Here is a 57363-nt window from a genome sequence, read left to right as displayed (position 1 = left end):
GGCACCGCCCTGGAGGAACAGCACCTTGTAGTTGGAGGGGATGGACAGCAGGTCACGCAGGTCCTGCTCGGCCTTTTCGGCGATGGCCACGTAGTCGTCGCTACGATGGCTCATTTCCATCACGGACAGGCCTTTGCCGTTCCAGTCCAGCATTTCGGCCTGGGCGCGCTGCAGAACAGCATCAGGGAGCGCAGCGGGGCCTGCGCAGAAGTTAAAGGCTCGTTTGCTCACATCCACTCTCGCTCTGCTCAAGATAACGAGGAAGCGGGGCCTTGCCCCGCTTCCTTAAGGTTACGCGTCTACAACTCAGTCCTGTGGCGCCTCTTCGTCAGCGGCGGCATCCCGCTGCTGCCCGTCGGGAGCGTCGATATCCGCCTCGCCATCAACATCCGCTTCGGCGTCGATTGCCAGCTCATCGTCGTCCTCGGACGGCTCCTGAACCCGCTCCAGACCTACCAGGGTCTCGTCGCTGGCCAGCTTGATGAGCGTCACGCCCTGGGTGTTACGACCCAGGCTCGACACTTCACCTACCCGCGTACGTACCAGGGTGCCCTGGTCGGAAATCAGCATGATTTCCTCGCCTTCCTGCACCTGTACCGCGCCGACCAGACGGCCGTTACGCTCGTTGCTGACCATGGCGATCACGCCCTGGCCGCCACGCTTGTACTCGGGGAACTCGCCGATCGCGGTGCGCTTGCCGAAGCCGCGCTCGGAGGCGGTCAGGATCTGGCTGCCTTCTTCCGGAATGATCATCGAGATCAGTTTCTGGCCTTCGTTCAGGCGCATGCCGCGAACACCGCGGGCGGTACGGCCCATGGCTCGGACATCGGATTCCTTGAAGCGGGTCACCTTGCCGGCGTCGGAGAACAGCATGACCTCACGCTCGCCATCGGTGATCGCGGCGGAAATCAGGATGTCGCCTTCGTCCAGTTCCAGAGCGATCAGACCGACGCTGCGCTGACGGCTGAACTGCTCCAGCGGGGTCTTCTTCACGGTGCCGTTGGCGGTAGCCATGAAGATGTAGTGACCCTCGGTGTATTCCTCCACCGGCAGCATGGTGGTGATGTGCTCGCCCTCGCCCAGCGGCAGCAGGTTCACCAGCGGCCGGCCGCGAGCGGCGCGGGATGCTTCGGGAATCTCGTAGGTCTTGAGCCAGTACACCTTGCCCTTGCTGGAGAACAGCAGCAGCGTGGTGTGGCTGTTGGCGACCAGCAGGTGGGAAATGTAGTCCTCGTCCTTGACGCCGGTAGCCGACTTGCCTTTACCGCCACGACGCTGCGCCTGATAGGCAGCCAGCGGCTGAGTCTTGGCATAGCCGCTGTGGGAGATGGTCACCACGCGCTCTTCTTCCGGGATCATGTCGCCGAGGGTCAGGTCCAGGCGGGCATCGAGGATTTCGGTGCGGCGCACATCGCCATATTCGGCCCGGATCAGTTCCAGCTCTTCGCGGATCACTTCCATCAGGCGCTCGGCGCTGCTGAGGATGCGGATCAGTTCGCCGATCTGGTTGAGGATTTCCTGGTACTCGGCCAGCAGCTTCTCGTGCTCCAGACCGGTGAGGCGGTGCAGGCGCAGGTCGAGAATGGCCTGAGCCTGTTCTGGCGACAGGAAGTACTTGCCGTCGCGCAGACCGAACTGCGCATCGAGGGTCTCGGGACGGCAGGAGTCGGCGCCAGCGCGCTCGACCATGACCTGCACGGCGCTGGATTCCCACGGCGTGCTGATCAGCGCCTCCTTGGCCTCGGAAGGCGTAGGCGAAGCCTTGATCAGGGCGATGACTGGGTCGATGTTGGACAGCGCAACCGCCTGGCCTTCGAGGATGTGCCCGCGCTCACGCGCCTTGCGCAGCTCGAACACGGTACGACGGGTCACCACTTCGCGGCGGTGACGGACGAAAGCTTCGAGCAGGTCCTTGAGGTTGAGCAGGCGCGGACGGCCGTCGATCAGGGCGACGATGTTGATGCCGAATACGCTTTGCAGCTGGGTCTGGGCGTAGAGGTTGTTGAGGATGACCTCCGGAACCTCGCCACGACGCAGCTCGATCACGATGCGCATACCGTCCTTGTCGGACTCGTCGCGCAGTTCGGTGATGCCTTCGAGTTTCTTTTCCTTGACCAGTTCGGCGATCTTTTCGATCAGACGCGCCTTGTTCAACTGGTAAGGCAGCTCGGTAACCACGATCTGCTGGCGGCCACCGACCTTGTCGATATCTTCGATGGTGGAGCGGGCGCGCATGTAGATGCGGCCGCGACCGGTACGGTAGGCCTCGATGATGCCCTGGCGACCGTTGATGATGGCGGCGGTCGGGAAGTCTGGCCCCGGGATGAACTGCATCAGCTCATCGATGGTGATTTCCGGGTTGTCGATCAGCGCCAGGCAGCCATCGATGACCTCACCGAGGTGGTGCGGCGGGATGTTGGTGGCCATGCCCACGGCGATACCGCTGGAACCGTTGACCAGCAGGTTGGGAATCCGGGTCGGCATGACCGCCGGAATCAGCTCGGTGCCGTCGTAGTTCGGCACCCAGTCCACGGTTTCCTTGTGCAGGTCGGCCAGCAGCTCGTGGGCCAGCTTGGTCATGCGCACTTCGGTGTAACGCATCGCTGCGGCGTTGTCGCCATCGACCGAACCGAAGTTGCCCTGGCCATCGACCAGCAGGTAACGCAGGGAGAAAGGCTGAGCCATGCGCACGATGGTGTCGTACACGGCCGTATCACCGTGCGGGTGATACTTACCGATGACATCACCGACCACACGGGCGGATTTCTTGTACGGTTTGTTCCAGTCGTTACCCAGTTCACTCATCGCAAACAGAACGCGACGATGCACGGGCTTCAAGCCATCACGCGCATCGGGCAGTGCACGCCCGACAATGACGCTCATCGCGTAGTCGAGGTAGGACTGTCTCAGTTCGTCTTCGATATTGACCGGGAGGATTTCTTTGGCCAGTTCGCCCATGAGAAGCCTGATTCCTTTTTCTGGTGAAACTTCGTCACATCCATATGGGGAGAAACGAAGCTCGCCGCCACGGAGGAGTTCCTCCGCAACGACTTACGACAAATCAACGAGTTAAAGCATGGATCTGCGTAGTAAAGACGGCCCCTGTGGGCGGTCTTGGAAACCGCCGGATGTTATCACAGTCGCCGGGGGCATGGGAGTATGGCAAAGCGCCGCCCGGCTTGAAGGAAAACGTCCCGACCACCACCCGCACAGTGAGGATCAGTGCAGGCGTTTGCGACACATCAACTGGGCCAGCTTGGCGGTATCGGGACGCTCGACGATGCCCTTCTCGGTCACGATCACGTCGATCAGGTCCGCAGGGGTCACATCGAACACCGGGTTGAAGGCGTCGACATCCGGCCCGATCCGATGACCGGCAACTTCCAGCAACTCGGCGCCGTCGCGCTCTTCCAGCGGAATCTCGTCACCGCTGGCCAGCGCGAGGTCGATGGTCGAACTCGGTGCCACCACCATGAACCGCACGCCGTGGTGCATGGCGTTGACCGCCAGCTGGTAGGTGCCGATCTTGTTCGCCACGTCGCCATTGGCGGCGATCCGGTCAGCGCCGACGATCACCCAGGTAATGCCCTTGATCTTCATCAAGTGCGCCGCCGCCGAGTCGGCATTGATGGTGACCGGGATGCCTTCGTTGGCCAGCTCCCAGGCCGTCAGCCGGGTGCCTTGCAGCCAGGGCCGGGTTTCACCGACGTAGACGTGTTCGATCATGCCGTCGAGCCAGGCGCCGCGAATCACCCCGAGCGCGGTACCGAAACCGCCGGTCGCCAGTGCGCCGGTGTTGCAGTGGGTCAGCACGGCCTGCTCGCTACCCTGGTACTTGCGGATCAGCTCCATGCCCAACTGGGCCATGTTCAGGTTGGCTTCACGGTCGCTTTCATGAATGGCCAGCGCCTCGGCTTCCAGCACCTGCGACGGATCGTCGCCGTCCTTGAGGCGTTGCAGCCGATCACGCATGCGGCTCAGCGCCCAGGCCAGGTTGCCGCCAGTCGGTCGCGATTCACCCAACACGGTGAAATCCGCCTCCAGCGCGGCACGCCAATCGCCGCCGGCAGCCAGGCGCTGACGCAGCCCCAGCAGCAGCCCATAAGCGGCGCTGATGCCGATGGCCGGGGCTCCGCGCACCACCATGGAGCGAATCGCTTCAGCCACGCCAGCCGCATCGGTGTAACTCAACCAGGTTTCCTCGAACGGCAGCGCGCGCTGGTCGAGCAAGTGCAAGGCGCCATCCCGCCAATCGATGGCCCTTACTTTCTCTGCAGCCAGAAGTCGATCGCGCATGCTCACCCCGTCATTCGGACATCAAAAACCGGCGATTATAACGAGCCCCAAGCGCGGACGCTCGGGTATACTTCGCCACCACCCCAGAACCCAGGGAAACCCGCCCCATGCCCAAGCCCCCCGCCCCTCTCGACCTGCTGCTCCTGCCAACCTGGCTGGTGCCCGTCGAACCGGCCGGAGTGGTGTTCAAGGAGTATGCGCTGGGTATCCGCGACGGCCAGATCGCCTTCATCGGCCCGCGTACCGAGCTTGGGCGCTTCAAGGCAGAAGAAGTCCGCGAATTGCCGGGCTGCCTGCTGGCTCCCGGTCTGATCAACGCCCACGGCCACGCGGCGATGACGCTGTTCCGCGGCATGGCCGACGACCTGCCCCTGATGACCTGGCTGCAGGACCATATCTGGCCCGCCGAGGGCCGTTGGGTCGATGAGGCCTTCGTCCGCGACGGCACCGACCTGGCCATCGCCGAACAGCTCAAAGGCGGCATCACCTGCTTCAGCGATATGTACTTTTACCCGAAGATCGCCAGCGAATGCGTGCACGAGAGCGGCATTCGTGCGCAGATCGCCATTCCGCTGCTGGATTTCCCGATCCCCGGCGCGCGCAGTTTCGACGAAGGCCTGAACCTGGGCGTCGAGCTGTTCGGCGACCTGCGCCACCACCCGCGCATCAGCATCGCCTTCGGCCCTCACGCGCCCTACACGGTGAATGACGACAATCTGGAAAAGGTCCGGGTGGTCGCCGAGGAGCTGGATGCGCCAATCCAGATGCACATCCACGAGACCGCCGGCGAAGTCCAGCAATCGCTGGAACAACGCGGTGAGCGGCCGCTGACACGGCTGGCCCGCCTTGGCCTGCTCGGCCCAAGCCTGCAGGCGGTGCACATGACCCAGGTCAGCGATGAAGACCTGGCTTTGCTGGTAGAAAGCAACACCAGCGTCGTGCACTGCCCGGAATCCAATCTCAAGCTGGCCAGCGGCTTCTGCCCGGTCGAACGGCTGTGGCAGGCGGGGGTAAACGTCGCCATCGGCACCGACGGCGCCGCCAGCAACAACGACCTTGATCTGCTTGGCGAGACGCGCACCGCCGCCCTGCTGGCCAAGGCCGTGGCCGGTTCGGCGAGCGCGCTGGATGTCCACCGCGCCCTGCGCATGGCGACCCTCAATGGCGCCCGCGCCCTTGGCCTGGACACCGTCACCGGCTCCCTGGAAATCGGCAAGGCTGCCGACCTGGTGGCCTTCGACCTTTCCGGCCTGGCGCAACAACCGATTTACGACCCGGTATCGCAACTGATCTATGCCAGCGGCCGCGACTGCGTGAAGCACGTCTGGGTCGCCGGCAAGGCGCTGCTGGAAGACGGCCGACTGACCCGGATGGACGAGCAGGCCCTGCATGCCACCGCCGTCGCCTGGGGCCAGCGGATTGCCGGCCACACCGAATGATTGCCGGCAGCCAGGCTGCCGCACCGAATTTTCACAGCTTCAGAGGACTGTTCCATGAGCAACGTCGACCACGCCGAAATCGCCAAGTTCGAGGCCCTGGCCCATCGCTGGTGGGACCGCGAGAGCGAGTTCAAACCGCTGCACGACATCAACCCGCTGCGGGTCAACTGGATCGATGAGCGGGTCAAGCTCGCCGGCAAGAAAGTGCTGGACGTCGGTTGCGGCGGCGGCATCCTCAGCGAGGCCATGGCCCTGCGCGGCGCCACGGTGACCGGCATCGACATGGGTGAAGCGCCGCTGGCAGTGGCGCAACTGCATCAACTGGAGTCCGGGGTGAACGTCGAGTACCGGCAGTCCACCGCCGAGGCCCTGGCCGAAGAGATGCCCGAGCAGTTCGACGTAGTCACCTGCCTGGAAATGCTCGAGCACGTGCCGGACCCGTCCTCGGTGATCCGCGCCTGCTTCAAGATGGTCAAGCCGGGCGGCCAGGTGTTCTTCTCCACCATCAACCGCAACCCGAAGGCGTATCTGTTCGCCATCATCGGCGCCGAATACATCATGAAGCTGCTGCCCCGCGGCACCCATGACTTCAAGAAATTCATCCGCCCTTCCGAGCTGGGTGCCTGGAGCCGCGCGGCGGGCCTGAGCGTCAAGGACATCATCGGCCTGACCTACAACCCGCTGACCAAGCACTACAAGCTGGCCGCCGACGTCGACGTCAACTACATGATCCAGACCCTTCGCGAGGAATGAGCATGCGTTTGCGAGCAGTACTTTTCGACATGGACGGCACCCTGCTCGACACGGCGCCGGATTTCATCGCCATCTGCCAGGCGATGCTCGCCGAGCGCGGCCTGCCGGCGATCGACGACAAGCGGATCCGCGACGTGATTTCCGGCGGTGCCCGGGCAATGGTCGCGGCGACGTTCGACATGGACCCCGAGGCGGCTGAATTCGAAACCCTGCGCCTGGAGTTCCTCGAGCGTTACCAGCGCGACTGCGCGGTGCACAGCAAACTGTTCGACGGCATGGCCGAGCTGCTCGCCGACATCGAGCGCGGCAATCTGCTGTGGGGCGTGGTCACCAACAAGCCTGTGCGCTTCGCCGAACCGATCATGCAGCGCCTGGGCCTGGCCGAACGCTCGTCCCTGCTGATCTGCCCGGATCACGTGAAGAACAGCAAGCCCGACCCCGAGCCGCTGATCCTCGCCTGCAAGACCCTCGACCTGGACCCGGCCAGCGTGCTGTTCGTCGGCGACGACCTGCGCGACATCGAGTCCGGCCGCGATGCCGGCACCCGTACCGCCGCAGTGCGCTACGGCTATATTCATCCAGAGGACAACCCCAACAACTGGGGCGCGGATGTGGTGGTCGACCACCCCCTGGAACTGCGCAAGGTGCTCGACAGCGCCCTTTGCAGCTGCTGATCCCCGCACCCATCCGCCAGGCAGGCCGGCCGCGACGCCGGCCTGTTGGCGATTGAAGCCATTCTTTCGAGGCATTCCTCATGTTCGACTATTCCGCTCGCCCTGACCTGCTCAACGGCCGGGTCATCATGGTCACCGGCGCCGGTCGCGGGATCGGCGCGGCTGCAGCCAAGGCCTTTGCTGCCCATGGCGCCACCGTGCTGTTGCTGGGCAAGACCGAAGCCAACCTGAGCGCGGTCTACGACGAAATCGAAGCCGCCGGCGATCCACAACCGGTGGTTATCCCGTTCAACCTGGAAACTGCCCTGCCGCATCAGTACGACGAGCTGGCGGTGATGGTCGAGAACGCTTTCGGCCGTATCGACGGGCTGCTGCACAACGCGTCGATCATTGGCCCGCGCACGCCGCTGGAGCAGTTGTCCGGCGACAACTTCATGCGCGTCATGCACATCAACGTCAACGCAATGTTCATGCTGACCCAGACTCTGCTGCCGCTGCTGAAGCTGTCGGAAGATGCGTCGGTGGTGTTCACCTCCAGCAGCGTCGGCCGCAAGGGCCGCGCCTACTGGGGCGCTTATGGCGTATCGAAGTTCGCCACCGAGGGCCTGATGCAGACCCTGGCGGACGAACTGGAGGGCGTTGCCCCGGTGCGGTCCAACAGCGTGAACCCGGGCGCCACCCGTACCAGCATGCGCGCCCAGGCATACCCGGCCGAAAACCCGCAGGACAATCCGCTGCCCGAGGCCATCATGCCGGTCTACCTCTACCTGATGGGCCCGGACAGCACCGGGGTCAACGGTCAGGCGTTCAACGCCCAGTAAGCCTCAACCCTGCCCCAGGGCGCTGCGCAAGCGCACGCCCTGGCGCGACTCGGCCTGTTCCAGTTGCATGCAACGCTCCAGGAACAGGTACATATAGTCGTAGCTTTTGCAGATCGCCCGTTTCAGCTCGACCTGCAACGCCTTGCCCGGGCTGTTGCCCGCCAGGGTGCAGATGATTTCCAGCGCTTCCCACGGATGGGCATCGTCGTACTGGGCATGCATCTTCAGCCATTTCATGGCGCGCTTGCGGCCTTCCTCGGGGAAACCCTCGGCATAGGCTCCGGTGGCACAGACCACCGCCGACCACTCGCCCACCGCCCCTTCGATCGCATAGTTGGTTGCCGCCATGGCCACCACCAGCGAATCCGCGGTGCAGGTGTGCCAGCACCAATCGCTGAGCGCCTGCAACTCTGCCGGCACATCCTGCGCCTGCAAGTCGTCAAGGCTTACGCCATGGGCTTCGCACCAGTGCACCCAGTAATCGGCATGGTTGAGTTCGACGCGGATGTTGCGCATCAGCCAGCGCCGCGCCATGTCTTCGCCAGGATGACGGGCGTAGCGGGTCTTGGTGAGGTTGTGGGCCATGTACATGGAGAATTGCTCGACCACTGGCCAACCCCCGATCAGGTATTGGTGCATGGTCGCGCTGCCCAGGCGGCCGTCGCGCATGCGCTGGTAGAGCTCGTGCTCCACCACCCTGCGCTTGCTGGCGCTGCATTCCTGGATCAGGCGCTGGGCCCAGAGGGGATAACTTGCGGCGTCCATCAATGGACCTGTCCGAATAAACGCATCAGTCACTGTCAGCTCCTTGTCCTTGTGATCTGGAAAGTGAGCGTCAGCGAAGCGTCCCCGGCGACCCGAACAGCAAGGGCCTGGCGGCGTCACGCTGACGCTGCAGGCTGGCACAGGAAAAGACCTGGGGTCGCTCGATCAGGAAGCCCTGGGCGTAGTCGACACCGATCTCCTGCAAGGCCTGCTGGATCAACGGTGTCTCGACAAACTCGGCGACGGTGCGTTTGCCCATGACGTGGCCGATGTGGTTGATCACCTCGACCATCGCCCGGTTGACCGGATCTTCGAGCATATCCTTGACGAAACTACCGTCGATCTTCAGGAAGTCTACAGGCAAATGTTTCAAATACGCGAACGACGACATTCCGGCGCAAAAATCGTCCAGCGAGAATTTGCAGCCCAGTCCTTTCAATTCGTTGATAAAACGAATCGCGCTGCCAAGATTGGCAATCGCACTGGTTTCGGTTATTTCGAAACAGATCAATTCAGGGGGAATGGCGTAGTCACTGAACTGCCGATGCAGGTATTCGAGAAACTTGTCGTCGCCGATGCTGTTGCCGGAAAGGTTGATCGAACACATGGCCAACGGACCTTCACGCCCTTCGTCCAGGCACTCGCGAATGATCGTGAAGACGTTGCGCACCACCCAGCGGTCCAGCGCGGTGATCAGGCCGAAGCGCTCGGCCGCCGGGATGAAGCTGTCGGGCTGAATGATCAGCCCGCTTTCGTCATGCAGGCGCAGAAGAATCTCAAGGTGCCCACCGCCATGGTCTCCAGGAGCGAGCGCGGCAATTTCCTGGGCGTACAGACAGAAGCGGTTTTCCTCCAGCGCGATGTGCAGGCGCTGGATCCAGGCCATCTCGCCGAAGCGCACCGACAACTCGGTGTCGTCCGCATGGTAGAGCTGGACCCGGTTGCGGCCTTTTTCCTTGGCCATGTAGCAGGCCATGTCGGCGGCCCGCAGCGCTGCTTCCAGTGAGTCCGGCGCCTGGTTCAAGTGCACCAGGCCGACGCTCACGGTATTCATGAACGGCCGCCCTTTCCACACGAAGTGCAGACTCTGCACCGCCTGGCGCAGGTTCTCGGCAATCCGCTCGGCCTGCTCGGGCGGGCAGTTCTGCAGCAGCACCCCGAACTCGTCGCCGCCCAGCCGCGCCAGCACATCACCCTCGCGCAACACCGATTGCAGCACCGCGCAGATATGCCGCAGCAACTCATCGCCAGCGGCATGACCGCTGGTGTCGTTGACCACTTTGAACTGGTCGAGGTCGAGGAACATCAGCGAATGCCGCCCAGCCTGACGGGCCAGATCGGTCAACGCCTGCTCCAGGCGATATTCGAACTCACGGCGGTTGGCCAGCCCGGTCAAGGCGTCGTGGGTCGCCTGCCAGGACAGGTTGGCGATGTACTGCCGCTCCTGGGTCATGTCATGCAGCACCAGCACGATACCGCTGACCCGCCCTTCGCTCATGATCGGCGCCCCGACCAGCGCCACCGAAACCGTGCTGCCATCCAGACGCTGGATCAGACGGATATGCTCGCTGCCCCCACGCAGGGCGCCGCTGAGGATGTGCTCGGTGAGGGTCAGGTTGTCCTTTTCGGCGTTGTCGTCGAGCACGCTGAACAACGCCGCGAGCGGCAGGCCATGGGCATGGCTGGCATCCCAGTGGGTCAAGTGCTCGGCGGCGGCGTTCATGTAGACGATGCAGCCTTCGACATCGGTGGTGATCACCCCGTCGCCAATCGAGGCCAGGGTGATCTGCGCCCGCTCCTTCTCGACCTGCAGGGCGCTGGCGAAGGCCTGGCGCTGGGCCAGCAACTTGCTCGAGCGCAACCAGGCCAGGGCGATCAGGAACAGCGCGGTGGCCAGGTTGGTCACCAGCAACAAGCGCAGCAACATCCGCGAACCTTCGCCCAGCGCGTCGCTGAAGGCGCGGGCCGCGGGCGTCACGGCTTCGTTGATCAGCACGATACGACGTTTCCAGTCCGCCAGGTCGCGGGGCGTGGCCCGGCTGTTGGCGATGCCCTGATGGATTTCACCGGCCAGGGTATCGAGTTCCTCCAGGAAACCGTCGCCCACCTGCCATAGGCCGATGGCCTGGTCCATGTAACTGACATGACGGAAGTTGAGGTAGAACCAGATGATGCTCGGCACGTCGTCCGGGTGATTGCCGCCGGCGAGAATGCCCTGACGCGCGGCCTCCAGGTCAGGAGGCTGAAGATCAAGCGCCAGGCGCAGGCGATGGCTGCCCTGGGGAATGGCCAGGGCCTGTTGGTATTTGCGGAAGTTTTCTTCGTCGCGGCTGTCGACGTACAGGCTCAGGTAGTAGATCGCGTCTTTCTGGCCCTTGGACCAGAGACTTTCACCGCCGACGTACGCGCGCATGGCCGACATCGCGTAAAGGCTGATCCCGCCCAGCAGTGCCTGGAACAGCACGACGGCTACAAATGGCCAGATGAGCCCCAGCAACCTGGGTGCTCCGAGCGTCCGTTTTCCCTTCATGAAGTCCCTTGCGGCATAGCCGGTGACGTGACTCACCCCGTTGTTTTCACAGACTAGGCCATTTGCCTTCATGGCAATAAGAGATTTCTGACACCGCACTACATGATGTCGCTATCAGCTTTGCTGCAAATGCCCATAGAGCTTGGCGTACAGGCCGCCCTCGGCGATCAGCTGCTGATGGCCACCATCCTCGGCCACATGGCCACCGTCGAACACCAGCACGCGATCGGCCTGTTTCACCGCCGACAAGCGGTGGGCAATGATCAGCGTGGTGCGGGCACTGAGGAAGCGCGTCAAGGCGACATGCAGGTTGTATTCAGTCGCCGCGTCGAGGGCCGAAGTGGCCTCGTCGAGAATCACCACCTTGGGCTCGGCCAGGACCATCCGCGCAATCGCCAGACGCTGGCGCTGGCCACCGGACAAGCGCACGCCCGAACGGCCGACCACGCTGTCCAGCCCTTGGGGCAAGGCGCCAATGGTTTCGTCCAGTTGGGCGATGGCCAACGCCTGCCAGCAGGCGTCATCGGAACAATCGCGGCCCATGGTGAGGTTGGCGCGTACCGTGTCGTTGAACAGCGACGGGTGCTGCAGCACCACCGCGACATTCTCGCGCAGGGTTTCCAGACCGATCTCCTGCAGGGTCGCGCCGCCGAAACGGATGCTGCCGGCCTGAGCGCTGTACAAGCCCAGCAACAGCTGCACCAGGGTACTTTTGCCGCCGCCGCTGGCGCCGACGATCGCAACCTTCTCGCCGGGGGCGATGGACAGGTTCAACTGGTCCAGCACTGGTTCCTCGCCGTAGCCGAAGCGCAGCCCGCGCACCTCGATGCCCACGGTGGTCTGGCCCTGGAAGGGATCGGTGCCGCCGGGGAACTGCGGCTCGTCGGCCCGCGCGAGCAACTCGTTGATCCGGCTCAGCGCGCCGCCCGCCGCGTAGTAGGCGTATTGCAGGTTCAGCAACTGCTCAACCGGGCCGATCATGAACCACAGGTAACTGAACACCGCGAGCATCTGGCCGATGCTGAGGTCGGAGAACAGCACGGTAAGCATCGCCGCCGCGCGGAAGATATCGATACCGAACTGGAACAGCAGGCCACTGGCGCGGCTGCTCGCATCGCTCTTCCACTGCGAGGCCACCGCGTAGTTGCGTACGTCCTGGGCGCGCAGACCGAGGCGGCCGAGGAAATAGCCCTGGCGGTTGCCGGCGCGGATTTCCTGGATCGCATCGAGGGTTTCGGTCAGCGCCTGGGTGAACCGCGAGGTGCTGTCGTTTTCCAGTTTCTTCAGGTGCTTGACCCGCTTGCCCAACTGCACCGTGGCGAAGATCACCAGCGGATTGAACAGCAGGATCAGCAGCGCCAGTTGCCAGTGCATCCAGATCAGGATCGCCGCAGTGCCGGTCAGGGTCAGCACCGCCACCAGGAAGCGGCTGAGGGTTTCGCCGACGAATTTGTCCACGGTGTCCAGGTCGGTCACCAGGTGCGTGGTGACCGTGCCGCTGCCGAGGCTTTCGTATTCGCTCAGGGAAATCCGCTTCAAGCGCTCGATCAGGCGGATACGCAAGCGGTAGACGATGTCCTTGGCCAGCCCGGCGAACAGCTTGGCCTGGACCACGTTGAAGGCCAGGGCGGAGCAGCGCAGGGTCAAGGTGAACGCCAACATCAGGCCGATATAGCCGGCCGCCACCTGCCAGTTGGCCGGCAGCAACTGGTTCATCCACTTCAGCGCTGCATCGCCGTGACCCAGCAGCACTTCGTCCACCAGCAACGGCAGCAACAGCGGGATTGGCACGCTGCACAGCGCCGCCAGTACGGCAACACCGTTGGCGGTCCACAGGGCTTTTTTGTGATGAAGGGCCAGGCGGCGGATTTCCGCCCAGCTCAAGCGATCGGCGGGCGCCGCCGCAGGCCCGGGGACCGGGTCGGGCGAGCCAGGCAGATCAAGCATAAGCGGCCCGCTCCAGCCAGCGGCCCAGCAACGGTTCGAGGGCTTCCAGCGGCTGGTAGCCGTTGGTCAGCAAGGCAAGCTGGCCGTTGCGCTCGGCCAGCAGGGTGGGGAATCCGGCGATGCCCAGGTCCTGAACCCAGGTGATGTCAGCGGCGGTGGCACTGCGTTGCTCGGGACTGGTGAGGGCTGCGGAGAAACGCGCGCGATCGAACCCGGCCTGTTCGGCCAGTTCCACCAGCTTCGGCGCCAGGGTGACGTCTTCGCCATGCTGGTAGAACGCCTGCTGGATCAGCCCGAGCAGCGGCCAGACCGCTTGCGGATCAAGGCTGCGAGCGGTGACCAGCGCGCGGCAGGCCGGCTCGGTGTCGTAGACGAAGCCTTCCGGCATCGCGCCCTCGAGCTGGAACGGCTGGCCGGTGGCCTCGTTGACCGCCTGCCAGTGTTCGAGGATATAGCGCCGCGTCGAAGCATCCAGCGGCGAACTGCCGTTGCGCAGGCCGCCAGCCACCAGATGGGTTTCAACCCCCGCCTGCCCGGCCTGGGCGATCAAGGCGCTGGCCACCGGGGCGAATCCCCAGCACCAGGAGCACATCGGGTCCATGACGTAGAGCAGGCGAGCGGTCATGAATCACACCTCGGCTTTGCGGTAGTTGAACCCGATCGGGTGCGGCTGGTTGCGGGCCTTGGCCAGTTCGATCTGTTTCTGCCGGTCGATGGCGCTACGGCGCGTCTTCTCGCTCAGGCTGTCCCAGCAATGCGGGCAACTGATACCTGGCGAATAGTGCTCCGAGGCCCGCTCGTCGGCGTTGATCGGGTGGCGGCAGGCGTGGCACTGGTCGTAGTCGCCTTCGCTGAGGTCGTGACGCACGGTGACCCGGTTGTCGAAGACGAAGCAGTCGCCCTGCCACTTGCTCTGCTCCTGAGGCACCTCTTCAAGGTATTTCAGGATCCCGCCTTTAAGATGATAGACCTCTTCGAAACCCTCACCGAGCATATAGCTGGAGGCCTTTTCGCAACGGATGCCACCGGTGCAGAACATGGCGACCTTCTTGTGCCGCGACGGGTCGAAGTTGGCCTTGATGTAGTCGGGGAACTCGCGGAAGGACGTGGTCTTCGGATCGATCGCGCCTTCGAAGGTGCCGATGGCCACTTCGTAATCGTTGCGAGTATCGATCAGCAGGACTTCCGGGTCGCTGATGATGGCGTTCCAGTCCTGGGGCTCGATGTAGGTGCCGACCGCCTTGTTCGGGTCCACACCTGGCACGCCCAGGGTGACGATCTCTTTCTTCAGCTTGACCTTGGTGCGGTAGAACGGCTGTTCGTCGCAGTACGACTCTTTATGGTCGACATCCACCAGGCGCGGGTCATTGCGCAGCCAGGTCAACAGGCCATCTATGCCTTCGCGGGTGGCGGAAACCGTGCCGTTGATGCCTTCTTCGGCCAGCAGCAGGGTGCCTTTGACACCGTTGGCTTCCATGCAGGCGAGCAGCGGCTCGCGCAGCTCGACGTAGTCTTCGAGGGTGACGAACTTGTACAGCGCCGCCACGACAATGGATTGGGTCATGCTTGCAACTCTCCAGTGGTCACCCTCGTAAAGGGCGGACCGGGTCAAAAAATACAAATAAAAACGCGCCGACAAGCGGCGCGGGTGCGGATTCTAGCAAAACCTGAATTTGAAATCAGTGCTTGCTGCCTCCGGCGCAGGTGGGCGAAGCCGGCGCGCTGCCGACTTTTTCCCATTCCTGCGGGGTGTAGGTGTGCAACGCCAGCGCATGGAACTGGCCCATCAGGTCGCCGAGGGTGGCGTAGACCTTCTGGTGCCGCTTGACGCTGTTCAGGCCTTCGAATTGCTCACTGACCAGCACCGCCTTGTAGTGGGTTTCCACGCCACGGCTGTGCATGTGGCTCTCGTCCAGCACCTGCAGGTGCCGGGGGGCCAGTGCTTGCAGGCTCTGCTCGATCTTCTGCTGCATCGACATGAACGGCCCCGCTTACGGCTTCTTGGCTGGAGCGGCGGCTTTGCCGGCGTTCGGGTCGAGTTCCTTGGTCATGTCATCCAGCAGCTTGTTGACCACCGGCACCGCGCTTTCCAGCTTCTGCTGGGTCAATTGGGCCGATTGCTGGGTAACGCGAGGCATGGTTTCCAGGACTTTCTTGCCCAGTGGCGACTGGTAGAAGGCCACCAGGTCTTTCAGTTCGCTCTCGGTGAAGTTGCTGGTGTACAGCTTGATCATGTCTGGCTTGAGCTTGTTCCAGCCGATGGCGTTATCCAGCGCAGCGTTGGCCTTGGCCTGGTAGCTGTCGAGCACGGATTTCTTCGAAGCAGGAGCTTTGGTCTGCTCGAAGCGCTGACCGAACATCTGCTGAACCTGCATGTAGACCGGGGTTCCGAGCTTGTCGGCGTGCGCCAGCACGAGGAATTTCTCGGCATTGGCAGCGTGGCTGGCGGCATCGGCGAAAACCTGGCCGCTGGCGCAAACCAGCGCGACAGCCGTGCAGAGGGCGCGAAGACGGGTCATCGAAATTCCTTAAAGAGTAAGTGAGTGTTTCCAGCGTAGAGCATTCTGCGCCGACGGGAGCCTCTGCTCAATAGTACGAGAGACTATGGAACCGGCCCGCGTCATCAGGGCCTAAACTGCTTTGTCAGACCTTGCATCTTGCATAAGGAGTGGGTAGCGCATGAGCCGTATCGAAACTGACAGCCTCGGACCGGTCGAAGTTCCGGACCACGTTTACTGGGGCGCCCAGACGCAACGTTCCCTGATCAACTTCGCCATCGGCAAGGAACGCATGCCGCTGGCGGTGCTGCACGCCCTGGCGCTGGTTAAAAAAGCGGCGGCGCGGGTCAACGACCGCAATGGCGACCTGCCCGCAGCGATCGCCCGACTGATCGAACAGGCCGCCGACGAAGTGCTCGACGGCCAGCACGATGACCAGTTCCCGCTCGTCGTCTGGCAGACCGGCAGCGGCACCCAGAGCAACATGAACGTCAACGAAGTGATCGCCGGCCGCGCCAACGAACTGGCCGGCAAGGGCCGCGGCGGCAAGGATCCGGTGCACCCCAACGATCACGTCAACCGCTCGCAGAGCTCCAACGACTGTTTCCCCACCGCCATGCACATCGCCGCCGCCCAGGCGGTGCACGCCAATCTGCTGCCGGCGATCGCCGAGCTGTCTGCGGGGCTGGCGGAGCTGTCGGCGCGGCACATGCACCTGGTCAAGACCGGGCGCACCCACATGATGGACGCCACGCCGATCACCTTCGGCCAGGAAGTCTCGGCCTGGGTCGCCCAGCTCGACTACGCCCAGCGGGCCATCCGCGCCACCCTGCCGGCAGTCTGCGAACTGGCCCAGGGCGGCACGGCGGTGGGCACCGGGCTCAACGCACCGCACGGTTTCGCCGAGGCCATCGCCGCCGAGCTGGCAGCGCTGTCCGGGTTGCCATTCGTCACCGCACCGAACAAGTTCGCCGCGCTGGCCGGGCATGAACCGCTGACCAGCCTCGCCGGCGGCCTGAAAACCCTGGCCGTGGCGCTGATGAAGATCGCCAACGACCTGCGCCTGCTCAGTTCCGGCCCCCGCGCCGGCTTTCAGGAGGTGCGCTTGCCGGCCAACGAACCGGGCAGCTCGATCATGCCCGGCAAGGTCAACCCGACCCAGTGCGAGGCGCTGTCGATGCTGGCCTGCCAAGTGCTCGGCAACGACACCGCGATCAGCTTCGCGGCGAGCCAGGGCCATTTGCAGTTGAACGTGTTCAAGCCGGTGATCATTCATAACCTGCTGCAATCCATCGAGCTGCTGGCTGACGGCTGCCGCAACTTCCAGCAGCACTGCGTCGCCGGCATCGAGCCGGACCCGCAACAGATGGCCGCGCACCTGGAGCGCGGGCTGATGCTGGTCACCGCGCTGAACCCGCACATCGGCTACGACAAGGCGGCGGAAATCGCCAAGAAGGCCTACAGCGAAGGCACCACCCTGCGCGAAGCGGCACTCTCGCTGGGTTACCTGACCGACGCCCAGTTCGATGAGTGGGTCCGCCCCGAGCAGATGCTCGAGGCGGGTGGCAAGGGCTGAGTCAACGGGCCAGGCGTGCGCGCCTGGCCCGCCAACCGGCGCTGATCGACGGACCCAGGGCGGTCAGCGCCGACCCCAGTACCACCACCAACGCACCGGCATACCCGAGGCCGTTGATCTGCTCGGCGGTTACATAATCCGGCCACAACCACGCGGCCAGCGCCACGGCAACGAACGTCACCAACGGCGTGAGCGCCAGGGTCGCGCTGACCCGCGAAGCCTCCCAGTGCGCCAGCGCCTCGGCGAACGCGCCGTAGGCAACCAGAGTGTTCAGGCAGCAGGCCAGCAGCAGCCAGCCTTGCAGCGCCGTCAGTTGCAGCACTTCCAGCGGATGCGCCCAAGGCGTCAGCAACAGCGCGCAGCACAGGTAGATCACCATCATCACCTGCATGGAATTCCACACCGTCAGCAATTGCTTCTGGCCGAGGGCGTAGAACACCCAGATCGTCGACGCCAGCAGAATCACCAGCACGCCGGTGGTATAGGCGCTGAGTGAGGTCAGCAATTCCTCCAGCCGCTGGTTGAAGAACAGCCCGAAACCCGCCAGCAACAGGGCCAGACCGACACCCTGCCCGGCACTGAAATGCTCCTTGAACAGAAACACGCTGCCGATCAGCAACAACACCGGCCCCACCTGCACCACCAACTGCGCGGTGCCGGCACTGACCAGCTTCAGACCGATGAGATAAAGCACATAGTTGCCCACCAGGCCGAAGGTGCAGACCGCCACCAACAGCTTGCCGCGTCGCCCCAGCGGCGCGAACGACGGCAGCCGGCGGGTTGCCGCCAGCCACGCGAACAGCAATCCGCCGGAGACCAGCAGGCGATACCAGGTGACGGTGATCGGGTCCATGACCAGCAGGACCTGCTTGAGCTTGACCGGAAGAATGCCCCACAGCAGGGCCGTCAATAGCGCCAGGAACAGACCATAGCCCCAGCGTCCGGAAGAGATATGCATTGATGGCCTCGATAACCCGGGGTGGTGGTTGGGTGTACGGCAACACACTGACAGCTGGACCCGGTGCGGTGCCGGTCCAGAAAGGACATCGCGCCCCTTCAAAAGGCCGGGGCTTCTCGCGGGAGCTGGCCAACCAGCTCCCCCAAGCCGCTATCTATTTCTTGTGTTTGCGAAACGCCGCCTCCAGCGCGTCGTTGATGGTGCGCAGCACTTTCACCCGGGCCCAGCGTTTGTCGTTGGCTTCCACCAGCGTCCAGGCGGCGATTTCGGTGCTGGTGCGGTCGACCATATCGCCCACCGCGTTGGCATACAGGTCCCATTTGTCGCGATTGCGCCAGTCTTCCTCGGTGATCTTGAAGCGCTTGAACGGGATCTGCTCGCGCTCCTGGAAGCGCTCCAGTTGGGTCTGCTGGTCGATGGACAGCCAGAACTTCACCACCACCACGCCGGCATTGCTCAACTGCTCTTCGAAATCGTTGATCTCGCCGTAGGCGCGCATCCAGTCGGCCGGCGTGCAGAAGCCCTCGACCCGCTCCACCAGCACCCGCCCGTACCAGGAACGGTCGAAGACGGTGAATTTGCCGCGTGCCGGGATGTGCCGCCAGAAGCGCCACAGATACGGCTGCGCGCGTTCTTCCTCGGTGGGTGCGGCGATGGGAATGATGCGGTACTGACGCGGGTCCAGCGCCGCGGCCACCCGGCGGATCGCCCCGCCCTTGCCCGCCGCGTCATTGCCTTCGAACACCGCCACCAGCGAATGGTGCTTCATGCGCTTGTCGCGCAGCAGCCCGGCCAGGCGTGCCTGCTCGCTGAGCAGTTGGTCCTGGTAGTCGTTCTTGTCCAGCCGCACGCTCAGGTCGAGGCTGTCCAGCAGGCTGAGCTGGTCGATGCTCTCGCCCAGCGGGGCAATGTGGGTGGGCTGCTTGATCGTGCCTTCGGTCTTGAGGGCGTTTTGCAGACCCTCCAGCAGAATCCGCCCGACCGCCAGGCTGCGGTAATGCGGGTCCGAGCCTTCGATCACATGCCATGGCGCATAGTCGCGGCTGGTGCGACGCAGCACCCGCTCGCCGAAGCGCACGAAGCGGTCGTAGGTTTCCGACTGCTGCCAGTCCAGCGGGCTGATCATCCAGCGGCTGTGCGGGTCAGCCTTGAGCGCCTTGAGCCGCCCCTTCATCTGTTTCTTGGACAGGTGGAACCAGAACTTGAAGATCAGCGCGCCTTCATCGCAGAGCATCTGCTCCAGGCGCTCGGCGCCGCTGATGGCCTGGTCCAGCACCGCGTCCTTGAACTGGCCATGAACCCGCCCCTGCAGCATCTGGCTGTACCAGTTGCCGAAGAACACGCCCATCCGCCCCTTGGCCGGCAGTGCCCGCCAGTAGCGCCAGGCCGGTGGCCGGGCCAGTTCTTCATCGCTCTGCTGGTCGAAGGTGCGCACCTCGATCAGCCGTGGGTCCATCCATTCATTGAGCAGCTTGACCGTCTCGCCCTTGCCAGCGCCCTCGATGCCGTTGATCAGCACGATGACCGGAAAACGTGCCTGCTGCTTGAGTTCGAACTGCGCTTCGAGCAGCGCCTCGCGCAGGGCGGGCACTTCGGCGTCGTAGGTTTCTTTGTCGATCGCGTGACCGATTTCAGCGGATTCAAACATACCAGGCTCCCTTCTTGGATAAGCAAGACTAGCGGATCGCCATCGATTTTGTCGCTGCCGTGCGCGAGCTTGCGCCAGGTCAAACGGCCGCTGGGCGATCAGATAGAATGCGCCATCCGCTGTAGCCGAGCCCGCCATGACCGACACCCCCGCCCCACGCCACGCCCAGATCGACTGGGACGAACAAGGCCGACCGCATTCGCGGCAGTACGACGACATCTATTTCTCCAAGGACCAGAGCCTGGCGGAAACCGAGCACGTGTTCATCGAGCAGAACGACCTGCGCGAACGCCTCAAGGCCCTGGCGCCAGGAAGCCGCCTGACCATCGGCGAAACCGGCTTTGGCACCGGCCTGAATTTCTTCTGCGCCTGGCAGTTGTTCGAGCAACACGCGCCCGCCGATAGCCGCCTGCATTTCATCAGCGCCGAGAAGTTTCCCCTCAGCCGCGACGACCTGCGCCGCGCCCTGGCGCTGTGGCCGGAACTGACGAGCTTCAGCGAGGCGCTGCTGCAGCAATACGTTGCGGTGCACGACGGATACCAGCACTTCCTCTTCGATAACGGCCGGGTCAGCCTGACCCTGATGATCGGTGACGCCAGCGAACAGTTCGCCAAACTGGACGGTCAGGTCGACGCCTGGTTCCTCGATGGCTTCGCCCCGGCGAAAAACCCCGACATGTGGACCCCGGAGCTGTTCGCCCAGGTCGGCCGGCTTTCCGTGCCCGGCACCACGCTGGGCACCTTTACCAGCACCGGCTGGGTGCGCCGGGCGCTGATCGCGGTGGGCTTCAAGATGAAGCGCATTCCCGGCATCGGCAAGAAGTGGGAAGTGCTGCGCGGACGCTTCGAAGGCTGGCCGGAGGATCAGCCCGCCCCGGCTCCCGTGGCGCCCTGGTATCGCCGACCGCCGGCGCTGTCCGGCCCGCAACAGGCGCTGGTGATCGGTGCCGGGCTGGCCGGTTGCGCCAGTGCCGCGAGCCTCGCCGCGCGCGGCTGGCAGGTCGAGTTGCTGGAACGTCACGCCGGCCCGGCGCAGGAAGCCTCGGGCAATCCGCAGGGCGTGCTGTACCTGAAACTGTCGGCCCACGGCACCGTGCTCTCGCAACTGATCGTCAGCGGCTTCGGCCATACCCGGCGTCTGCTGGAGCGCTTGCAGCGCGGCACCGACTGGGACGATTGCGGCGTGCTGCAATTGGCCTTCGACGACAAGGAAGACCAGCGCCAGGCGGTCCTGGCCGGCGCCTTCGACGATGAGCTGCTGCAACGCCTGGACCGCCAGCAAGCCGAGGCCGTGGCCGGCGTGGCGCTGGCCAGCGGCGGGCTGTTCTACCCGGAAGGCGGCTGGGTACATCCGCCGGCACTCTGCCGCTGGCAGTCCGCGCAGCCCAATATCCGCCTGCTGACCCACCATGACGTGCTGCAACTGCGCAAGGTCGATGGCCTCTGGCAAGCCTGGGACGGCGAGCGGCTGCTGGCCTCGGCGCCGGTGGTGGTGCTGGCCGGTGCCGCCGATATCCAGCGCTTCGAAGGCTGCGCCGGCTTGCCGCTCAAGCGCATACGCGGGCAGATCACCCGCCTGCCGGTCACCGCCGCCAGCCAGGCGCTGAACACCGTGGTCTGCGCCGACGGCTATGTCGCGCCGTCGCGGCATGGCGAACATACCCTCGGCGCCAGCTTCGATTTCCACAGCACCGACCTGACCCCGACCGCCGAGGAACATCACAGCAACCTGGAGCTGCTGCGGGAGATCTCCGCCGATCTGGCCGAGCGGCTGGATATCGAACACCAGGACCCGCAGCGACTGGAAGGCCGCGCAGCGTTTCGCTGTACCACCCCGGATTACCTGCCGCTGGTGGGGCCGGTGGCGGATGCGCCGAGGTTCGCCGCGACCTACGCCGCCCTGGCGAAGAACGCCCGGCAGGTTCCCGAGGCGGACTGCCCGTGGCTGGAGGGGCTTTATGTGAACAGCGGACACGGTTCTCGCGGGCTGATTACCGCGCCGTTGTGCGGGGAATTGGTGGCGGCGTGGATCAACGGCGATGCACTGCCGGTGCCGCGGGAACTGGCGGAGGCCTGTCATCCGAATCGGTTCATGTTGCGGGAATTGAAGCGCGGTAGCGCGAGGTAAACGAGCTTCGCGAGCAAGCTCGCGCCTACAGGGGGCGAGGTCGGGTGCAGGCGGAGTTGTCTCGGTCCGGCATTTCCACTTATTCCATATCGATCTAAAACTCCCAGGATTCGCACCGGTCAGTTTCTGAGTGCCCACCTTTCGGGCACCTTCCCCAACGGCAAAACCGGTAAGGACTTATGTGCGGATTAGCTGGAGAGTTTCGTTTCACCCCTGTAGCCACCCCTTCGCGCCCGGCGGACCTCGCCGCGGTTGAACGGATAACCCATCACCTGGCACCCCGCGGCCCCGACGCCTGGGGCTTCCACAGCCAGGGGCCGATCGCCCTGGGCCATCGTCGCCTGAAAATCATGGACCTGTCCGATGGCTCGGCCCAGCCCATGGTCGATGCGCAACTGGGCTTGTCGCTGGCCTTCAACGGTGCCATCTACAACTTCCCGGAACTGCGCAGCGAGCTGGAAAGCCTCGGCTACGTCTTTTATTCCGGCGGCGACACCGAAGTGCTGCTCAAGGGCTATCACGCCTGGGGCGAACAGCTTCTGCCACGGCTGAACGGCATGTTCGCCCTGGCGATCTGGGAGCGCGACCGCCAGCAACTGTTCCTCGCCCGCGACCGCCTCGGCGTCAAGCCGCTGTACCTGTCGCGGACCAACGAACGCCTGCGTTTCGCCTCGACCTTGCCGGCCCTGTTGAAAGGCGGCGATATCGACCCGGTGCTGGACCCGGTAGCGCTCAATCACTACCTGAACTTCCATGCCGTGGTGCCAGCACCACGCACCCTGCTGGCGAATATCGAGAAACTGCCGCCAGCCACCTGGATGCGTATCGACGCCCAGGGCCGCAGCCAGCAGCAACAGTGGTGGAGCCTGCATTACGGCCCCCACACCGATGAACAGGACCTGGGCCTGGAAGACTGGCGCGACCGCGTTCTGGACAGCACCCGCGAGGCGGTGGCGATCCGTCAGCGCGCGGCCGTCGATGTTGGCGTGCTGCTCTCGGGCGGCGTCGATTCCAGTCTGCTCGTGGGCTTGTTGCGCGAGGCCGGGGTCGAAGACCTGTCGACCTTCTCCATCGGCTTCGAAGATGCCGGCGGCGAACGCGGCGACGAATTCCAATACTCCGACCTGATCGCCAAACACTACGGCACCCGTCACCACCAGTTGCGCATCGACGAACGCGAGATCATCACCCAGTTGCCCGCGGCCTTCCGGGCCATGAGCGAGCCGATGGTCAGCCACGACTGCATCGCCTTCTACCTGCTGTCGCGGGAAGTGGCCAAGCACTGCAAGGTGGTGCAGAGCGGCCAGGGCGCCGACGAACTGTTCGCCGGTTATCACTGGTATCCGCAGGTGGATGGCGCGCAGGACCCGCTCGCGGCTTACCGCGCCGCGTTCTTCGACCGCAGCCAGGCCGAGTACCGCGACACCGTGCAATTGCCCTGGCTGCTGGAGCACGACGCCGCCGGTGATTTCGTCCGCGAGCACTTCGCCCAGCCCGGCGCCCGCGAGGCCGTGGACAAGGCGCTGCGCCTGGACAGCACGGTGATGCTGGTAGATGACCCGGTAAAGCGGGTCGACAACATGACCATGGCCTGGGGCCTGGAAGCGCGCACGCCGTTCCTCGATTACCGCCTGGTCGAGCTGTCGGCGCGGATTCCGGCGCGCTTCAAGCTGCCCGACGGCGGCAAGCAAGTGCTCAAGGAAGCTGCGCGGCTGGTCATCCCAAGCGAAGTGATCGACCGCAAGAAAGGCTATTTCCCGGTGCCCGGCCTCAAGCATCTGCAAGGCGCGACCCTCGACTGGGTGCGCGAATTGCTGCTCGACCCTAGCCAGGATCGCGGCCTGTTCAACCCGGCGATGCTGGACCGCCTGCTGAGCGACCCGCATGGCCAGCTCACACCATTGCGCGGTTCGAAACTGTGGCAACTGGCGGCCCTCAACCTGTGGCTCAGCGAACAAGGAATCTGACCGATGAAGCCTCACACTTCCGCCTACGGCCAACGCTTGCTGCGCGGCCAGGTGCCGTCCTATGAACGGCTGCAGGCGCGCCTGGCCGGTGATGGCAACGAACCCAGCGACGAGCCCCGCGCCCTGCATTGCGGCTGGGGCCGGTTGCTGGTCGGCCACACCTATTCCGAGCCGGCCCTGCTGGCCGCCGCGCTGCTCGAAGAACAACCCGGCGAGCGCGATATCGCCCTTTATGTCGCCGCCCCGCAACAAGTGCTGGCCCAGGCGCCGCAGCAACTGTTCCTCGATCCGTCCGACACCCTGCGCCTGTGGTTCAGCGACTACCGCCCGGCGCAGCGGGTGTTCCGTGGTTTCCGCATCCGCCGCGCGCAAAGCGACGAGGACTGGCAGGCGATCAACACGCTGTACCTGACCCGCGGCATGCTGCCGGTGAACACCGCCCTGCTGACCCCGCGTCATCTCGGCGGGCCGGTCTACTGGCTGGCCGAGGACGAAGACAGCGGCGCGGTGATTGGCAGCGTCATGGGCCTGAACCACCACAAGGCCTTCGACGACCCGGAGCTGGGCAGCAGCCTCTGGTGCCTGGCGGTGGACCCGAACACCACCCGGCCAGGTGTCGGCGAGGTGCTGGTGCGCCACCTGATCGAGCACTTCATGAGCCGCGGGCTCAGCCACCTCGACCTCTCGGTGCTGCACGACAACCGCCAGGCCAAGCGCCTCTACGCCAAGCTCGGCTTCCGCAACCTGCCGACCTTCGCGGTCAAGCGCAAGAACGGCATCAACCAGCCGCTGTTCCTCGGGCCCGGTCCCGAAGCCGGACTCAATCCCTACGCGCGGATCATCGTCGAGGAAGCTTATCGCCGCGGCATCGATGTGCAGGTGGATGATGCCGATGCCGGGCTGTTCACCCTGATCCATGGTGGGCGCCGGGTGCGTTGCCGCGAGTCGCTGAGCGACCTGACCAGCGCCGTCAGCATGACCCTCTGTCAGGACAAACACCTGACCCACAAGACCCTCGCAGCCGCCGGCCTGAAGCTGCCGGCCCAGCAACTGGCGGGCAGCGCCGATGACAACCTGGCCTTCCTCGAAGACCACGGCGCGGTGGTGGTCAAGCCGGTGGATGGCGAACAGGGCAACGGCGTTGCCGTCAACCTGAGCAGTCTCGACGAACTCAACCACGCCATCGAACAGGCCCGTCGCTTCGACAGCCGGGTGCTGCTGGAAAGTTTCCACGAAGGGCTCGACCTGCGCATCGTGGTGATCGGTTTCGAAGTGGTGGCTGCGGCGATCCGCCACCCGGCCGAGGTGATCGGCGATGGCCTGCACAGCATCGGCGCGTTGATCGAAGCCCAGAGCCGTCGCCGCCAGGCCGCCACCGCTGGCGAAAGCCGTATCCCGCTGGACGACGAAACCGCGCGCACCCTGCACGCCGCCGGTCTCGACTACCACAGCGTGCTGCCCGCCGGGCAGCGCCTGGCGGTCCGCCGTACCGCCAACCTGCACACCGGCGGCTGCCTCGAAGACGTCACCGCGCAATTGCACCCGACCCTGGTCGACGCCGCGATCCAGGCCGCCCGCGCCCTCGATATCCCGGTGGTCGGGCTGGACCTGATGGTCCGCGCCGCCGATCAGCCGGAGTACGTGTTCATCGAAGCCAATGAACGCGTTGGCCTCGCCAACCACGAACCTCAACCCACTGCCGAACGTTTCGTCGACCTGCTGTTTCCCCACAGCCGGCCCACGCCATGAACCAAGGAGTGCGTATGCCCGCCCCACTACCCGAACCGGACCTGAACTACCTGCAGAAAGTCCTGCTGGAAATGCTCGCGATCCCCAGCCCCACCGGCTTTACCGACACCATCGTGCGCTATGTCGCCGAGCGCCTTGAAGAACTGGGCATCCCTTTCGAACTGACCCGCCGCGGCACCATCCGCGCCACCCTCAAGGGCCGCAAGAACTCCCCGGACCGCGCCGTCTCCGCGCACCTGGACACCATCGGCGCCAGCGTACGCAACCTGCAAGACAACGGCCGCCTGGGCCTGGCGGCGGTGGGTTGCTGGTCGAGCCGTTTCGCCGAAGGCAGCCGGGTCAGCGTGTTCACCGACAACGGCGTGTTGCGCGGCAGTGTGCTGCCGCTGATGGCCAGCGGACACGCCTTCAACACCGCCATCGACCAGATGCCGGTGAGCTGGGAGCACATCGAAGTGCGCCTGGACGCCTACTGCGCAACCCGCGCCGATTGCGAGTCGCTGGGGATCAACATCGGTGATTTCGTCGCCTTCGATCCCTTGCCCGAGTTCACCGAAAGCGGCCATATCAGCGCCCGGCACCTGGATGACAAAGCCGGCGTCGCGGCATTGCTGGCGGCGCTCAAGGCCATTGTCGAAAGCGGCCTGCAGCCGCAGATCGACTGCCATCCACTGTTCACCATCACCGAAGAAACCGGCTCCGGTGCAGCGGGCGCCCTGCCCTGGGATGTCAGTGAATTCGTCGGCATCGACATCGCCCCGGTCGCGCCCGGCCAGCACTCCAGCGAACACGCGGTGAGCGTGGCGATGCAGGATTCTTCCGGGCCTTACGACTACCACCTGTCGCGGCACCTGCTGCACCTGGCCCATGAACACAACCTGCCGGTGCGGCGCGACCTGTTCCGCTACTACTTCAGCGACGCCCACTCGGCGATCACCGCCGGACACGACATCCGCACCGCGCTGCTGGCCTTCGGTTGCGACGCGACTCACGGTTATGAACGCACCCATATCGACAGCCTCGCGGCGCTGAGCCGATTGCTGGGCGCGTACCTGCTGAGCCCACCGGTGTTCGCCGCCGACTCGCAGCCGGCGGGGAGTTCACTGGAGCGGTTCAGTCATCAGCTTGAGCATGACGCGCAGATGGAGAGTGATACGCGGGTGCCGGCGGTTGAGGAGGTGCTGGGCAGGCGGGATCAGTGAGTTGAATTGAGGGCCTCATCGCTGCGGTTCGGCGGCCCGACACGCCAGCGATGAGGCCCGAAAGAACAAACACAGGTAGCATGTGCCATCCCCCTCCCCCAAGGCCTGCTCCAGATGCTGATCCCCTACGACCAACTCGAAGCCGAGACTCTGACCCGCCTGATCGAGGATTTCGTCACCCGCGAAGGCACCGACAACGGCGACGACACCCCGCTGGAAACCCGCGTACTGCGGGTTCGCCAGGCGCTGGCCAAGGGTCAGGCATTCATCCTCTTCGACCTCGAAAGCCAGCAGTGCCAGTTGCTGGCCAAGCACGATGTGCCCAAGGAACTGCTCGACTGACCCGACGACTCAACTGGCCGCCTCCTTCTCCAGTTGCTCGGCCAGGCGCTTGTAGATCTCCGCGCGATGAATCTCGACATCACGCGGCGCGCTGATACCGAAACGCACGGTCCCGCCATCCACGGCCAGAACCTTGAGCTTGATGTCGTCGCCGATGTTGATGACCTCGCCTATTTCACGTCCTATAACCAACATTCCCGAATCCTCCATTTCAAGGTGAATTCGGAGACTGGCTGTCGGGGTAGTCCGCTTCAATGGTCTGATCTTGAAAGAGAGACGACCTACGCGACTAACGGAAATGCCCTACACATTCTTCCCACAAGATCAGCCCGCGCTGTGGAACCTCGGCCCCAGCAGGATGACCGTCGCACCCGCCACGCAGAGCAACCCGCCGATCCAGTCGCTGCCCAGCGGCCGGCCGCGCTCCACCAGCGCCAGCCAGAGCAATGAAGTGACGATATAGATTCCGCCATAGGCGGCATAGGCACGCCCGGCGTAAGCCGACTCGACACGGGTCAGCAGCAGGGCGAAGAGGGTCAGGCTGAGCAGCGCCGGGGCGATCCACCAGGCGCTCTTGCCCAGGCGCAGCCACAGGTAGAAGGCGTAGCAACCGGCGATCTCGAACACCGCCGCGAGGAAGAACAACAGGTAATTGACCACAGGTATCCCCAATGCTGGCAAAGCGCCGAGGATACCCGATGCCGCCGCTCAGGATTGCGGCTGACGGCCTTTGGCGCGCATTTTCTCCGCCATGCTCGCCATTTCGTCGTAGAGCGCCTGCGGATTGTGCTGCTTGAGTTGCCAGGCCATCCGGCCCTGCTCGTGCGGCAGGATCATGAACTGGCCGCGGGCGACCTGCTGGTAGATGTACTCGGCGATATCGGTGGCGCTGATCGGCGAGCTTTCCAGCAGCTTGCCGACCTGGGCCTTCATCGCCGGCGTCGGGCCGCGGAAGGAGTCCAGCAGGTTGGTCTGAAAGAACGACGGGCAGACCACATGCACCGCCACGTCGAGTTGCCGCAGTTCCACCAGCAGACTCTCGGACAACGCCACCACGCCGGCCTTGGCGACGTTGTAGTTGCTCATCGCCGGGCCCTGCATCAGCGCGGCCATGGACGCGATATTGATGATCCGCCCCTTGCTGCGCTCCAGCAGCGGCAAGAACGCCTTGCAGCCCTTGACCACGCCCATGAGGTTGATCGCGATCTGCCAGTCCCAGTCCTCCAGCGACAGCTCGGCGAAGAACCCGCCCGAAGCCACGCCGGCGTTGTTGACGATCACATCGATGCCGTCGAAGTGCTCTTCGCAGGCCTGGGCCAGGGCGATCAACTGGCTGTAGTCACGGACATCGCAGCGCTGGATGAAGCCGCTGCCGCCCGCCTCGCGAACCAGCGCCAGGGTCTGTTTGAGGCCTTCCTCGCTGACATCGCTCAATGCCAGACGCCAGCCCTCACGGGCCCAGCGCAGGGCAATTTCACGACCCAGTCCGGATCCCGCGCCAGTGATCATCATGCGGTTCTGCATAGCCAGCTGCCTTGTGTGCTTGACGGTGAAGGCCAGTGTAGCGAAGGCCCTGCGCCGGCCCACGCGGTATCAGGTTGCTGAATGGCACGGGCAAAAAAAGGCGTGAATTGCGGGGCTCTCCAAGAGGCAAAACGTGAGGTTAATTAAACTTTTCCCTCACGGCAGGAGTCGCAATTACAAGCGGGCCTGAAAGCCAGGTCTGCCCATCCGACCGAAACCAGAGGAATCGTCATGGGCACAATTCTAATCATCATCCTGATCCTGCTGCTGATCGGTGGCCTGCCGGTATTCCCGCACTCCAGAAGCTGGGGCTACGGACCATCGGGCATCATCGGTACCGTGCTGATCGTCCTGTTGATACTGCTCTTGCTCGGCTACATATGACCCGCGTCTGAACCGCCTCCCGCAGGCAAAAAAAAGACAGCCCGAGGGCTGTCTTTTTCATTGCCGGGTCGATCAGTGCGAAACCGCACCGCTGGCGCCCAGGCCGGTCTGCGAACGGACGAACTGCGGGAAGAACAGTGCGCGTTCTTCGTCGGCCGCCTTGGACTTGTCGGTGATCGAGAAGAACCAGATACCGACGAAAGCAATCAGCATGGAGAACAGTGCCGGGTACTCGTACGGGTAGATCGGTTTCTCGTGGTGCAGGATCTGTACCCAGATGGTCGGGCCGAGCACCATCAGGGCCACGGCGCTGATCAGGCCCATCCAGCCGCCGATCATGGCGCCACGGGTGGTCAGCTTCTTCCAGTACATCGAGAGCAGCAGTACCGGGAAGTTGCAGCTCGCGGCGATGGAGAACGCCAGGCCCACCATGAACGCGATGTTCTGGCTTTCGAAGAGGATACCCAGGCCGATGGCCAGCACCGCCAGGGCGATGGTGGTGATCTTCGAAACGCGGATCTCATCCTTATCGTTGACTTTGCCCTTGCGCCATACGCTGGCGTACAGGTCGTGGGATACCGCCGAAGCGCCTGCCAGGGTCAGGCCGGCAACCACCGCCAGGATGGTGGCGAACGCGACCGCCGAGATGAAGCCGAGGAAGATGCTGCCGCCCACGGCGTTGGCCAGGTGCACCGCCGCCATGTTGTTACCGCCCAGCAGAGCGCCAGCGGCGTCCTTGAAGGCCGGGTTGGTGCTGACCAGCAGGATCGCGCCGAAGCCGATGATGAAGGTCAGGATGTAGAAGTAGCCGATGAAGCCAGTGGCGTAGAACACCGATTTGCGGGCTTCTTTAGCGTCGCTCACGGTGAAGAAGCGCATCAGGATGTGTGGCAGGCCAGCAGTACCGAACATCAGCGCCAGACCCAGCGAGAACGCCGAGATCGGATCTTTCACCAGACCGCCAGGGCTCATGATCGCTTCACCTTTAGGGTGAACGGCGATGGCCTGGGAGAACAGCTCGCTGAAGTTGAAGTTGACGTGCTTCATCACCATCAGCGCCATGAAGCTGGCACCGGAGAGCAGCAGCACTGCCTTGATGATCTGTACCCAGGTGGTCGCCAGCATGCCGCCGAACAGCACGTACAGGCACATCAGGATACCGACCAGGATGACCGCAACGTGGTAGTCCAGACCGAACAGCAGCTGGATCAGCTTGCCGGCACCGACCATTTGCGCGATCAGGTAGAACGCCACCACCACCAGCGAGCCGGAGGCCGACAGGGTGCGGATTTCTTTCTGGCCGAGGCGATAGGACGCCACGTCAGCAAAGGTGTATTTACCCAGGTTGCGCAGGCGTTCGGCGATCAGGAAGAGGATGATCGGCCAGCCGACCAGGAAGCCGATCGAGTAGATCAGGCCGTCGTAGCCGGAAGTGAACACCAGGGCGGAAATACCCAGGAAGGACGCCGCGGACATGTAGTCACCGGCAATCGCCAGACCGTTCTGGAAACCGGTGATCTTGCCGCCGGCAGCGTAGTAGTCGGACGCCGAGTTGTTCTTTTTCGAAGCCCAGTAGGTGATGCACAGGGTGGCGCCAACGAAGGCGACGAACATGAGGATCGCCGCAACGTTCAGCGGTTGTTTCTGTACCGCGCCGGTCAGGGCGTCGGCGGCCCAGACGGCGGGTGCGAACGCGCCGATGGCCAGGGTTGCCAGTAGACGCCGGATCATTGCTGAGCCTCCTTGAGGATTGCGTTGTTCAGCTCATCGAATTCACCGTTGGCGCGACGCACATAGATACCGGTGAGGATGAAGGCTGACAGGATCAGTCCCACGCCCAGGGGAATACCCCAGGTAATCGAAGAGTCAGGGCTGATCTTGGTTCCCAGCAGTTGGGGACCGTAGGCAATCAGAAGGATGAAAGCAGAATAGAGACCGAGCATGATTGCCGAGAGAATCCAGGCGAATCGTTCACGTTTTGAAACCAGCTCCTTGAACCGCGGGCTGTTTTGTATCGATAGGTAAATGCTGTCGTTCATTGTTTTTGTCCTCGCAGCACAGATTAGATAGAACGACTCCACTTTATGCTGCCTATGAACGCACTCCAGACGACCTTAGTCTTAGATGTAAAAGTCTTTTGCAAACTCGGTAAAGGTCCGCAAACAGAAGGGCCGCCCACCGGATAAACCGGGGGCGGCCCTGGAAGGCTCAGGATAGAGGCATCAAGCCATTATTTGCCGACCCATTCGGCAACGCGTTCGGGGTGTTTGGCGACCCAATCCTTGGCGGCAGCATCGGGCTTGGCGCCCTCTTGAATGGCCAACATGACCTCGCCGATTTCGTCTTTCGACTGCCAGGAGAACTTCTTCAGGAACTCCGCCACTTCCGGCGCCTTGGTCGCCAGTTCCTTGCTGCCGATGCTGTTGACGGTTTCCGCGGCGCCGTACACGCCCTTGGGGTCTTCGAGGAAGCGCAGTTTCCACTTGGCGAACATCCAGTGCGGTACCCAGCCGGTGACGGCGATGGACTGCTGCTTGGCATAGGCACGGCCCAGTTCAGCGGTCATCGCCGCGCCGGAACTGGCCTGCAGTTTGTAGCCGGTGAGGTCGTAGTCCTTGATCGCCTGTTCGCTCTTGATCATCACGCCGGAACCGGCGTCGATGCCGACGATTTTCTTCTTGAAGCTGTCATCGGTCTTGAGGTCGGCGACTGACTGCGCCTTGACGTATTCCGGCACGATCAGGCCGATCTTCGCGTCCTTGAAGTTGGGGCCGTAGTCGACGACGTTGTCCTTGTTCTTGGTCCAGTATTCCCCGTGAGTGACGGGCAGCCAGGCCGAGAGCATGGCGTCGAGTTTGCCGGTGGCTACGCCCTGCCACATGATCCCGGTCGCCACGGGCATGAGTTTCACGTCATAGCCCAGCTTCTGTTTGATGACCTCCGCGGCCACATGGGTGGTTGCCACACTGTCGGACCAGCCATCGACATAGCCGATGCTCACTTCCTTGGCCATCGCCGTCACGGCGCTCATTGCCAATACCAGGGCGGTGCCCGCCCCCAGGAGTCGTCGCATTTTCATCAAAGCTTCCCCTTGTCACGTCACGGATAGTCATGCGCCCGACGCCGGTCGGACCACGTCTTGTTCTGGTGCACGGCGCCCCCATCACGCCTCGTTGCCTGGACCGAGAGAGCATCAGCGGAGTACTGATGCGCCCATCATCAACCCCGGCTCGTGGTGGACCTGCTCTGTCAGCGACCTCGAAACATCGAGAAACGACACCAGTTTGCCAGCACCGCCAGCAATCCCGGGGCCCTGCGCAAAGCCCGCCCGAACTTTGCATGCCAAAGGCAAAACCGCCGGTGTTTACGGGTAGTATTGGCGGCTTTGTTGCCTCACCGGATCGTTCCATGTCCTCGACCGCCCGCTTTGCGCTCCCCCCTTATCTGTTCGCCTGCCTGCTCGGCCTGTTCGCCCTCGCGGGTCTCTGGTACGGGCTCGGCAAGCCGGTGGTGCTGCCGGATGCCGCCAGCGCCACGCACAAATTGCAGTGCGCCTCCTACACCCCGTTCGACAAGGACCAGTCGCCCTTCGACCAGCCCTTCACCCTGCGCCCGGAACGCATCGACGCCGACCTCGCGCTGCTGTCGAAACGCTTCGAATGCATCCGCACCTACTCCATGACCGGCCTCGAAGGCATCCCCGATATCGCCCGCAAGTACGGGCTGAAAGTGATGCTCGGGGCTTGGGTCAACGGCAACCCGGTGGATACCGACAAAGAAATCAAGGCACTGATCGCCTCGGCCAACGCCAACCAGGATGTGGTCCGCGCAGTGATCGTCGGCAACGAAACGCTGCTGCGCAAAGAGATCACCGGCGACCGCCTCGCCGAGCTGATCGGCCAGGTGAAGCGCCAGGTCCAGGTGCCCGTGACCTACGCCGATGTCTGGGAGTTCTGGCTGCAGCACCCGCAAATCGCCCCGGCGGTGGACTTCCTCACGATTCACCTGCTGCCCTACTGGGAAGATGATCCACGCGGCATCGACGACGCGCTGGCCCATGTCGGCGAGATCCGCCAGGTGTTCGGCAACCAGTTCGCGCCCAAGGACATCCTGATCGGTGAAACCGGCTGGCCCAGCGAGGGCCGCCAGCGCGAAACCGCGGTGCCAAGCCGGGTCAACGAAGCGCGCTTTATCCGTGGTTTCGTCGCCATGGCGGAAAAGAACGGCTGGCACTACAACCTGATCGAAGCCTTCGACCAACCGTGGAAACGCGCCAGCGAAGGCGCGGTAGGCGGTTACTGGGGCCTGTACGACGCCGACCGCCACGACAAGGGCGTACTCGAAGGGCCGGTGAGCAACCTCGCGCTCTGGCCGCAATGGCTGGCCGCCAGCGTGCTGCTGTTCCTCGCCACTCTGGTGCTGGCCGGCCCGGTCCGCAGCACCCGCAACGCCCTGGCCCTTCCGCTGCTGGCAGCGATAGGTGCCGCCAGCATCGGCCTGTGGGGCGAACTGGCGCGGACCAACAGCCGCTTCTTCGGCGAATGGTTGTGGGTGGTGCTGCTGGTGGGGCTCAACCTGATCGTACTGGCCCATGGCGCGCTCGCCCTGGCATCGCGCAGTGGCTGGCGTGAGCGAACCTTCGCCTGGCTGGAAGCCCGTGCGGGCTGGTGGGTACTGGCGGCGGGCTTTGCCGCGGCGGTGAGCATGCTGGCGCTGGTGTTCGATCCGCGCTATCGCAGTTTCCCGAGTGCCGCGTTCGTATTGCCGGCACTGGTTTACCTGCTGCGTCCAGTGAAGGTGGCGCGGGCTGAAGTAGCGCTGTTGACCTTGATCGTCGGTGCCGGGATCGGACCGCAGTTGTATCGCGAAGGATTGGAAAGCCTGCAGGCCTGGGGCTGGGCGGTGGTCAGTGTGTTGATGGTCGCCGCGTTGTGGCGCTGCCTGAAAACCCGATAGTCCTTTCGGTCCTCATCGCTGCGGTTCGGCAGCGATGAGGACCTCAAATGCCCTGTCAAAGGGCGCGGCTCATCTGGCCCGACGAACCAACCGCAACCCCGCCAGTACCACCGCAAACACCGCGATACTCGCGGTGTACAACACCAGCGCCGGAATCCCCGCCACCAGCGCCAGCACCGCCAGCCAGCGCCCGGCCCGGTGCGCCACGACCGTCCCAACCAGCGCCAGTCCCAACGCCAGCCACGCCAGAATCCGGAAGTGAATGGTCAGGCCCAGCGTCGAGCGAACCTGGCACTCCCACACCTGCACCTGCGCCGAGCAGATCCCCACCCACTGCGGATCCTCCATGAACCCGTAGCGAACCCCATAACTGGCGGCCAGCCACAACGGCACGAACAGCAACAAGGCGATAAGTGGCAAACGCTGAGACATGGTGACTCCAAAATCAGAAAAATCGGCGCCCAGCATAATCCTCCAGGCGGTCTGCGCAAGGCGAAAGCGCCAGCCTCGACTACTTTTAACGCCAGGATAAATGGAACCAATTGTTGCAGAGTCCAAGCCCGTCACGGCAACATCCGGGACGACAAATACCGTGGCACCCGGCAACTTTGCCGGTAACACAGATGTCCTAGGCTGGACTACGCACCACGCTTTCGTGCCTTTTTCTGGGGATCCGTCATGTTTCGACCACTGCGCCTCGCTGCCCTGTTGGGCGGCCTTCTGTTGTGTGCGGCCGCGTCGGCGGCGGACATCGATGCCGCCACCTACGGCTATCCGCTGACCAACCCCTTCGAGGCGACTATCGCCACCACACCGCCGGACATGCGCCCGGAACTGCCCACCGACGATGACATCACGCAGTCCGACTACGACCTGAACGTGCGCCCGGAACGCGCCTTCACCCTGCCGGACAATTTCTGGCCGGTGAAAAAACTGCGCTACCGCCTGGCCCGCCAGGACCACGAAGCACCGCTGATCTTCCTGATCGCCGGCACCGGCGCACGCTACAACGCCAGCATCAACGAATACCTCAAGCGCCTCTATTACAAGGCCGGCTTCCACGTCGTGCAGTTGTCCTCGCCGACCAGCTTCGACTTCATCAGCGCCGCGTCGCGCTTCGCCACTCCCGGCGTCAGCACCGAAGACGCCGAAGACCTCTACCGGGTGATGCAGGGCGTGCGCGCCCAACACCCGCGGCTGCCAATCAAGGAGTTCTACCTCAGCGGCTACAGCCTCGGCGCGCTGGACGCGGCATTCGTCAGCCACCTGGACGAGACCCGGCGCAGCTTCAACTTCAAGCGCGTGCTGCTGCTCAACCCGCCGGTGAACCTCTACACCTCCATCAGCAACCTCGACCGCCTGGTGCAGACCGAGGTCAAGGGCGTGACCAGCCACACCACCTTCTATGAACTGGTGCTCAACAAACTGACCCGCTACTTCCAGCAGAAGGGCTACATCGACCTCAACGACGCCCTGCTCTACGACTTCCAGCAATCGCGCCAGCACCTGAGCAACGAGCAGATGGCCATGCTGATCGGCACGTCGTTCCGCTTCTCCGCGGCCGATATCGCCTTCACCTCGGACCTGATCAACCGCCGCGGCCTGATCATCCCGCCGAAATTCCCGATCACCGAAGGCAGCAGCCTGACCCCGTTCTTCAAGCGTGCGCTGCAATGCGACTTCGATTGCTACCTGACCGAGCAGGTGATCCCGATGTGGCGCGCCCGCACCGACGGCGGCAGCCTGTTGCAACTGATCGACCAGGTGAGCCTCTACGCCCTGCAGGACTACCTGAGCAAGACGCCGAAGATCGCCGTGATGCACAACGCCGACGACCTGATCCTCGGCCCCGGCGACATCGGTTTCCTGCGCAAGACCTTCGGCGACCGACTCACCCTGTACCCCCATGGCGGCCATTGCGGCAACCTCAACTACCGCGTCAACAGCGACGCCATGCTGGAGTTCTTCCGTGGTTAAACGCCTGCTGATCACCGCCCTGCTGCTGTCCGCCGGCCCGGCGTTCGCCGACGAACCCGCGCCCGCGGCCAGCGTCATCGACACCGACGGCTTCACCGAGCCACTCAAGGAGCTGAAATTCAACCCCGGCCTGGACCAGCGCGAATTCGAACGCTCGACGCTCAACGCCCTCGCCGTCTACGACCCGCTGGAGTCCTGGAACCGCCGCGTCTATCACTTCAACTACCGCTTCGACGAGTGGGTGTTCCTGCCGGTGGTCAATGGCTACCGCTACGTCACCCCGCAGTTCGTGCGCAGCGGCGTGAGCAACTTCTTCAGCAACATCGGCGACGTGCCGAACCTGCTCAACAGCCTGTTGCAGTTCAAGGGCAAGCGCTCGCTGGACATCACCGCGCGGCTGCTGGTCAACACCACCATCGGCGTTTTCGGCCTGTGGGACCCGGCGACCATGATGGGCGTACCGAAACAGAACGAGGACTTCGGCCAGACCCTGGGCTTCTATGGCGTGCCGGACGGCCCGTACCTGATGCTGCCGATCCTTGGCCCGTCGAACCTGCGCGACACGGGCGGCCTGGTGGTGGACTACAGCGCCGAGAACCAGATCAACTTCCTCAACGTCGCCGAAGTCAGCAGCAACCATCCGGAACTGTGGGTGCTACGCGCCATCGACCGGCGCTACACCACCGCATTCCGCTATGGCCAGATGAATTCGCCGTTCGAGTACGAGAAGGTGCGCTACGTCTACACCGAGGCGCGGCACCTGCAGATCGCCGAGTGAGGGTTCAGGCGCGGACGGGTGGCAAGCCAAGGAAGGCGCATAGCTGATCGCGCTTGGCCAGGGCATCACGCCGGCCGAGTTCGATCAGTTCGCTGCAATAGCCAGCTTCGAACAGCAAATAGCTGAGCACCCCGGCCCCGCTGGTCTTGGTCGCGCCCGGGCCGCGCAAGAACAGGCGCAGGGCCGCCGGCAGTTCGCGACGATGGCGCGCGGCGATCTCGTCCAGTGGCTGACTCGGCGCCACCACCAGCACCTCCACCGGCTCCAGTCCGAGTCGGCGCGGATAAGCCTGCTCCGGCACCAGGTGACTCAGGTGATTGAGGCGCTGCAACAATTCCAGATCGTCTTCCAGGCTGTCGATAAAGGTGCTGTTGAGCAGATGCCCGCCGATCTGCGCCAGGCTCGGCGGCTGGCCGCTGTAAATACGCTGGACCGGCTCGCTGACCGAGGGCCCTCGCGGGTTGCCACTGACCCCGACCACCAGGATGCGGCTCGCCCCCAGGTGCAGCGCCGGGCTGATCGGTGCCGACTGGCGCACCGCGCCGTCGCCGTAATACTCGTGACCCAGCTTGACCGGCGCGAACAGCAGCGGGATCGCCGAACTGGCCAGCAGGTGCTCGACGCTCAAGCGGGTCGGCACGCCGATACGCCGATGGCGCAACCAGGGATCGATCGCGCCGCGGCCCTGATAAAAGGTCACCGCCTGCCCCGACTCATAGCCAAACGCGGTCACCGCCACCGCGCGCAGACAGTGCTGCTCGATGGCGTGACCGATGCCTTGCAGGTCGAGGTGTTCGTTGAGCAGGCCGCGCAACGGCGAGCTGTCGAGCAGCGCCACCGGCACTTGCCGGCCGAGGCCGAGCAGGCTGTGGCCGACGAAACGGCTGGCCTGGCGCATCACGCCGGGCCAATCGCTGCGCAGCACCTGATGGCTGCGAAAGCCCTGCCAGAAGCTGGTCAGACGCCGGATCGCCTCGGCGAAATGCAGGGCGCCGCTGGCCAGGGTCACCGCATTGATGGCACCGGCGGAAGTGCCGACGATGACCGGGAACGGGTTGGATGCCCCTTGCGGCAGCAGATCGGCGATTCCCGCCAGCACCCCGACCTGATAGGCGGCGCGGGCGCCACCACCGGAAAGGATCAGGCCGGTGACCGGTTCTGCTGCTGCCATGCTCATGCTCCGTGAGATAAATGTGCGCCGCGCTTAACGCCGATACAGCTTCGGCTCTCCTGGCGGGCGCGACTTGAAGCGCCGATGCGCCCACAGGTACTGCTCCGGGCAGGCCCGCAGCGCCTGCTCGATCCACTGGTTGATGCGCAGGCAGTCGGCCTCTTCGGTTTCTCCGGGGAAGTCTGCAAGCGGCGGGTGAATCACCAGCCGGTAACCACTGCCGTCGGCCAGACGCTCCTGAGTGAACGGAATCACTCGGGCCCGGCCCAGGCGGGCGAATTTGGTGGTGGCGGTCACGGTCGCCGCCTGGATGCCGAACAGCGGCACGAACAGGCTCTGCTTGGCGCCGTAGTCCTGGTCCGGCGCGTACCAGATCGCCCGGCCGGCACGCAGCAGCTTGAGCATGCCGCGCACATCCTCACGCTCAACCGCCAGCGAATCGAGGTTATGACGCTCGCGGCCGCGGCGCTGGATCAGGTCGAACAGCGGGTTCTTGTGCTCGCGGTACATGCCGTCGATGGTGTGGACCTGGCCCAGCAGCGCCGCGCCAATCTCCAGGGTGGTGAAATGCAGGGCCATGAGGATGGCGCCCTGGCCATCACGCTGCGCGGCCTGCAAATGCTCCAGCCCCTCGATATGCGCCAGGCGCGCCAGCCGGGCCTTTGGCCACCACCAGCTCATGGCCATTTCGAAGAAGGCGATGCCGGTGGACGCGAAGTTTTCCTTTAACAGGCGCTTGCGTTCGACGGACGGCAGTTCCGGGAAACACAGTTCCAGGTTGCGCGCCGCAATCGCCCGACGAGCACCGGCCACGCGGTACATCAAAGCACCGAGGACACGACCGATGCCCAGCAAAACCGGGTACGGAAGCTGGACGATCAGCCAGAGCAGCCCGAGCCCCAGCCACAGCGGCCAGAAACGCGGGTGCAGGAAATAAGGACGAAAACGCGGGCGATCCATTCAAGATTCCGGAAAGAAAAAGGCCGGGCATTCTACAACGGTTCGGCGCGGGTTGCGGCTAACCGGCGTTCTCGTTATAAGTCTGGGCACTTTTTTCGCAACAAGGCGCCTCGACGCAGACATGAGCCAGACCCCGACGCCCGACCAAGCCCCCGTGTTCCAGCTCAAGGGCAGCATGCTCGCCATCACGGTGCTGGAGCTTGCCCGGAACAACCTCGAAGGACTCGACCGGCAACTGGCGGCCAAGGTGGCCCAGGCGCCGAACTTCTTCAGCAACACCCCGCTGGTGCTGGCGCTGGACAAGCTGCCGCCCGGCGAAGGCGCGGTGGACCTGCCGGGGCTGATGCGGGTCTGCCGCCAGCACGGGCTGCGCACGCTGGCGATCCGCGCCAGCCGCATCGAGGACATCGCCGCCGCCATCGCCATCGACCTGCCGGTGCTGCCACCGTCCGGCGCCCGCGAGCGGCCGGTGGAGCCGGAAGTCGAGGTGGTGAAGAAGCCCGAACCGGCCCCGGCGCCGCCTCCACCTCCCGAACCGACCGTCCGCCCGACCAAGATCATCACCTCGCCTGTACGCGGCGGCCAACAGATCTATGCTCAAGGTGGCGATCTGGTAGTGATATCGGCGGTCAGCCCCGGCGCGGAACTTCTCGCCGATGGCAACATCCATGTGTACGGGCCAATGCGGGGGCGTGCACTGGCAGGTATCAAGGGCAATACCAAGGCGCGGATTTTCTGCCAGCAGATGACCGCCGAACTGGTCTCCATCGCCGGGCAATACAAGGTCTCCGAAGACCTCCGCCGTGACCCTCTGTGGGGTGCCGGCGTGCAGGTCAGCCTGTCCGGTGACGTGTTGAACATCACCCGCCTTTAACGGATACTGCCGCCATTTTCCGCGCAACTTAGTCAGATGTTGCCGTTTTTGTATTTTGGGACCGATCGTCCTTTTTCATCATTTTTAGGGGTGATACACCTTGGCCAAGATTCTCGTGGTTACTTCCGGCAAGGGTGGTGTGGGCAAAACCACCACCAGTGCCGCCATCGGTACCGGTCTCGCGCTGCGCGGCCACAAGACAGTGATCGTCGACTTCGACGTCGGCCTGCGTAACCTCGACCTGATCATGGGCTGCGAACGCCGCGTGGTGTACGACTTCGTCAACGTGGTCAACGGCGAAGCCAACCTGCAGCAAGCCCTGATCAAGGACAAGCGCCTGGAAAACCTGTACGTGCTGGCCGCCAGCCAGACCCGTGACAAGGACGCGCTGACCGTCGAAGGCGTCGAAAAGGTCCTGATGGAACTGAAGGAAAACTTCGAATACGTGGTCTGCGACTCCCCGGCCGGCATCGAGAAGGGCGCGCACCTGGCGATGTACTTCGCCGACGAAGCCATCGTCGTGACCAACCCTGAAGTGTCCTCGGTACGTGACTCGGACCGCATGCTGGGCCTCTTGGCCAGCAAATCGCGCCGCGCCGAGCGCAACGAAGACCCGATCAAGGAACACCTGCTGATCACCCGTTACCACCCCGAGCGCGTCAGCAAGGGCGAGATGCTTGGCGTCGAAGACGTCAAGGAGATCCTCTCGGTCGCCCTGCTCGGTGTCATTCCCGAATCCCAGGCCGTGCTCAAGGCCTCCAACCAAGGCGTCCCGGTCATCCTCGACGACCAGAGCGATGCCGGCCAGGCGTACAGCGACACTGTCGACCGCCTGTTGGGCAAAACCGTGGAACACCGGTTCCTCGATGTACAGAAGAAGGGATTCTTCGAGCGCCTGTTTGGAGGCAACTGAACCATGAACCTTTTTGACTTCTTTCGTGCCAACAAAAAGCAGAGCTCCGCGTCGGTTGCGAAAGAGCGTCTACAGATCATCGTGGCGCACGAGCGCGGTCAGCGCAGTACCCCGGACTATCTGCCAGCCCTGCAAAAGGAACTGGTCGAAGTGATCCGCAAGTACGTCAACATCGGCAACGATGATGTGCAGGTCGCTCTGGAGAACCAGGGCAGCTGCTCGATCCTGGAACTGAACATCACCCTGCCCGAGCGCTGATAGCGTCTGCGGGTAACCTGCCACGGCGACGGCCGGGCCCGGGCTGCGCAAGCCCGGGTTCGACCCGTCGCCGTTGGCGTTTGCAGAGAACACGCAATGCCGCTGTCCAACGTTCACATCCTGCACGAGGATGACGCCATCCTGGTGATCAACAAACCGACCCTGTTGCTCTCGGTGCCCGGCCGGGCCGATGACAACAAGGACTGCCTGATCACCCGCCTGCAGGAAAACGGCTATCCCGACGCCCTGATCGTCCACCGCCTGGACTGGGAAACCTCGGGGATCATCCTCCTCGCCCGCGACGCCGACAGCCACCGCGAGCTGTCGCGGCAGTTCCACGACCGCGAAACCGAGAAGGCCTACACCGCACTGTGCTGGGGCCAGCCGGAGCGTGACAGCGGCAGCATCGACCTACCGTTGCGCTACGATCCGCCGACCAAGCCGCGGCACGTGGTCGATCACGAGCAAGGCAAACATGCCCTGACCTTCTGGCGTATCGTCGAGCGCTGCGGCGATCACTGCCGGGTCGAACTGACGCCGATCACCGGCCGCTCGCACCAATTGCGCGTGCATATGCTGTCGATCGGGCATCCGCTGCTGGGTGACCGCCTGTACGCCAATCCCGAAGCCCTGGCTGCTCACGAACGGCTGTGCCTGCACGCCAGCATGCTGAGCTTCACCCACCCGGTGACGGGTGAGCGCCTGAAGTTCGAGTGCCCGGCGCCGTTCTGATAATGCAGGCCTACTTTGAAGGCTATCGCGAGCAAGCTCGCTCCTACAGGCCATGACCCCTCGTAGGAGCGAGCTTGCTCGCGAGGCCCCGCCCCGCCTGCCACGCAACCCCTTCGCCCCACAAAAACCCGCGTCAGCCCTCGACCATCTGCGTTAAACTCGCGCCCACTGCTGTCTGGAGTGACTTATGCGCGACGCCCTGAACCAAGGCCTGATTGATTTCCTCAAAGCCTCCCCCACGCCCTTCCACGCCACCGCCAGCCTGGCCCAGCGCCTCGACGCCGCCGGCTACCAGCGCCTGGACGAGCGCGACAGTTGGGCCACGGTGCCCGGCGGTCGCTACTACCTGACCCGCAACGACTCTTCGATCATCGCCTTCAAGCTCGGCCGCCATTCGCCGCTGCTCGACGGCATCCGCCTGGTCGGCGCCCACACCGACAGCCCGTGCCTGCGGGTCAAGCCACAGCCGGAGCTGCAACGCCACGGTTTCTGGCAACTGGGCGTGGAAGTCTACGGCGGCGCGCTGCTCGCCCCATGGTTCGACCGCGACCTGTCGCTGGCCGGCCGCGTCACCTTCCGCCGCGACGGCAAGGTGGAAAGCCAACTGGTGGACTTCAAGCTGCCGATCGCCGTGATCCCCAACCTGGCGATCCACCTCAACCGCACCGCCAACGAAGGCTGGGCGATCAATCCGCAATTGGAACTGCCGCCGATCCTGGCGCAGGTCGCCGGTGACGAACGCGTCGACTTCCGCGCCCTGCTCACCGAGCAACTGGCCCGCGAACACGGTCTCAACGCCGACGTGGTGCTGGATTACGAACTGAGTTTCTACGACACCCAGGACGCCGCATTGATCGGCCTGCACGGCGAGTTCATCGCCGGCGCGCGGCTGGACAACCTGCTCTCCTGCTACGCCGGCCTGCAAGCGCTGCTCAATGCCGACAGCGACGAAACCTGCGTGCTGGTCTGCACCGACCACGAAGAAGTCGGTTCGTGCTCGGCCTGCGGTGCCGACGGCCCGATGCTGGAGCAGACCCTGCGCCGCCTGCTGCCGGATGGCGACGAGTTCGTGCGCAGCATCCAGCGCTCGCTGCTGGTCTCGGCCGACAACGCCCACGGCGTGCACCCCAACTACGCCGACAAGCACGACGGCAACCACGGCCCGAAACTCAACGCCGGCCCGGTGATCAAGGTCAACAACAACCAGCGCTACGCCACCAACAGCGAAACCGCCGGTTTCTTCCGCCACCTGTGCATGGCCGAGGAAGTCCCGGTGCAGAGCTTCGTGGTCCGTAGCGATATGGGCTGCGGCTCGACCATCGGCCCGATCATCGCCAGCAACCTGGGCGTGCGCACCGTCGATATCGGCCTGCCGACCTTCGCCATGCACTCTATCCGCGAGCTGTGCGGCAGCCAGGACCTGGCGCATCTGGTCAAGGTGCTGACCGCCTTCTACCGCAGCCGCGAGCTGCCCTGAAGTCGACGCGGGGCGCTCTGCCCCGCCGTTTTCCAAACCGCGCGGACGCCCCGTTTGCGCGGACTGTGACACCGGTCAAACCGCTCCCGCCGCTTTGCGCCTATGCTGATGCCTGACATTTCCCAGGAAAAAGAAGGATCTTGCGCATGTCCGCGTTTCAATCGATGTTCCTCCCGGTGCTCGCCGGCCTGATCCTGCTGACCATCGGCTTCAGCAAGCGCGAAAGCAATTACGGCGTGCTGATGATGTGGCTGGGCATGCTGTCGATACTCGGCATCATGGTCTGGAAGATCCTCGAGAAACTCGCCTGACAAATGCTCTACACTGCGCCGATCACGTGTTTGAGGTTGATCGTCCGGTGCCTGCCTTCCTGCGTTGTCTCGCCCTTTTCCTGTTGTTGTTCGGCGCCCTTGGCCCGGTGCATGCGGCCGGCCTGCCCAGCCTGCTCGGCGGTGGCGGCACAGCGCAGCCGCAAGCCAGCGAACCGCTGGGCAAGTCCCTCGATGAAGTCATCACCACCCTGGAAAACGACCAGCAACGCACTCGCCTGCTCAACGACCTGAAGAAGCTTCGCGACAGCACCCGCAAAGCCCAGCCCGAGCCGGAACAGGGTGTGCTGGGATTGATCGGCAGCACCTTCGCCGAGCTGGAAAAGCAGTTCAGCGGCGAGGCCAGCCCGTTCAAGCGCTGGGCCGCCGAAATGGAGCTGGCGCAGATCGAACTGGTCGCGTTGAAAGTCCCGGTGCAGCAATGGCCCGCGATGTTCTTCGGTTTCATCGCCATCATCGCCTTGTGGAGCCTGCTGGCCTACGCGCTGAACTGGGTCAGCCACCAGGTGCGCCTGCGCTTCGGCCTGACCGAAGAACTGCCACAACACCCGCGCACCTGGGACCTGGTGCGCTTCGCCCTGCGCAAGCTCGGACCCTGGCTGGTCGCGCTGGTGATCACCGTCTACCTGAGCTTCGCCCTGCCCTCGTCGCTGGGCAAATCACTGGCCATGGTGCTGGCCTATGCACTGGTGGTGGGCACTTGCTTCTCGGCCATCTGTGTAATCGCCTTCTCCCTGCTGGACGGCCCTCATCGCCACCGCGCCCTGCATATCCTGCGGCACCAGGCTTTCCGTCCACTGTGGCTGATCGGTAGCTTCGCCGCCTTTGGCGAGGCAATGAACGATCCGCGCCTTTCCCTCGCCCTCGGCGGTCACCTGGCCCATGCCCTGGCAACCCTGGCCAATGTGCTCGCGGCCTTGTCGACGGCGCTGTTCATCCTGCGCTTCCGCCGCCCCATCGCCCACCTGATCCGCAACCAGCCGCTGGCCCAGCGCATCAAGCGCAAGGCACTGAGTGACACCATCGAGATCCTCGGCACGTTCTGGTTCCTGCCGGCGCTGGTGCTGGTGGGGATTTCCCTGTTCGCCACCTTCGTTTCCGCCGGCGACACCAGCACGGCGTTGCGCCAGTCGCTGATGTGCACCGTGCTGGTCATCCTGTGCATGGTGATCAATGGCCTGGTTCGCCGCCACGCGCTCAAGCCGCGCCGCGCCAACCGGCGCCAGGCGGTGTACACCGAGCGCCTGCGCAGCTTCGGCTACACCCTGTTGCACATGACCATCTGGCTGCTGTTCATCGAACTCGGCCTGCGGGTCTGGGGCTTTTCGCTGATCGCTTTCGCCGAAGGCGACGGCCATGAAGTCGCCATGCGCCTGGTCGGGCTCGCTGGCACCCTGGTTGCCGCGTGGCTGGTCTGGATCCTCGCCGACACCGCCGTGCACCACGCCCTCACCCGCTCGCGCAAGGGCCTGGCCAATGCTCGCGCGCAAACCATGATGCCGCTGATCCGCAACGTGCTGTTCGTGGCGATTTTCATCATCGCGCTGATCGTCGCCCTGGCAAACATGGGCATGAACGTCACCCCGCTGCTCGCCGGTGCCGGTGTCATCGGCCTGGCAATCGGCTTCGGCGCACAATCGCTGGTAGCCGACCTGATCACCGGGCTGTTCATCATCATCGAAGACTCCCTGGCCATCGACGACTACGTCGATGTCGGCGGCCACCTCGGCACCGTCGAAGGCCTGACCATCCGCACCGTGCGCCTGCGCGACATCGACGGCATCGTCCACACCATCCCGTTCAGCGAAATCAAGAGCATCAAGAACTACTCGCGTGAGTTCGGCTACGCGATCTTCCGCATCGCCATCCCCCACAGCATGAACATCGACCAGGCCATTACCCTGATCCGCGATGTCGGGCAGAAGATGCGCAATGACCCGCTGCAGCGCCGTAACATCTGGTCGCCGCTGGAGTTGCAGGGCGTGGAAAGTTTCGAATCCGGCTCAGCGATCCTGCGGGCGCGGTTCAAGACCGCGCCGATCAAGCAGTGGGAAGTCTCCCGCGCCTTCAACCTAGCACTCAAGCGCCGCCTCGACGAAGCCGGGCTGGACCTCGCAACCCCGCGCCTGTCGGTGCAGGTCCTCACCACACCCGGCAGCACGCCGGTCACCGGCACTGAAAACGCTTAGCCGGCGTCGGCACGAATGCGGATCGCGTCGTGCCGCCAGTACTCCAGGTCACAGTCGATCAGCCGTCCCGCCTGGTCGCTGTTGACCCGGGTGATGTGCAGGCCGGCACTTCCCGGCGTCACCTTCAGCGCCGAAGCCGCCGCCGCTGGCAAGGCTGTTGGCAATATCTCGAACCGCACCCGCCCGTAATGGATGTCGTAGTGCTGGGCATAGATTTCGGTCAGTGACTGACCGAGGTCGTGCTCAAGGATGCCCGGAAAGTAATCCGGGTTCAGGTAGTGCTCGGCATACAGCACCGCCCGCCCATCGATGCGCCGCAAACGGCAGATCTGGATAACGCTCGACAACGGCGGGCGCTGTAGCCGCGCGCAGATTGCCGCCGCGGCCGGCAGCAAGCGCGCCGACAGCAGCTCGGTCGCCGGGGTGCGCCCCTGGTCGCGGACCATGGCGTGGAAGTGGCTGCGCTCGATCAAGTCGTAGGTCAGCCGCTGCGGCGCGACAAACCAGCCACGCCGCTCTTCGCGGTAAATCAGGCCCTGCGCCTCCAGTTGCACCAGCGCCTCACGCAGGGTGATGCGGGTAGTGTCGAACACTTCACTGAGCTTGCGTTCGGCCGGCAGCTTGCAGCCCGAGGCGAGCAAGCCGTGTTCGATCTGCTCCTGCAGGGCATGGCAGATCGCTGTTACTGCGCGTGGCGGCAGTGCGTGCATCAACGGGTTCCTTTCTGGACTAGTCCAGCCTGTGCACAGCCCCATGACGGAGCAGCGACGCAATGCCGGACAACCTCTCAAGCCTAGGCAAAACAAATGAACAGTAGATGACAAGGCCGCCTGGTGCTGGCCTGCGAACCCCGCAGAAAGCCTTGTCGGGCGCGGTTTTTCATCTGGTCTACGCTGTAACCCCAAGGTCAGTTGGCGGGCCTCGGGCTAGCGTCTCGACATCAAACTGTCATGCGAACTCCCTACCTTGGCTCAGGTATTGCTGACCTAGACCAACCGAACCGCAACGACGTCTTACCCCTTACACGTTTTGCAAGGCACCCCATTAAGGAGCTTCGGATGAAACAGCTTTTCCTGGCCTCTCTGTTAGGCGCGAGCATTGCCCTGTCCCACTCGGCCGTCGCCGCCGACACTGATCTCAAAGCCCTCGAAGATGCTGCCCGCAAGGAAGGCACCGTGAACAGCGTCGGCATGCCCGACGCCTGGGCCAACTGGAAAGGGACCTGGGCCGATCTGGCCAGCAAGTACGGTCTCAAGCACATGGACACCGACATGAGTTCGGCCCAGGAAGTGGCCAAGTTCGACGCCGAGAAAGACAACGCCAGCGCCGATATCGGTGACGTCGGCGCCGCCTTCGGCCCGATCGCCGTGACCAAGGGCGTGACCCAGCCCTACAAGCCGAGCACCTGGGACCAGGTACCCGACTGGGCCAAGGATCAGGACGGTCACTGGGCGCTGGCCTATACCGGCACCATCGCCTTCATCGTCAACAAGCAACTGGTGAAGGAAGAAGACATCCCGAAGACCTGGCATGACCTGGAAAAGGGCAAGTACAAGGTCGCCATCGGTGACGTCGGCACCGCCGCCCAGGCCGCCAACGGCGTACTGGCCGCAGCCATCGCCTACAAGGGTGACGAGAAGAACATCGAGCCGGGCCTGCAACTGTTCACCAAGCTGGCCCAGCAGAAGCGCCTGTCGCTGGCCAATCCGACCATCCAGACGCTGGAGAAGGGTGAGATCGAAGTGGGCGTGGTCTGGGACTTCAACGGCCTGAGCTACCGCGAGCAGATCGATCCGAAGCGCTTCGAAGTGCTGATCCCCTCCGATGGCTCGGTGATCTCCGGCTACACCACCATCATCAACAAATACGCCAAGCACCCGAACGCCGCCAAGCTGACCCGCGAGTACATCTTCAGCGATGCCGGCCAGACCAACCTGGCCATCGGTCACGCCCGGCCGATCCGCGCCGACCACCTGAAGCTGCCGGCCGAGGTTCAGGCCAAGCTGCTGCCGAACGAGCAATACCAGGCCGCGCAACCGATCAAGGATGCCGCAGCGTGGGAAGCCACCTCGAAGGCTCTGCCGCAGAAGTGGCAGGAGCAGGTCATCATCGAGATGGAGTGAGGCCCTATCGCGAGCAAGCTCGCTCCTACAGACGATCGCGTCGTTCGTGTAGGAGCGAGCTTGCTCGCGATTGACCGCACCGCCGCTTTCGGAGCTTCCAATGAACCACAACGTCATCCTGGTCCTGCTCGACGGTCTCAATCACCAGGTCGCGCACCATGCCATGGGCCACCTGCACGCCTACGTCGAAGCTGACCGCGCCGCGCTGTACCGCCTCGAATGCGAGCTTCCGGCGCTGTCCCGCCCGCTCTACGAATGCATCCTCACCGGCGTGCCACCGATCGATAGCGGCATCGTGCACAACCAGGTGTCCCGCCTGTCCAGCGAACGCAGCATCTTCCACTACGCCCGCGATGCTGGCGTGGGGACCGCCGCGGCGGCCTATCACTGGGTCAGCGAGCTGTACAACCGCACGCCGTTCGACCCGGTGCGCGATCGCCACACGAACGCGCCCAGGCTGCCGATCCAGCACGGCCTGTTCTATTACGCCGACCACTACCCGGACTCGCACCTGTTCGCCGATGCCGAATACCTGCGGCGCAAGTACCGGCCCGGCTTTCTCCTGGTGCACCCGATGAACATCGACGACGCCGGCCACCGCCATGGCCTCGACAGCAGCCAGTACCGCAACAGCGCACGCAGCGCCGACATTCTCCTGGCCGACTACCTCGGCACCTGGCTCGCCGAGGGCTATCAGGTGCTGGTGACCGCCGACCACGGCATGAACAACGACCGCTCGCACAACGGCCTACTGCCGGAAGAACGTGACGTGCCGCTGTTCGTGTTCGGCGACGGCTTCAGCCTTGACCCCAACGCCAAGCCCCTGCAAACCGAGCTGTGCGGAACCATCTGCGAACTGCTCGGTGTGGCCCACGACAAACCGTTCTGCCGGGAGTTGCTTTCGTGAATCCGCTGACCCGCGGCAAGTGGCTGGCGCTGCTATGCCTGCTGCCCTTCGCAGTGTTCTTCATCATTTTCCAGATCGCCCCGCTGGCCTGGGTGGCGATCCACAGTCTGCAAGCCGAAAGCGGCTGGGGCCTGGACAACTTCAGCAAGATCTTCGCCTCGAAGTTCTACCGCCAGGCGATCCAGCACAGCCTGGAAATCAGCTTCTGGTCGAGCCTGTTCGGGATCGTCATCGCGGTGCTCGGCGCCTATTCGCTGCAGCGGGTGGACTCGCGCCTGCGCGATTTCGTCAACGCCTTCGCCAACATGACCAGCAACTTCTCCGGGGTGCCGCTAGCCTTCGCCTTCATCATCCTGCTCGGCTTCAACGGCGCCCTGACCCTGGCACTCAAGCAGGCCGGGCTGATCGAGGACTTCAACCTCTATTCCAAGACCGGGCTGATCATCCTCTATACCTACTTCCAGATTCCGCTCGGCGTGCTGCTGCTCTACCCGGCCTTCGATGCCCTGCGCGAAGACTGGCGCGAGTCGGCCGCGCTGCTCGGCGCCAACGCCTGGCAGTACTGGCGGCATATCGGCCTGCCGGTGCTGACCCCGGCGCTGCTGGGCACCTTCGTCATCCTCCTGGCCAACGCCCTCGGCGCCTACGCCACGGTGTACGCGCTGACCACCGGCAACTTCAACGTGCTGCCGATCCGCATCGCCGCGCTGGTGGCCGGTGATATTTCCCTCGACCCGAACCTGGCCAGTGCCCTGGCGATCATCCTCGTCGGGCTGATGAGCCTGGTGACCCTGGTCCATCAATGGCTGCTGAAGAGGAGCTACCATGTTGCGCGCTGAACCGGCGGCCAGCCGCCTCTACCACCGGCTGGTGGTCTGGGTGCTGTTCCTGATCCTGCTGTTGCCGCTGGCCGGCACCCTGCTTTATTCGCTGTCCACCAGTTGGTCGGCGAGCCTGCTGCCCAGCGGCCTGACCTTCAAATGGTACGTGGCGCTGTGGAGCGACCCGCGCTTTCTCACCGCCTTCGCCCAGTCGCTGCTGGTCTGCGTTGGCGCGCTGCTGCTGTCGGTGTTGCTGATCCTGCCGCTGCTGTTCGTGGTGCACTACCACTTCCCGCGGCTCGACGCGCTGATGAACATCCTTATCCTGCTGCCCTTCGCCGTGCCACCGGTGGTGTCCTCGGTGGGCCTGCTGCAACTCTACGGTTCGGGGCCGATGGCCATGGTCGGTACGCCGTGGATTCTGATCGGCTGCTACTTCACCGTGGCGCTGCCGTTCATGTACCGGGCGATCACCAACAACCTCCAGGCGATCAACCTGCGCGACCTGATGGACGCCGCCCAACTGCTCGGCGCCAGCACCTGGCAGGCGGCGTTCCTGGTGGTCCTGCCCAACCTGCGCAAGGGCCTGATGGTGGCGCTGCTGCTGTCGTTCTCGTTCCTGTTCGGCGAGTTCGTCTTCGCCAACCTGCTGGTGGGCACCCGCTACGAGACCCTGCAGGTCTACCTCAACAACATGCGCAACAGCAGCGGCCACTTCAACAGTGCCCTGGTGATTTCCTACTTCCTCTTCGTACTGGTGCTGACCTGGGCAGCCAACCGCCTGAACAAGGACAAGACCTGATATGAGCTTCGTCAGCATCCAGAACCTGGAAAAGACCTACGCCGGCAGCCCGGTGTTCAAGGACATCAACTTCGAGATCCAGCGCGGCGAGTTCATCACCCTGCTCGGCCCGTCCGGCTGTGGCAAATCCACCCTGCTGCGCTGCATCGCCGGGCTGACCCCGGTGGACAGCGGCAAGATCCTTCTCGACGGCCATGACCTGGTCCCGCAGAGCCCGCAGAAACGCGGGATCGGCATGGTGTTCCAGAGCTACGCGTTGTTTCCCAACATGACCGTGGCGCAGAACGTCGCCTTCGGCCTGCGCATGCAGAAGGTCAAGGGCGACGACAGCAAGACCCGCGTGCAGGAAGCCCTTCGCATGGTCGAGCTACAGGACTTCGCCGGACGCTACCCGCACCAGCTTTCCGGCGGGCAATGCCAGCGCGTGGCGTTGGCGCGCTCGCTGGTGACCCGGCCGCGCCTGCTGTTGCTGGACGAGCCGCTGTCGGCCCTCGACGCGCGCATTCGCAAACACCTGCGCGAACAGATCCGCCAGATCCAGCGCGAGCTGGGGCTGACCACGGTGTTCGTCACCCACGACCAAGAAGAAGCCCTGACCCTGTCCGACCGCATCTTCCTGATGAACCAGGGCAAGATCGTCCAGAGCGGCGACGCCGAAACCCTCTATACCGCGCCGGTGGACGCGTTTGCCGCGGGCTTCATCGGCAACTACAACCTGCTCGACGCCGACAGCGCCAGCCGCCTGCTGCAACGCCCGGTGACTGCCCGCCTGGCGATCCGCCCGGAAGCCATCGCGATCAGCCTCCACGGCGAGCTGGACGGCCAGGTCCGCAGCCACAGCCTGCTGGGCAACATCATCCGCTACCGGGTCGAGGCCCGTGGCGTCGAGTTGCTGGTGGACGTGCTGAACCGCTCATCCGCAGATCTCTATCCGGACGGACAACGGGTATCCTTGTCGATCGATCCAACTGCCCTGCGCGAAGTCGCGTAGGGGATGCACGGGAGTTTTCTTGAATGGCTTTAGCGATCTTCGATCTCGACGAAACCCTGATCCACGGCGACTGCGCCTCGCTGTGGAGCGAGCAGATGGTCCGCCTGGGCTGGGTCGACGGCCCGTCTTTCCTGCGCCGCGACCATGAATTGATGGAAGCCTACGGCAAGGGCCACCTGGCCATGGAAGACTACATGGCGTTCAGCCTGGAGCCCGTGGCCGGCCGCACGCCCGAGGAAGTCGAGCACCTGGTGGAACCGTGGGTCGAGGACTTCATCGAACCGATCATCTTCAGCGACGCCTGCCGCTGCATCGCCGAGCACCGGCGCAAGGGCGACCGGATCCTGGTGATCTCCGCCTCGGGCACGCACCTGGTCGGGCCGATCGCGGCGCGGCTAGGCATCGACGAGTTTCTTGCGATCGAGCTGGAAGTGGTCAACGGCGTGTACAGCGGCAAGACCAGCGGTGTGCTCACCTATCGCGAAGGCAAGATCACCCGGTTGCTGGAGTGGCTGGATCAGGAAGAAGAGAACCTGGAAGGGGCGAGTTTCTATTCGGACTCGCGCAATGACCTGCCGCTATTGCTGAAGGTGGATCACCCGCATGTGGTCAACCCGGACCCGGTGTTGCGCGAGCATGCGGAGAAGAATGGCTGGCCGGTGCTGGCCTGGAGCTGATTCGCGGCCAATGAGGGCCTCATCGCGGCGATGAGGCCCTGACCATCACACCAGTTCTGGATCGATCACCAACACCAGCTTCCCGGACACCTGGTTCCCCTCCAGTTCCGCAAAGGCTGCTTCGGCGTCCTTCACCGGATAGCTGCGCACCAGTTGCGGTTTCAGCCGGCCTTCGGCGAACAACGGCCACACCTGCTGCTGCAGATCGCTGAGCAGGTCCGCCTTGAACTGATCATCGCGGTTGCGCAGGGTCGAGCCGGTCACCTGGATGCGCTTGCCCAGCAGCAGGGCGAGGTCCAGATCGGCCTTGCGCCCGCCCATCAGGCCGATGATGACCCAGCGTCCATCGCGGCCCAGCAGCTTCAGGTTCAGCGCCGCATAGCTGGCGCCCACCGGATCGAGGACTACGTCGAACGGCGCGAAATCATTCAGCGCCTCCAGATCATCGCCACGCACCACGCCACCGCTGGCGCCCAGGCTTTCGCAATACGCCAGGCGCTCGGCGGAACCGACACTGACCCAGCACGGGCTGCCAAAGGCCTTGCACAACTGGATCGCTGCCGAGCCCACGCCACTGGCGCCGGCGTGCAGCAACACCTTCTCACCGGGCCTCAGGCCGCCAAGCTGGAACAGATTGAGCCAGGCGGTGGCGTACACCTCAGGCACCGCGGCCGCTTCGTGCAAGCTCAGACTGTCTGGCACGGCCATCACATGACGGGCATCAGCCACCACTTCCTCGGCCATGCCACCGCCCGCCAGCAACGCGCAGACCCGGTCACCGACCTGCCACGACGAACCGGCACCCACCTCGGTAATCACCCCGGAGCATTCCAGGCCAAGGTATTCACTGGCGCCAGGCGGCGGCGGGTAGAGACCGGCACGCTGTAGCAGGTCGGCGCGATTCAGACCAGCAGCGGCAACACGAATTCGTACTTGACCTACATCGCAGGTTGGACTTGTCGTATCAACCCACTCCACATGTCCTTCAACGCCTTGCAATGCCTTCACAGTGCCTCCATAGTTGAGTCAAGACTGAGCCTGGGTGCTGTGGCCCCGGGCTTTTTGCATTATGCGACCGGCTCCATGGAGCCGGCGAATTCAAAGACGGCCCACTATGCGTTATCAATTGCCCCTGCGTCGAATCAGCATGAAGCACTTTCTTCCCAGCACCGCCCTCGCCCTGCTGATCGGCCTTGGCAGCCTGCCCTTCGCGGGCAATGCACTGGCCGCCAACAGTTGGGAATCGCTGCACCCGGACCGCGACCAGGTGGTCGCCAGCCTGAACGTGGTCGAGTTGCTCAAGCGCCACCACTACAGCAAGCCGCCCCTCAACGACGCCCGCTCGGTCATCATCTACGACAGCTACATCAAGCTGCTGGACCCGGCGCGCATCTACTTCACCGCCAGCGACATCGCCGAGTTCGACAAGTGGAAGGCCCAGTTCGACGACTTCCTCAAGAGCGGCAACCTGGAGCCCGGCTTCGATATCTACAAGCGTTACCTGGACCGCGTGAAGTCGCGTCTCGACTTCACCCTGGCCGAGCTGAACAAAGGCATCGACAAGATCGACTTCACGGTCAGCGAAACCCTGCTGGTGGACCGCAAGGACGCCCCGTGGATGAAGACCGACGCCGAGCTGGATGACCTGTGGCGCAAACGCCTGAAAGACGAAGTGCTGCGCCTGAAGATCGCCGGCAAGGAACCCAAGGCCATCCAGGAACTGCTGACCAAGCGCTACAAGAACCAACTGTCGCGCCTTGACCAGACCCGTTCGGAAGACATCTTCCAGGCTTACATCAATACCTTCGCCCAGTCCTACGACCCGCACACCAACTACCTGTCGCCGGACAACGCGGAAAACTTCGACATCAACATGAGCCTGTCGCTGGAAGGTATCGGCGCAGTGCTGCAGAGCGACAACGACCAGGTCAAGATCGTGCGCCTGGTACCGGCCGGCCCTGCCGCCAAGACCAAGCAGGTCGCACCCGCCGACAAGATCATCGGTGTCGCCCAGGGCGACAAGGAAATGGTCGACGTGATCGGCTGGCGCCTGGACGAAGTGGTCAAGCTGATCCGCGGTCCGAAAGGCTCGGTGGTACGCCTGGAAGTGATTCCGGCGAACAACGCGCCGAACGACCAGACCAGCAAGATCGTCTCGATCACCCGCGAAGCGGTGAAGCTGGAAGAGCAGGCGGCGAAAAAATCCGTGCTCAACCTCAAGCAGGATGGCCGCGACTACAAGCTCGGCATCATCGAGATTCCGGCCTTCTACCTCGACTTCAAGGCCTTCCGTGCCGGCGATCCGGAGTACAAGAGCACCACCCGCGACGTGAAGAAACTGCTCACCGAGCTGCAGAAGGAAAAAGTCGACGGCGTGGTCATCGACCTGCGCAACAACGGCGGCGGTTCCCTGCAGGAAGCTACCGAGCTGACCAGCCTGTTCATCGACAAGGGCCCGACCGTGCTGGTGCGCAACAGCGACGGCCGCGTGGACGTGCTTGAAGACGAAAACAGCGGCGCCTTCTACAAAGGTCCGTTGGCACTGCTGGTCAACCGCCTCTCGGCTTCGGCCTCGGAGATTTTCGCCGGCGCCATGCAGGACTACCACCGCGCGCTGATCATCGGCGGCCAGACCTTCGGCAAGGGCACCGTGCAGACCATCCAGCCGCTCAACCATGGCGAGCTGAAGCTGACCCTGGCCAAGTTCTACCGCGTGTCCGGCCAGAGCACCCAGCACCAGGGCGTACTGCCTGACATCGATTACCCGTCGATCATCGACACCAAGGAAATCGGCGAAAGCGCCCTGCCCGAAGCGATGCCGTGGGACACCATCCGCCCGGCGATCAAACCGGCCAGCGATCCGTTCAAGCCGTTCCTTGCGCAACTCAAGAACCGCCACGACGACCGCAGCGCCAAGGACCCGGAGTTCGTCTACATTCGCGATCGCCTGGCCCTGACCCAGAAGTTGATGAGCGAGAAGACCGTCAGCCTCAACGAGGTCGAGCGCCGTGCGCAGCACGCCGATATCGAAAACAAGCAACTGGTTCTGGAAAACACCCGCCGCAAGGCCAAGGGTGAGGAACCGCTGAAGGAACTGAAGAAGGAAGACGAAGACGCCATCCCCGCCGAGCCGGACGATACCAAGCCGGAAGACGATGCTTACCTGAGCGAAACCGGGCGCATCCTGCTGGACTACCTGAGCCTGAATTCGGCGGTGGCCAAGCACTGAAAAGTGGCTGAAACGATAATGGCGAAATAGTATGAGCGCATAGCGTTACGTCATTAAACAGTCATCAAACTGTCGTGAAATAAGGGACTGAGCACCACTGGCGCTCAGTCCCTTTTTTTCAAGGTAGTCCCGACATGACCATGACCGAACAGCTCAGCGCGTTGAGTTCCATCCTGACTCAAAGCGGCTTGCACAGCCTGTTCCAGCCCATCGTCTGCCTCTCCGAACGGCGCATCCTCGGTTACGAAGCCTTGAGCCGCGGCCCGTCCAACAGCCCGTTGCACTCGCCGATCAACCTGTTCGCCGTGGCACGCCACGCCGGTCGCCTGACCGAGCTGGAAATCGCCTGCCGGGAAAGCGCCTGCCGCCGCTTCAGCCAGCAGAAACTGGACGGCAAGCTGTTCCTAAACGTCTCGCCCGAGTCGTTGCTCGAACCGCAATACCAGTCCGGGCTGACCCTCAAGCTGTTGCAGAACCTCGGCATCCCCGCCAGCCAGGTGGTCATCGAGCTGACCGAGCAAACCCCCACCGACGACTTCCAACTGCTGTTCAACGCCCTGCACCATTACCGCGACATGGGCTTTTCCATTGCCCTGGACGACCTCGGTGCCGGCTATTCGAGCCTACGTCTCTGGTCCGAGCTGCGCCCGGACTACGTGAAGATCGACCGCCACTTCATCGACGGCATCCACCTGGACGCGGTCAAGCGCGAGTTCGTCGGTTCCATCCTGCAGATCGCCAAGGCCTCGCGGGCCAAGGTGATCGCCGAAGGCATCGAGCTGGCCGAGGAGCTGGCGGTGCTGACCGAGATGGGCGTCGATCTGGTCCAGGGCTATTTCATCAGCCGCCCGCAGGAGCAGCCGCCACGGGACGCCGCGCAATTGCTGCCCGGGCCGGTGACAAGCAGCGTACCGGCGCTGGTCGACGAACCCTCGGACCTCGGCGCCTTGCTGATCGAGCAACCAGCGGTGACCGGCAGCACCGCCACGCCGAAGGTGCTGGAAGCGTTCCGTCGTCAGGCCAACCTCAACTCGCTGGCGGTGCTTGATGAGCATCAGCGGCCTTGTGGCATCGTCCACCGCCACTCGCTCTCGGATGCGCTGCTCAAGCCCTTCGCCACCGACCTGTTCGCGCGCAAGCCGATCAGCCGGCTGATGAACGAGGACTTCCTCGCCGTGGAACTGACCCAATCGTTGCAGACCGTCAGCCGCTTGCTCACCAGCCGCGCCCGTCAGCGCATTGAAGAAGATTTCATCATTACCCACCTCGGCCGCTACGTTGGTCTGGGGCGGGTCATCGACGTGCTCAAGCTGATCACCGAGCAGAAGATCCAGCAGGCGCGCTATGCCAACCCGCTGACCCTGCTGCCGGGCAACGTGCCGATCAAGCAGTGCCTGACCCGCTTGCTGCAGCAGCAGCGCAAGGCGGCAATCTGCTACGTCGACATCGACAGCTTCAAGCCCTTCAACGATATCTACGGCTACGCCCGGGGCGATGAAGTCTTGTTGTGCCTGGCCCAGTGCCTGAATGATCGCGTGGATCCGGCCCGGGATTTCGTCGGACATATCGGCGGCGACGATTTCATGCTGGTGCTCGGCTCACTGGATTGGGAGCAGCGCCTGAACGTGCTGCTGGAGGACTTTCAAAAGCAATGCCGGCGTTTCTACCGCGCCGAGCATGTGGAAGCCGGCTGTTTCATTGCGCACAACCGCCTCGGCCAGCGTCAGGAATTTCCCCTGCTGTCGCTGTCCATCGGCGTCGTGCAGTTGCGCCCGGAAGCCTGCGCGCAACTCGACGCCGACCAGTTGGCCGACCTCGCCTCGCAGGCCAAGCACCACGCCAAGGATGTCGCCGGCCACAGCCTGTACCTGATCGATACCGCTGTCGCCTGAACGAAAAAACCGGGGCCAGGCCTAATGTCAGTCAGTTAGCGTTTTATGCAGCCCTTCGCGAGCAAGCTCGCTCCTACAGTGTAGGAGCGAGCTTGCTCGCGAAGGG

Annotated in this window: 52 protein-coding genes (1 of these 52 only partly in view); 29 read left to right on the top strand and 23 right to left on the bottom strand. The window is 63.8% G+C overall.

Features of this window, described 5'->3' with window-relative positions; translation table 11 throughout:
- From serC to mtnA, 3 genes are all read right to left on the bottom strand, one after another.
- Positions 1-231, bottom strand: partial view of a 3-phosphoserine/phosphohydroxythreonine transaminase gene (serC, locus tag NTD82_RS13005; protein ID WP_095155721.1) — the start only. Its footprint begins 855 nt before the window's first position; 231 of the gene's 1086 nt are visible here — the first part of the coding sequence; its start codon is at positions 229-231; the stop codon falls past the left edge of the window.
- Between the two features lie 75 nt (positions 232-306).
- Entirely contained in the window at positions 307-2958 is a 2652-nt protein-coding gene (gene gyrA / locus NTD82_RS13000; protein WP_175653723.1) for a DNA gyrase subunit A, read from the bottom strand.
- 261 nt (positions 2959-3219) lie between these two features.
- A complete protein-coding gene (gene mtnA / locus NTD82_RS12995; protein ID WP_095155493.1) occupies positions 3220-4296 on the bottom strand; it encodes an S-methyl-5-thioribose-1-phosphate isomerase in 1077 nt (358 codons plus the stop codon).
- 107 nt (positions 4297-4403) lie between these two features.
- On the opposite strand from mtnA, the gene NTD82_RS12990 reads away from it, so the two are divergent.
- The 4 genes from NTD82_RS12990 (at position 4404) to NTD82_RS12975 (ending at position 7983) form a co-directional block, all read left to right on the top strand.
- Positions 4404-5735 carry a TRZ/ATZ family hydrolase gene (locus NTD82_RS12990; RefSeq protein WP_095155492.1) on the top strand — a complete coding sequence of 444 codons (1332 nt, stop codon included), beginning with the start codon at positions 4404-4406 and terminating at the stop codon, positions 5733-5735.
- Between the two features lie 54 nt (positions 5736-5789).
- A complete protein-coding gene (gene ubiG, locus NTD82_RS12985) occupies positions 5790-6488 on the top strand; it encodes a bifunctional 2-polyprenyl-6-hydroxyphenol methylase/3-demethylubiquinol 3-O-methyltransferase UbiG (protein ID WP_110969232.1) in 699 nt (232 codons plus the stop codon).
- 2 nt (positions 6489-6490) lie between these two features.
- Positions 6491-7162, top strand: coding sequence for an N-acetylmuramic acid 6-phosphate phosphatase MupP (gene mupP, locus NTD82_RS12980; protein ID WP_262129015.1), 672 nt, complete (start codon positions 6491-6493; stop codon positions 7160-7162).
- 80 nt (positions 7163-7242) lie between these two features.
- Positions 7243-7983 (top strand): YciK family oxidoreductase, encoded by a 741-nt coding sequence (locus tag NTD82_RS12975; protein ID WP_262129014.1) that lies wholly within the window; start codon positions 7243-7245, stop codon positions 7981-7983.
- Between the two features lie 3 nt (positions 7984-7986).
- Here NTD82_RS12975 and NTD82_RS12970 read toward each other — a convergent pair whose 3' ends face one another.
- The 7 genes from NTD82_RS12970 to NTD82_RS12940 form a co-directional block, all read right to left on the bottom strand.
- Positions 7987-8781, bottom strand: coding sequence for a TenA family transcriptional regulator (locus NTD82_RS12970; protein WP_262129013.1), 795 nt, complete (start codon positions 8779-8781; stop codon positions 7987-7989).
- Between the two features lie 37 nt (positions 8782-8818).
- Entirely contained in the window at positions 8819-11278 is a 2460-nt protein-coding gene (locus NTD82_RS12965) for an EAL domain-containing protein (RefSeq protein ID WP_262129012.1), read from the bottom strand.
- Between the two features lie 114 nt (positions 11279-11392).
- Positions 11393-13225 carry an ABC transporter ATP-binding protein gene (locus NTD82_RS12960; protein WP_262129011.1) on the bottom strand — a complete coding sequence of 611 codons (1833 nt, stop codon included), beginning with the start codon at positions 13223-13225 and terminating at the stop codon, positions 11393-11395.
- Positions 13218-13850 carry a DsbA family protein gene (locus tag NTD82_RS12955; RefSeq protein ID WP_262129010.1) on the bottom strand — a complete coding sequence of 211 codons (633 nt, stop codon included), beginning with the start codon at positions 13848-13850 and terminating at the stop codon, positions 13218-13220. The genes NTD82_RS12960 and NTD82_RS12955 overlap by 8 nt, the downstream gene beginning before the upstream one ends.
- A 3-nt stretch (positions 13851-13853) precedes the next feature.
- Entirely contained in the window at positions 13854-14789 is a 936-nt protein-coding gene (locus tag NTD82_RS12950) for a rhodanese-related sulfurtransferase (protein WP_095155484.1), read from the bottom strand.
- Positions 14790-14904: 115 nt separating this feature from the next.
- On the bottom strand, positions 14905-15204 hold the full coding sequence (locus NTD82_RS12945; protein ID WP_262129009.1) for a BolA family protein: 300 nt from the start codon (positions 15202-15204) through the stop codon (positions 14905-14907).
- 12 nt (positions 15205-15216) lie between these two features.
- A complete protein-coding gene (locus tag NTD82_RS12940) occupies positions 15217-15744 on the bottom strand; it encodes a DUF2059 domain-containing protein (RefSeq protein WP_095155482.1) in 528 nt (175 codons plus the stop codon).
- A 160-nt stretch (positions 15745-15904) separates the two neighbouring features.
- Between NTD82_RS12940 and NTD82_RS12935 the strand changes: the two genes are divergently transcribed.
- Positions 15905-17299, top strand: a complete 1395-nt coding sequence (locus tag NTD82_RS12935; RefSeq protein ID WP_262129007.1) for a class II fumarate hydratase — start codon at positions 15905-15907, stop codon at positions 17297-17299.
- 1 nt (position 17300) lies between these two features.
- Here the strand turns inward: NTD82_RS12935 and NTD82_RS12930 are convergent, their stop codons facing one another.
- A complete protein-coding gene (locus tag NTD82_RS12930) occupies positions 17301-18257 on the bottom strand; it encodes a DMT family transporter (protein ID WP_095155480.1) in 957 nt (318 codons plus the stop codon).
- A 154-nt stretch (positions 18258-18411) separates the two neighbouring features.
- Positions 18412-19905, bottom strand: a complete 1494-nt coding sequence (gene pap / locus NTD82_RS12925; protein WP_262129006.1) for a polyphosphate:AMP phosphotransferase — start codon at positions 19903-19905, stop codon at positions 18412-18414.
- 136 nt (positions 19906-20041) lie between these two features.
- Here pap and mnmC point away from each other — a divergent pair, with 136 nt between their 5' ends.
- The 5 genes from mnmC to NTD82_RS12900 all read left to right on the top strand — a co-directional run bounded on the left by mnmC (position 20042) and on the right by NTD82_RS12900 (position 27293).
- The gene (gene mnmC / locus NTD82_RS12920) at positions 20042-22033 is read left to right on the top strand and encodes a bifunctional tRNA (5-methylaminomethyl-2-thiouridine)(34)-methyltransferase MnmD/FAD-dependent 5-carboxymethylaminomethyl-2-thiouridine(34) oxidoreductase MnmC (protein WP_262129005.1); all 1992 of its coding nucleotides are present in this window, start codon (positions 20042-20044) and stop codon (positions 22031-22033) included.
- A gap of 179 nt (positions 22034-22212) precedes the next feature.
- Positions 22213-24000 (top strand): N-acetylglutaminylglutamine amidotransferase, encoded by a 1788-nt coding sequence (locus tag NTD82_RS12915; protein ID WP_262129004.1) that lies wholly within the window; start codon positions 22213-22215, stop codon positions 23998-24000.
- A gap of 3 nt (positions 24001-24003) precedes the next feature.
- Positions 24004-25749 carry an N-acetylglutaminylglutamine synthetase gene (gene ngg, locus NTD82_RS12910; protein WP_262129003.1) on the top strand — a complete coding sequence of 582 codons (1746 nt, stop codon included), beginning with the start codon at positions 24004-24006 and terminating at the stop codon, positions 25747-25749.
- Positions 25750-25763: 14 nt separating this feature from the next.
- Positions 25764-26951 (top strand): osmoprotectant NAGGN system M42 family peptidase, encoded by a 1188-nt coding sequence (locus tag NTD82_RS12905; protein ID WP_262129002.1) that lies wholly within the window; start codon positions 25764-25766, stop codon positions 26949-26951.
- 114 nt (positions 26952-27065) lie between these two features.
- A complete protein-coding gene (locus tag NTD82_RS12900; protein WP_095155474.1) occupies positions 27066-27293 on the top strand; it encodes a YheU family protein in 228 nt (75 codons plus the stop codon).
- A gap of 9 nt (positions 27294-27302) precedes the next feature.
- Here NTD82_RS12900 and csrA read toward each other — a convergent pair whose 3' ends face one another.
- The 3 genes from csrA to NTD82_RS12885 form a co-directional block, all read right to left on the bottom strand.
- On the bottom strand, positions 27303-27488 hold the full coding sequence (gene csrA / locus NTD82_RS12895) for a carbon storage regulator CsrA (protein WP_095155473.1): 186 nt from the start codon (positions 27486-27488) through the stop codon (positions 27303-27305).
- 129 nt (positions 27489-27617) lie between these two features.
- Entirely contained in the window at positions 27618-27953 is a 336-nt protein-coding gene (locus NTD82_RS12890) for a YnfA family protein (protein ID WP_262129001.1), read from the bottom strand.
- A 48-nt stretch (positions 27954-28001) separates the two neighbouring features.
- Positions 28002-28817: an SDR family oxidoreductase gene (locus NTD82_RS12885; protein ID WP_095155471.1), complete on the bottom strand. Its 816-nt coding sequence runs from the start codon at positions 28815-28817 to the stop codon at positions 28002-28004.
- Positions 28818-29042: 225 nt separating this feature from the next.
- Here NTD82_RS12885 and NTD82_RS12880 point away from each other — a divergent pair, with 225 nt between their 5' ends.
- On the top strand, positions 29043-29201 hold the full coding sequence (locus NTD82_RS12880; RefSeq protein ID WP_175652484.1) for a DUF3309 family protein: 159 nt from the start codon (positions 29043-29045) through the stop codon (positions 29199-29201).
- Between the two features lie 72 nt (positions 29202-29273).
- Here the strand turns inward: NTD82_RS12880 and NTD82_RS12875 are convergent, their stop codons facing one another.
- From NTD82_RS12875 to NTD82_RS12865, 3 genes are all read right to left on the bottom strand, one after another.
- Positions 29274-30932, bottom strand: a complete 1659-nt coding sequence (locus NTD82_RS12875; protein ID WP_095155469.1) for a cation acetate symporter — start codon at positions 30930-30932, stop codon at positions 29274-29276.
- Complete coding sequence (locus NTD82_RS12870) at positions 30929-31240, bottom strand: DUF485 domain-containing protein (protein WP_095155468.1); 312 nt, start codon at positions 31238-31240, stop codon at positions 30929-30931. The genes NTD82_RS12875 and NTD82_RS12870 overlap by 4 nt, the downstream gene beginning before the upstream one ends.
- 191 nt (positions 31241-31431) lie before the next feature.
- Positions 31432-32280: a glycine betaine ABC transporter substrate-binding protein gene (locus NTD82_RS12865; protein WP_095155467.1), complete on the bottom strand. Its 849-nt coding sequence runs from the start codon at positions 32278-32280 to the stop codon at positions 31432-31434.
- A 329-nt stretch (positions 32281-32609) separates the two neighbouring features.
- Between NTD82_RS12865 and NTD82_RS12860 the strand changes: the two genes are divergently transcribed.
- Complete coding sequence (locus NTD82_RS12860) at positions 32610-34157, top strand: beta (1-6) glucans synthase (RefSeq protein WP_262129000.1); 1548 nt, start codon at positions 32610-32612, stop codon at positions 34155-34157.
- A gap of 69 nt (positions 34158-34226) precedes the next feature.
- Here the strand turns inward: NTD82_RS12860 and NTD82_RS12855 are convergent, their stop codons facing one another.
- Positions 34227-34589 carry a hypothetical protein gene (locus tag NTD82_RS12855; RefSeq protein WP_175652453.1) on the bottom strand — a complete coding sequence of 121 codons (363 nt, stop codon included), beginning with the start codon at positions 34587-34589 and terminating at the stop codon, positions 34227-34229.
- Positions 34590-34835: 246 nt separating this feature from the next.
- Here NTD82_RS12855 and NTD82_RS12850 point away from each other — a divergent pair, with 246 nt between their 5' ends.
- Together NTD82_RS12850 and NTD82_RS12845 are read left to right on the top strand one after the other, a co-directional pair.
- Entirely contained in the window at positions 34836-36134 is a 1299-nt protein-coding gene (locus tag NTD82_RS12850; RefSeq protein WP_262128999.1) for a serine/threonine protein kinase, read from the top strand.
- Positions 36127-36912: a VacJ family lipoprotein gene (locus NTD82_RS12845; protein ID WP_095155464.1), complete on the top strand. Its 786-nt coding sequence runs from the start codon at positions 36127-36129 to the stop codon at positions 36910-36912. The genes NTD82_RS12850 and NTD82_RS12845 overlap by 8 nt, the downstream gene beginning before the upstream one ends.
- Positions 36913-36916: 4 nt before the next feature.
- Here NTD82_RS12845 and NTD82_RS12840 read toward each other — a convergent pair whose 3' ends face one another.
- Positions 36917-38083: a patatin-like phospholipase family protein gene (locus tag NTD82_RS12840; protein ID WP_262128997.1), complete on the bottom strand. Its 1167-nt coding sequence runs from the start codon at positions 38081-38083 to the stop codon at positions 36917-36919.
- A gap of 33 nt (positions 38084-38116) precedes the next feature.
- A complete protein-coding gene (locus NTD82_RS12835; protein ID WP_095155462.1) occupies positions 38117-39043 on the bottom strand; it encodes a lipid A biosynthesis lauroyl acyltransferase in 927 nt (308 codons plus the stop codon).
- A gap of 121 nt (positions 39044-39164) precedes the next feature.
- On the opposite strand from NTD82_RS12835, the gene minC reads away from it, so the two are divergent.
- From minC to NTD82_RS12800, 7 genes are all read left to right on the top strand, one after another.
- Positions 39165-39917 (top strand): septum site-determining protein MinC, encoded by a 753-nt coding sequence (gene minC / locus NTD82_RS12830; RefSeq protein ID WP_095155461.1) that lies wholly within the window; start codon positions 39165-39167, stop codon positions 39915-39917.
- Positions 39918-40017: 100 nt separating this feature from the next.
- Complete coding sequence (gene minD / locus NTD82_RS12825) at positions 40018-40830, top strand: septum site-determining protein MinD (protein WP_095155460.1); 813 nt, start codon at positions 40018-40020, stop codon at positions 40828-40830.
- 3 nt (positions 40831-40833) lie between these two features.
- Positions 40834-41088, top strand: coding sequence for a cell division topological specificity factor MinE (gene minE, locus NTD82_RS12820; RefSeq protein ID WP_095155459.1), 255 nt, complete (start codon positions 40834-40836; stop codon positions 41086-41088).
- 96 nt (positions 41089-41184) lie between these two features.
- Complete coding sequence (locus NTD82_RS12815; RefSeq protein ID WP_110969207.1) at positions 41185-41820, top strand: RluA family pseudouridine synthase; 636 nt, start codon at positions 41185-41187, stop codon at positions 41818-41820.
- A 187-nt stretch (positions 41821-42007) separates the two neighbouring features.
- Positions 42008-43297, top strand: coding sequence for a M18 family aminopeptidase (locus NTD82_RS12810; protein WP_095155457.1), 1290 nt, complete (start codon positions 42008-42010; stop codon positions 43295-43297).
- Positions 43298-43443: 146 nt separating this feature from the next.
- Entirely contained in the window at positions 43444-43608 is a 165-nt protein-coding gene (locus NTD82_RS12805) for a hypothetical protein (protein ID WP_177454411.1), read from the top strand.
- Positions 43609-43655: 47 nt separating this feature from the next.
- Positions 43656-45815 (top strand): mechanosensitive ion channel family protein, encoded by a 2160-nt coding sequence (locus NTD82_RS12800; RefSeq protein WP_262128996.1) that lies wholly within the window; start codon positions 43656-43658, stop codon positions 45813-45815.
- Here NTD82_RS12800 and NTD82_RS12795 read toward each other — a convergent pair.
- Positions 45812-46525, bottom strand: a complete 714-nt coding sequence (locus NTD82_RS12795; protein WP_095155456.1) for a UTRA domain-containing protein — start codon at positions 46523-46525, stop codon at positions 45812-45814. The two genes, NTD82_RS12800 and NTD82_RS12795, sit on opposite strands and share 4 nt — an antisense overlap.
- Before the next feature lie 348 nt (positions 46526-46873).
- Between NTD82_RS12795 and NTD82_RS12790 the strand changes: the two genes are divergently transcribed.
- From NTD82_RS12790 to NTD82_RS12765, 6 genes are all read left to right on the top strand, one after another.
- Positions 46874-47938, top strand: a complete 1065-nt coding sequence (locus tag NTD82_RS12790; RefSeq protein ID WP_095155455.1) for an ABC transporter substrate-binding protein — start codon at positions 46874-46876, stop codon at positions 47936-47938.
- A 100-nt stretch (positions 47939-48038) separates the two neighbouring features.
- Positions 48039-48845, top strand: coding sequence for an alkaline phosphatase family protein (locus NTD82_RS12785; protein ID WP_262128995.1), 807 nt, complete (start codon positions 48039-48041; stop codon positions 48843-48845).
- Positions 48842-49684 (top strand): ABC transporter permease, encoded by an 843-nt coding sequence (locus NTD82_RS12780; protein ID WP_095155453.1) that lies wholly within the window; start codon positions 48842-48844, stop codon positions 49682-49684. The genes NTD82_RS12785 and NTD82_RS12780 overlap by 4 nt, the downstream gene beginning before the upstream one ends.
- On the top strand, positions 49671-50468 hold the full coding sequence (locus NTD82_RS12775; protein WP_262128994.1) for an ABC transporter permease: 798 nt from the start codon (positions 49671-49673) through the stop codon (positions 50466-50468). Before NTD82_RS12780 ends, NTD82_RS12775 begins: the two co-directional genes overlap by 14 nt.
- Before the next feature lies 1 nt (position 50469).
- Positions 50470-51459, top strand: coding sequence for an ABC transporter ATP-binding protein (locus NTD82_RS12770; RefSeq protein ID WP_262128993.1), 990 nt, complete (start codon positions 50470-50472; stop codon positions 51457-51459).
- A gap of 23 nt (positions 51460-51482) precedes the next feature.
- The gene (locus NTD82_RS12765) at positions 51483-52136 is read left to right on the top strand and encodes an HAD family hydrolase (protein WP_110969203.1); all 654 of its coding nucleotides are present in this window, start codon (positions 51483-51485) and stop codon (positions 52134-52136) included.
- 45 nt (positions 52137-52181) lie between these two features.
- Here NTD82_RS12765 and NTD82_RS12760 read toward each other — a convergent pair whose 3' ends face one another.
- Positions 52182-53144 carry an NAD(P)H-quinone oxidoreductase gene (locus NTD82_RS12760; protein ID WP_095155449.1) on the bottom strand — a complete coding sequence of 321 codons (963 nt, stop codon included), beginning with the start codon at positions 53142-53144 and terminating at the stop codon, positions 52182-52184.
- Between the two features lie 139 nt (positions 53145-53283).
- Between NTD82_RS12760 and NTD82_RS12755 the strand changes: the two genes are divergently transcribed.
- A complete protein-coding gene (locus NTD82_RS12755; RefSeq protein WP_262128992.1) occupies positions 53284-55365 on the top strand; it encodes a carboxy terminal-processing peptidase in 2082 nt (693 codons plus the stop codon).
- A gap of 134 nt (positions 55366-55499) precedes the next feature.
- Positions 55500-57257: a bifunctional diguanylate cyclase/phosphodiesterase gene (locus NTD82_RS12750; RefSeq protein WP_262128991.1), complete on the top strand. Its 1758-nt coding sequence runs from the start codon at positions 55500-55502 to the stop codon at positions 57255-57257.
- Positions 57258-57363 lie beyond the last annotated feature (106 nt).

Source organism: Pseudomonas sp. 5P_5.1_Bac1, assembly GCF_025466015.1.
In the GTDB taxonomy this organism is placed as follows: domain Bacteria; phylum Pseudomonadota; class Gammaproteobacteria; order Pseudomonadales; family Pseudomonadaceae; genus Aquipseudomonas.
Note: the sequence above shows the minus strand (reverse complement) of the source record. Positions and strands in the feature narration are given on the sequence as shown.

Coding starts and splice junctions, on each gene's coding strand:
- gyrA (WP_175653723.1), bottom strand. CDS start 2,958: ATGGGCGAACTGGCCAAAGAAATCCTCCCGGTCAATATCGAAGACGAA.
- mtnA (WP_095155493.1), bottom strand. CDS start 4,296: ATGCGCGATCGACTTCTGGCTGCAGAGAAAGTAAGGGCCATCGATTGG.
- NTD82_RS12990 (WP_095155492.1), top strand. CDS start 4,404: ATGCCCAAGCCCCCCGCCCCTCTCGACCTGCTGCTCCTGCCAACCTGG.
- ubiG (WP_110969232.1), top strand. CDS start 5,790: ATGAGCAACGTCGACCACGCCGAAATCGCCAAGTTCGAGGCCCTGGCC.
- mupP (WP_262129015.1), top strand. CDS start 6,491: ATGCGTTTGCGAGCAGTACTTTTCGACATGGACGGCACCCTGCTCGAC.
- NTD82_RS12975 (WP_262129014.1), top strand. CDS start 7,243: ATGTTCGACTATTCCGCTCGCCCTGACCTGCTCAACGGCCGGGTCATC.
- NTD82_RS12965 (WP_262129012.1), bottom strand. CDS start 11,278: ATGAAGGGAAAACGGACGCTCGGAGCACCCAGGTTGCTGGGGCTCATC.
- NTD82_RS12960 (WP_262129011.1), bottom strand. CDS start 13,225: ATGCTTGATCTGCCTGGCTCGCCCGACCCGGTCCCCGGGCCTGCGGCG.
- NTD82_RS12955 (WP_262129010.1), bottom strand. CDS start 13,850: ATGACCGCTCGCCTGCTCTACGTCATGGACCCGATGTGCTCCTGGTGC.
- NTD82_RS12950 (WP_095155484.1), bottom strand. CDS start 14,789: ATGACCCAATCCATTGTCGTGGCGGCGCTGTACAAGTTCGTCACCCTC.
- NTD82_RS12945 (WP_262129009.1), bottom strand. CDS start 15,204: ATGTCGATGCAGCAGAAGATCGAGCAGAGCCTGCAAGCACTGGCCCCC.
- NTD82_RS12940 (WP_095155482.1), bottom strand. CDS start 15,744: ATGACCCGTCTTCGCGCCCTCTGCACGGCTGTCGCGCTGGTTTGCGCC.
- NTD82_RS12935 (WP_262129007.1), top strand. CDS start 15,905: ATGAGCCGTATCGAAACTGACAGCCTCGGACCGGTCGAAGTTCCGGAC.
- NTD82_RS12930 (WP_095155480.1), bottom strand. CDS start 18,257: ATGCATATCTCTTCCGGACGCTGGGGCTATGGTCTGTTCCTGGCGCTA.
- pap (WP_262129006.1), bottom strand. CDS start 19,905: ATGTTTGAATCCGCTGAAATCGGTCACGCGATCGACAAAGAAACCTAC.
- mnmC (WP_262129005.1), top strand. CDS start 20,042: ATGACCGACACCCCCGCCCCACGCCACGCCCAGATCGACTGGGACGAA.
- NTD82_RS12915 (WP_262129004.1), top strand. CDS start 22,213: ATGTGCGGATTAGCTGGAGAGTTTCGTTTCACCCCTGTAGCCACCCCT.
- ngg (WP_262129003.1), top strand. CDS start 24,004: ATGAAGCCTCACACTTCCGCCTACGGCCAACGCTTGCTGCGCGGCCAG.
- NTD82_RS12905 (WP_262129002.1), top strand. CDS start 25,764: ATGCCCGCCCCACTACCCGAACCGGACCTGAACTACCTGCAGAAAGTC.
- NTD82_RS12900 (WP_095155474.1), top strand. CDS start 27,066: ATGCTGATCCCCTACGACCAACTCGAAGCCGAGACTCTGACCCGCCTG.
- csrA (WP_095155473.1), bottom strand. CDS start 27,488: ATGTTGGTTATAGGACGTGAAATAGGCGAGGTCATCAACATCGGCGAC.
- NTD82_RS12885 (WP_095155471.1), bottom strand. CDS start 28,817: ATGCAGAACCGCATGATGATCACTGGCGCGGGATCCGGACTGGGTCGT.
- NTD82_RS12875 (WP_095155469.1), bottom strand. CDS start 30,932: ATGATCCGGCGTCTACTGGCAACCCTGGCCATCGGCGCGTTCGCACCC.
- NTD82_RS12870 (WP_095155468.1), bottom strand. CDS start 31,240: ATGAACGACAGCATTTACCTATCGATACAAAACAGCCCGCGGTTCAAG.
- NTD82_RS12865 (WP_095155467.1), bottom strand. CDS start 32,280: ATGAAAATGCGACGACTCCTGGGGGCGGGCACCGCCCTGGTATTGGCA.
- NTD82_RS12860 (WP_262129000.1), top strand. CDS start 32,610: ATGTCCTCGACCGCCCGCTTTGCGCTCCCCCCTTATCTGTTCGCCTGC.
- NTD82_RS12855 (WP_175652453.1), bottom strand. CDS start 34,589: ATGTCTCAGCGTTTGCCACTTATCGCCTTGTTGCTGTTCGTGCCGTTG.
- NTD82_RS12850 (WP_262128999.1), top strand. CDS start 34,836: ATGTTTCGACCACTGCGCCTCGCTGCCCTGTTGGGCGGCCTTCTGTTG.
- NTD82_RS12840 (WP_262128997.1), bottom strand. CDS start 38,083: ATGGCAGCAGCAGAACCGGTCACCGGCCTGATCCTTTCCGGTGGTGGC.
- NTD82_RS12835 (WP_095155462.1), bottom strand. CDS start 39,043: ATGGATCGCCCGCGTTTTCGTCCTTATTTCCTGCACCCGCGTTTCTGG.
- minC (WP_095155461.1), top strand. CDS start 39,165: ATGAGCCAGACCCCGACGCCCGACCAAGCCCCCGTGTTCCAGCTCAAG.
- minE (WP_095155459.1), top strand. CDS start 40,834: ATGAACCTTTTTGACTTCTTTCGTGCCAACAAAAAGCAGAGCTCCGCG.
- NTD82_RS12815 (WP_110969207.1), top strand. CDS start 41,185: ATGCCGCTGTCCAACGTTCACATCCTGCACGAGGATGACGCCATCCTG.
- NTD82_RS12810 (WP_095155457.1), top strand. CDS start 42,008: ATGCGCGACGCCCTGAACCAAGGCCTGATTGATTTCCTCAAAGCCTCC.
- NTD82_RS12805 (WP_177454411.1), top strand. CDS start 43,444: ATGTCCGCGTTTCAATCGATGTTCCTCCCGGTGCTCGCCGGCCTGATC.
- NTD82_RS12795 (WP_095155456.1), bottom strand. CDS start 46,525: ATGCACGCACTGCCGCCACGCGCAGTAACAGCGATCTGCCATGCCCTG.
- NTD82_RS12790 (WP_095155455.1), top strand. CDS start 46,874: ATGAAACAGCTTTTCCTGGCCTCTCTGTTAGGCGCGAGCATTGCCCTG.
- NTD82_RS12785 (WP_262128995.1), top strand. CDS start 48,039: ATGAACCACAACGTCATCCTGGTCCTGCTCGACGGTCTCAATCACCAG.
- NTD82_RS12775 (WP_262128994.1), top strand. CDS start 49,671: ATGTTGCGCGCTGAACCGGCGGCCAGCCGCCTCTACCACCGGCTGGTG.
- NTD82_RS12770 (WP_262128993.1), top strand. CDS start 50,470: ATGAGCTTCGTCAGCATCCAGAACCTGGAAAAGACCTACGCCGGCAGC.
- NTD82_RS12765 (WP_110969203.1), top strand. CDS start 51,483: ATGGCTTTAGCGATCTTCGATCTCGACGAAACCCTGATCCACGGCGAC.
- NTD82_RS12755 (WP_262128992.1), top strand. CDS start 53,284: ATGAAGCACTTTCTTCCCAGCACCGCCCTCGCCCTGCTGATCGGCCTT.
- NTD82_RS12750 (WP_262128991.1), top strand. CDS start 55,500: ATGACCATGACCGAACAGCTCAGCGCGTTGAGTTCCATCCTGACTCAA.